Below are 54863 nucleotides of genomic sequence, written 5' to 3'. Positions count from 1 at the left end.
CCGGCCGCCGATGCCGCATCGCTGGCCGGCATGCTGTCCCACCTGGAGCAGGCGCTGGTGGCGGTGGATTTCCTCGATCCTGAGGCGCCCAAGAAGCTGATGCCCCGGTTGAACCAGTTGTTCAACCGAGCGCAACCCACCCCCGAGGAAATCCACATCCTTCGTGGTGTGGCCAAGGCCATGCTGCAGACAGCCCACAAGGCGAAGCGATAGACTGGCTACCCGATACCAAAAGCCATCGCCATGTTCGCCCGCCTCCGCTCCGACATCCAGTGCATTCTTGAGCGCGACCCCGCCGCGCGCAGCACCTGGGAGGTCATCACCTGTTATCCCGGCCTGCATGCGGTCTGGTTGCACAGGCCCGCGCACTGGTGCTGGACCCACGGCTTCAAGTGGCTGGGGCGGTTCATCTCGCATGTCACCCGCTTCCTGACCGGCATCGAGATCCATCCTGGTGCCAAGATCGGCGAGCGCGTGTTCTTCGACCATGCCATGGGCACGGTGGTGGGCGAAACGGCCGAGATCGGTGACGGCTGCACCATCTACCAGGGCGTCACCCTGGGCGGCACTTCGCTCTACAAGGGAGCCAAGCGCCACCCGACGCTGGGCCGGGACGTGGTGGTCAGTGCCGGTGCCAAGGTGCTGGGCGGCTTCGAGGTGGGCGACGGTGCCAAGATCGGCAGCAACGCGGTGGTGATCAAGCCGGTGCCGGCGGGTGCCACCGCGGTGGGCATTCCGGCGCGCATCATTCCCAGCAAGCAGGGCCAGAGCGCCGACGTGACCGAGGAAGCCAAGCCCAAGTTCACCGCTTACGGCATCACGCTGGAAGACGACCCGCTGTCACAGGCCATGCGCGGCATCATCGAAAAGACCGGCAGCCAGGAACACCAGATTGCCCTGCTGTGGGCCGCGATCGAGAAGCTGGCCTGCGAACAGCGTGGTGGCGACTGTGTGCCACCAGACGCCGCCAAGGAAGAGCATTTCGAAGCCGAAAAGCTCAACCAGCTCGTCGGGAAGTGATCAATGGTGATGTCCGTGGGCGCCGTGCGCGTGCCCGTGGGCCACTTCTTCCTCTGATGCGGCACGCACGTCGATCACGTTGAGGGAGAAGGTCAGGTCCTGGCCCGCCAGCGGGTGGTTGCCATCCAGGTGCACGTTCGGTCCCTTGATCTTCATGACCGTGAACACCTGGCGGCGACCCTGGTCGTCGGTGCCTTCAAGCTGGCCACCCACCTTGATGCCGGGCGGAAACTCGCTTTTCGGGATGGTGGTCACAAGCGATTCGTCGCGATCGCCGAAGGCCAGCGAGGGCTGCAGCTTGACCGTGGTCGAGAAGCCTTTTTCCTGTCCCTCCAGTGCGGCCTCGATGCCCGGCAGGGTGTTGTGGTAACCGCCGTGCAGGTAGGCGCGCGGCGTCTTGCCATCTTCGAGCAGCTTGCCGCTGGCATCCCAGGCCTTGAAGGTGAGGGTGACGACGGTGTCCTTGGTGATTTTCATGAGAGCTCCAGGCGAAGTTGTTTCAGCGGTAGCGCCCGTGGAGCCGGCTTTGCCGGGCCACTGGGTGCGTCCCCCTAGGGGGAAGACGCGAAGCGGCGCAGGGGGTCACTTCTTTTTCGGGCGCCAGCCCTTGACGACCTCGTCGTTCGTTTCCAGATAGGGGCCACCGATCAGGTCGATGCAGTAGGGCACCGCGGCGAAGATGCCGTTGACGCGCACCGAACCGTCGGCGTTTTTGGCGCCTTCCAGCGTCTCGGCGATTGCCTTGGGCTGGCCGGGCAGGTTGATGATCAGGCAGTTGTCCCGGATGACCGCCACCTGGCGCGAGAGGATCGCCGTGGGCACGAAGGCCAGGCTGATCTGGCGCATCTGTTCGCCAAAGCCGGGCATCTCCTTGTGCGCCACGGCCAGGGTGGCTTCGGGGGTCACGTCGCGTTTGGCCGGGCCGGTACCGCCGGTGGTCAGGACCAGCGCGCAGCCGGTGTCGACCAGCTCGATCAGCGCCTGGCTGATGGTGGCCTGCTCATCGGGGATGAGTCGCTCTTCGAATGTGATCGGGTTCTTCAGTGCCTTGCCCAGCCACTCGCGCAACGCGGGCAGACCCTTGTCTTCGTAGATGCCGCTGCTGGCACGGTCGCTGATCGAGACGATGCCGATGCGCACGGCGTCGTGGGGGGTGCTCTCACTCATGGTCTGAACTCTCATCGGGTGGGGTGTCGTCGCGTCCCAGGGCCTGGCGCACGATCTGGAATATCTCGCGATATGCCTTGCCATGGCGCTGGGCTTCGCCGGGCTTCTCCTGCGCGGCCGTGGTCTGGGCGTCCTTGCGCGCCTGGCGGATCAGGGCCCGCAGGTGCTGGACATCGGCCTCCGGGTCCTGCCGCAACCAGTCGGTCAGGGCGTCGTCGTCGGCGACCAGCCGGTCGCGCCACTGCTCGGCCTGATGCAGCCGCAGCGTCTCCTGGGCCGACGGCTTGCGCTGCTCCTCCAGGGCGGCTTCGATGGCGGCCACCGTGTCCTCGTCCAGGGCGCGCATGAGCTTGCCGATGAACTGCATCTGCCGGCGCTTGCCTTCGAAGTTGGTGATGCGCCGTGCCTCGGCCAGGGCGTCGATGAGCTTGTCGGACAGCTCGTGCTGTTCACGCAGCCGGGTCATGAGGTCGCTGCGCAGGGTCAGCAGTGACTCACCCAGGGACTGCAGGTGATCCATGTGCTTCTTGAGATCGGTCTTGGACATGTCGACCGAGCCCTTGAGCTCGCGCTTGAGCTCGAGGTCCAGTTCGCTGCCGACGGCAACGAAGTGACCACGCACGAAATAGCCTTTTGTGGGTTTGCGGGGCATGGGGAAAACAGAAGGGAGGGCGGCAAGTATCATAGCCGTCGACATGAAAAACTCCGCTTCCACCGGGGCCAAGGCCCCTGCCGACCCCCGCCAGCCCCTGTCCGGATTCCAGTACAGCCGTGCCCAGTTCGAGGAACTGGTCGATCTGGCGCTCTCGCATGCGAAGCAGCTGGGCGCCGCCGATGCAGGCGCCGAGGTGTCCGAGGGCGCCGGGCTGAGTGTGAGCGTGCGCAAGGGCGAGCTGGAAAACGTCGAGCGCAACCGCGACAAATCGCTGGGCGTGACGGTGTACCTGGGCCAACGGCGGGGCAACGCGTCCACCTCCGATTTTTCGGCGGCAGCCGTCCGCCAGACTGTTCAGGCCGCCTACGACATCGCCCGCTTCACCGCCGAGGACCCGGTCGCAGGCCTGCCGGATCCCGACGATGTGGCGGACAGCTATCCGGAGCTGGACCTGTTTCACCCCTGGGCCATCACGTCGGACGAGGCGGTGAAGATCGCGCTGGCCTGTGAGGACGCCGCCTTTGCCACCAGCCGCAAGATCACCAACAGCGAGGGCGCTGGTGTGTCGGCCCAGCAGTCGCACTTCTTCACCGCCCACATGCGGGGCGGCGAGCGCGGCCAACCGGGCATCTTCAGCGGCGGCTATGCCAGCTCGCGTCACAGCCTGTCGGTGGCGCCGATTGCGGGCAAGGGTGCTGCCATGCAGCGGGACTACTGGTACAGCTCTCAGCGCAACCCGCTGGATCTGGCCACACCGCAAGCCGTGGGGCGCTATGCCGCCGAGCGGACGCTGGCCCGACTGAATGGCCGCAAGATCGCCACCACCGAATGCCCGGTGCTGTTCGAATCGCCCCTGGCCGCCGGCCTGCTGGGCGCCTACGTGCAGGCCACCAGCGGTGGAGCGCTGTACCGCAAGACCACCTTCCTGGCCGACAGCCTGGGCAAGCGTGTCATGGCCAAACACCTGGACATCGTCGAGGACCCGCACATCATCGGCGGCAAGGGCAGTGCGCCCTTTGATGACGAGGGCGTGCGCACCGTTCGGCGCAAGGTCTTGTCGGCCGGCAAGGTGCAGGGCTATTTCCTGTCCACCTATTCCGCGCGCAAGCTGGGCATGCGCACCACCGGCAACGCTGGTGGTTCGCACAACCTGACGCTCAGCAGCCGCCTGACCCAGCCCGGTGACGACCTGGACGCCATGCTGCGCAAGCTCGGGCGCGGCCTGTTCGTGACCGAACTCATGGGGCAGGGCGTGAACTACGTCACCGGCGACTACTCGCGCGGCGCGTCGGGCTACTGGGTCGAGGACGGCCGCATCGCCTACCCGGTGCACGAGATCACCATCGCCGGCAACCTCAGGGACATGTTCATGGGCATTGAAGCCGTCGGGGCCGATGCCTACAGCTATGGAGCCAAGACGGTGGGATCGATCCTGGTCAACCGCATGAAGGTGGCGGGATCCTGAGCGGGATCCGGCCCGTGGCCATGGCGCTGAATCCTGCTCGTGCGTCCTGAATGGCTGGCACTCCTGGCGGCGGCCTGCTGGGCCGTCTCCAGCCTGTTCTCTGCCCCGCCAGCGCAGCGCCTGGGCGCCATTGCCTTCAGCCGCTGGCGCATGCTGTTTGCCAGCGTCATCCTCTGGTCGCTGGCGCTCGTCACCGGGGGGTGGCGCAGTCTTGACACCGCTGCCTTGCTGCTGCTGGGGCTGTCCGGGGTCATCGGCATTTTCATTGGCGACACCGCCCTGTTTGCCTGCATGAACCGGCTGGGGCCGCGCCGCTCCGGCGTGCTGTTTGCCACCCATGCCCTGTTCTCTGCCGTGCTGGCCTGGCTGTTTCTGAGCGAAACCATCCGGGGCTGGGCACTGGTGGGGAGCGTGTTGCTGATCAGCGGGGTGATGATGGCGGTGCTGTGGGGCAAGCGCGAGGACGAATCCCATCACTGGGAGCAGACCCGCGGCGCCCTGGCCATCGGTGTGGCCCTGGGTCTGCTGGCGGCGCTGTGCCAGTCTGTGGCGACATTGATGCTCAAGCCGCTGATGAGCACGGGCATCGATGCGGTGGCTGCCTCAGCCATGCGGATGACGGTGGCACTGGCGGCGCATGGCTTGCTGTGGTCCAGCGGCTGGACGCCCGCCCGTGCCAAGGCGGAGGTCCGCTGGCAGGACGCGGCATTGACCTGTCTGAGTGCCGTCGTGGCCATGGCCCTGGGCATGACGCTGATCCTGCGGGCCATGCGCGATGGCCAGGCCGGTCTGGTGGCCATTTTCTCGTCGGTGACGCCGGTGTTGCTGCTGCCGCTGCTGTGGCTGGTTTATCGCCGCCGGCCAGCGCACGCGGCCTGGCTCGGGGCGGCCATGGCGGTCACGGGCACCGCGCTGATCCTCTAAGCAGAATCAAGACGGGATGCAGCGGGCCTGGTAGCGATCCTCAAAGAGGGCCAGGTCTCTGAGTTCGCCCTCGGTCGGGTTGGGGCGCTGTTTGCGGCGGTGGATCGAGAGGCGCATTTCGGCACACTGCTGTCGATAGCGGTCGATGTCCTCCTGGCTGCGCTGCTTTTGCTGCAGTGCCATCTCACGCTCCTGCTCCCTCAGCTCCTCCTGTGCACGCTGTCCTTGCCTGGCAGCGCGCAGTGCGTTGCTCTGTTCGTCACTGCACTCGCGCTCGAATGTCAGGCGCAGCTCACGCACGGTGGCGCTGCTCAACCCTCGATTGGGCGCAGTGCGGATACCCTCTTGCAAGGTGGCGCATTTGGGGCTCATGTAGCCCAACTCGTCTCCCGCCCGTTCGATGCGTTGCACCGGCGGCTGGTAGCGCGGCTCGGGCTGTGCTTGCGGACCGTAGTGAATGAGTCCCGACTTCTGCGCCTGTGGACAGGGATTGAGCGAGCGGTAGCTTTGGCCTCGCCAGTCCTTGCAGGCGTAGGTGGTCTGGGCGAGTGCCGGCGCATAGGCAGCGCTCAGGCCGCAAAGAACAAACGCGCCGACCAGGCGCGTGAAAGACACTTGATGCACGTTTTCTCCGGCCTCCTGTAGATGGCCGGATTCTAAGGCGACTGGGTGCGGCTTACTTCTTTCGCTGCACGATCAGGTTGCGCTTGGCGTCTTCGGGGTAGGCGAAAGTGATCGCTCCGTTGCGGACCTTGCCCATGACCAGCATGTTGGCGGTGACCGCATCCTTGTCTTCGGCGGTGAAGGGGCGCTCGTAGGTGGCCACCACGCCGTAGTGCACCCGCGAGATGTTCTCCAGCGCTCCCTTGACCGCCGGTCCGGTGAATTTGCCGTCGCGGATGCCGAACAGGGCGTAGGTCAGCAGGTAGGTCGTGTCGTAGGCCTGGGCGGCAGCCATTGGCACGGCAATCTTCTGGTTGTACTTGCGTGAGTAGGCCGTCAGAAAGGACGATCGCCTCTCATTGCTCGGCTCGGCGATGAAGGTCTGGGCCATGAGCGCGCCTTCGGCCGCCGGGCCGGCTCCCTTGATGAAGAAGGGGAAGGACAGTGGCCAGGCGCCGACCTGCGGCACGTCCCACTTGAGATCGCGTCGGCCCATGGCGATGGCGGCGTTTTCCGGGCCGACGGTGTAGCTGAAGATCACGTTGGCGCCGGCTTCCCGGGCGGCCTTCAGCGGCTCGGTCAGGTCCTTGACGCCCAGATCGAAGCGGGCGACGTGCACCGGTTTGAGCTTCCTGGCGGCCAAGGCGGCCTCGACGTCCTTGAGTCCGGCTTCACCGTAACCGGTCGAGTCGGCAAAGATGGCCACCTTGGTCCAGCCGCGCTTGACCAAGTCGTCCACCACAAAGGGCGCCTGGATGGCGTCGCGCGCCGACGTGCGGAAGATGAAGCTCTCTGCGGGCGGGTACTTGGCCGTGATCGGGGTGCCGGTGGCGCAAGGCACGATCAGCGGAGACTTGGCATTCTGGAAGACGTCCAGCGCCTTCATGGCCACCCCGGTGTTGCAGAAGCCGATGGTGGCGATGACGCCTTCCTGCATCAGTTCCTGGGCGCCCTTGAGGCCCTGGTCCGGGTTGCCCTGGTCATCCTTGACCACCAGGGACAACGGGCGCCCCAGATAGCCGCCGACGGCGTTGATCTCGTCCACGGCCAGCTGGATGCCGTGGAGCATGGGTTGGCCGAAATCGGACGAGGGGCCTGTGAACGGGCCGATCACCCCGATCTTGACGGGTTGACTGGCCGTCTGGGCGAAGCCATGGGAAGACAACAGGGCCGTGGCGGCCACCAGACCGGCCACCCACTGGCGAGGACGCAGAAAACGCATGAGAAAGACCTCCGAAGGTGCCGGAAGTCTAGGACGTACCCCGAGGGGCATTGCCCAAGGTTTTCCCTATGGTGGACTCGGGCTGTCAACCCTTTGTCAGCCAGCGTGACGTCAGGGGTTGAGGGCGGCCTTCACGGCGGCCGACACCTGTGCCATGTCGGCCTTGCCGGCCAGGCGCGCCTTAACCGCACCCATGACCTTGCCCATGTCGCCGGGGCCGGTGGCACCGATCTCCAGCACGATGGCCTTGACCTCGGCAGCGATTTCGTCGGCGGACAGCCGTGCCGGCAGGTAGGCGGCCAGCACCGCCATCTCGGCGTGTTCCTTGGCGGCCAGGTCCGGACGGTCGCCCTGCTCGAAGGCGGTGATCGAGTCCTTGCGCTGCTTGACCATCTTGTCGATCACCGCAATGACGGCAGCATCATCGAGCTCGATGCGCTCGTCGACTTCCTTCTGCTTGATGGCCGCCGTCAGCAGGCGGATGGTGCCCAGGCGCTCCATGTCCTTGGCACGCATGGCGGTTTTCATTTCTTCGGTGATTTGCAGCTTCAGGCTCATGAGGGACTCCGGAAAGATTTCAGGGACAGAAACGACAAAGCCCGCTGGAGCGTCCTCAAGCGGGCTTTTGCTGGACCGGTGTGGACCGGTGGCGAGGCTCAGTACAGCTTCTTGGGCAGCTGCATGGAGCGCACGCGCTTGTAGTGGCGCTTGACGGCGGCGGCCTTCTTGCGCTTGCGCTCGGCGGTCGGCTTCTCGTAGAACTCGCGGGCGCGCAGGTCGGTCAGCAGGCCCAGCTTTTCGATGGTGCGCTTGAAGCGGCGCAGGGCAACGTCAAACGGCTCGTTGTCTTTAACTCGGATGGTGGTCATTAGCTAATGGTTTCCATGATGTGCAGACAGAGGAGGAACGGGAAGATCGGGCCCGGCCCTCTTAACTGCGGTTTTCCCCGTCTCGAACTAGTATTGGCCGACGGGGTATTGCCAGCAAACCACGGATTATAACGTTTTCGCGGGTTTTTGCTACAGGCGCGATTCGCCGCAGGGCCGCCCCAAGGCGAATCAGCCCCCTTTGGGGGCAGCGACCCGCGCAGCGGTGGAGCGTGGGGGCTTACAGGCTTGTGCCACAGGCGTGGGCGCTGGCCCAGGCCCACTGGAAGTTGTAGCCGCCCAGCCAGCCGGTGATGTCGACCACTTCGCCGATGAAGTACAGGCCCGGTTGCTTCGATTCCATGGTCTGCTGCGACAGGTCACGGGTGTCCACGCCGCCCAGGGTCACCTCGGCCTTCTTGTAACCCTCGGTGCCGGTGGGCACCAGTTCCCACCTGCTCAGCCGCTCGGCCAGGCGGGCCAGTGCCTTGTCGCTGCACTCGGCCACCGGACGTTGCCAATCGGGTTCCTGTGCCGTCCAGGCATCGGCCAGGCGGGACGGCACCCATTGGGCCAGCTCGTTGGCCAGCAGCTTGCGTGAGCGTTGCTTGGCGTCTGCCAGCACGGCGGGCAGGTCCACCTCGGGTGCCAGATTGATGCGGATGGGGGTGCCGGGTTGCCAGTAGCTGGAGATCTGCAGCACCGCCGGGCCGGACAGGCCGCGGTGGGTGAAGAGCAGATCTTCATGGAAGGAGATTCGATCCTTTTTCAAGCCAGTCTCAATGATCACCGGCAGCGCCAGGCCTGCCAGGCCAGCATAGGGAGCCCAGCCCGCACCATCAAAGGTCAGTGGCACCAGCCCTGGGCGTGGGTCAACGGTGCGCAGACCGAACTGCTTCGCGACCCGGAAGCCGAAGTCGGTGGCACCGATGGCGGGGATGGACAGGCCGCCGGTGGCAATCACCACCTTGCGCGCCTGTACTTGCCCCTGGTCGGTGTCGAGTTCGTAGACCCCTTCAGCGGTGCATCGAATGTCCTTGACACCGCAGGGTTGCCGGCGCGTCACGCCCCCGGCCTCGCATTCGGTCAGCAGCATGTCGATCAGGTCACCGGCCGACCGGTCGCAGAACAGCTGGCCCTTGTGCTTTTCGTGAAAGGGAATGTGGTGCTTCTCCATCAGTGCGATGAAGTCGGCCGGGGTGTAACGCGAGAGCGCCGAGCGGCAGAACTGCGGGTTCTGACCGACGAAATGCTTGTGGGGCTGGCGCACGTCGATGTCGCGGTTGGTGAAGTTGGCGCGACCACCGCCGGAAATGCGCACCTTCTCGGCCACCTTGGGGCTGTGGTCGAGCACCAGCACCTTCAGGCCGCGCTGGCCGGCCACACCCGCACAGAAAAGACCGGCCGCACCAGCGCCGATCACCACCACATCAAAGCTTTGCATGCCCGCAGTTTAGGCGGGATGCGAGCGTGTTCGCGGTTCAGGCTGCCTGGTGCAGCACCTGCTCGCCCGCCTGTCCCAGGGCGGCGACGCCGCGGACCACGTCACCGATCACGATCACCGAGGGGCTGCCCAGGCCTTCGCGCGCCAGCGTGTCGGTCAGCTGGCCCAAGGTGCTGGTGGCGTGGCGTTGCTGGGGAAGACTGGCATGCTGGATGATGGCCAGCGGCGTGCTCGCCGGCAGTCCGCTGAGCAGTTCCGACTGGATCTGGCTGGCACTGGAGACGCCCATGTAGATGACCAGCGTGAGTCTGGCGTCGCGTGCGGTGGCGGCCAGCTGCCGCCAGTCCGGACCGGCGTCCCCGGGCTTGGCGTGGCCGGTGATGAAGACGACGCCATGGGCATGGTCACGGTGGGTCAGGGGGGCGCCCAGTGAGGTGAGTCCGGCCAGGCCTGCGGTGATGCCGTTGATGACCTGCACCGCGATGCCCTCTGCCCGCAGGTGTTCCACTTCCTCTCCGCCGCGACCGAAGATGAAGGGGTCGCCACCCTTGAGGCGCACCACCACCTCGCCCTCCCGGGCAGCCATGATCATCAGCTTCTCGATGAAGGCCTGGGGCGTGCTCTTGCAGCCGCCCCGCTTGCCGACATGCACGATGCGGGTGCCAGGGCTGGCATGGGCCAGCACGCCGTCGCCGACCAGATCGTCCACCAGCAGCACAGTGGCGGCGGCAATGGCCCGGGCGGCCTTGATGGTCAGCAGTTCGGGGTCGCCAGGACCGGCCCCGACCAGCGTGACGGATCCGGGGTGGAATTCAGTGGGCGTGTGCATGGTGTCCGACCTCACGCAGGATGTGTGCCACCTGTTGTGCCATGGGATGGGGAACGGGCTGCTGGCCATCGAGAACCGCACGGATGTAGGTGGCGGTGGTGGTGGCATCGATGTCGCGTGGCAGGTCTGGCAAGGAGGTCAGGGCGCCTTCCTGCGCTGGCTGCAAGAGGACGCGCTGTCCTTGCCGGAACGCCTCCATCTGCGGCGTTCGGCGCGCGTCGGCGACGGGTTCGCCCTCGGTGCCTCGCAGCAACAGCGCGTGGGTACCTGTCAGGGCAAAGGTGTCCGCCATGGAGACGGCGTACTCCGGATGGGTGTAGCTGCCCACGACCAGGGCAGGCCCCTGGCAAGGGTTCATCAGTTTGACCAGGCTGTGGGCGGGGTTGCGCAGACCCACCACACGGCGCACATCGAGCAGGCGCTTGAGCCCCGGGTGCAGCACCTCGGTGGGGATGAACCGGCACTGGCCCGGTGCGATGGCTTCCACGCGATCGGCAGGTTCGTGCCCCAGCGCAGCAAACACAGTGGCGCTGGTGACCCGCCGGTCATCGGTGGCCGTGCCGTGTACGAGCACCGGCACGTCTTCGCGCGCCAGCAACAGGGCCAGCAGCGGCGTGAGTACGGGTAGCTTGCGGGCACCGTTGTAGCTGGGAAGGACCACCACGGGCACTCCGGCGTCCTCGACCCGGTGCAGACGCGCATGGGTGGCGTCCAGAAATCCGGCCATCTCTTCGGGCGTTTCTCCCTTGATGCGCATGGCCAGGCAGAAGGCGCCGGTTTCCAGATCAGAGACATGGCCGTCCAGCAACTGCCCCATCAGATCGGCGGCCTGATCGCGCGTGAGCGATCGCGCACCTTCCTTGCCGCGACCGATTTCCTTGATGTATTGGCTGATACCCATGGCCGTCAATTGTGCGTGTTGTTTGATGACTTTGGGTAATAAATCAAACCGCGATGGCATGGGGTTCTGCCGGTCCTGCCAGTGAATCGTTCTGCTGGTACTCCGCCCTGATCAGTCGGCGCAACTCTGGAAGACATGAGCCGCAGTTGGTGCCGCATTTGAGCTGGTCCTGCAGGGAGGCCAGTCGTTCGTTCTCGGTCCCTGCGCAGCGGGCGACGGTGTTTCGGATGGCCTCTTCACCAACATTGAAGCAGGCGCAGACCTGGGCACTCCTGGCGACCACTGTCACCGGCGCTTCGGCGCCGGGCCTCAGCAGCAGGCGGCCGTAGCGACCGGCGGGCTGTCCATCCTGCAGCAGGGTTTTGATCCAGGACTCTGCCCGGGTGTCGCCGGACAAGAGGAATGCCTCCAGCGTGACGTCGTCACCCGTCCGTTGCAGGCGGGCGCTGCGACGTTGCTGACGGCGCTTGTCGGCATAGCGCAGCGTCTCATCCGTGGTCAGGCCCAGCAGTGACTCGATGCGCTCGATCAGTGTGGGTGGCGGGGGCTCGTGAGCGGCGGCCCGGAACAGCACGCCAGTGCGCTCACGTCCAAAGGGTACGCAGGACGCGAAGTCGAAGGAGGGCATCAGCTGCCGAAGCTCAGTCAGGGCGGACAGCGCCGTGGCTTCGGGTAACCAGGCCACACCCAACAAGGTCCACGGCAGTTCTGCCTTGAGGATCTTGACCGCTGCGTGTTTGAGTTCTGGCTGCTTGGACGTGGGGCAATAGGCCGAGGTGGTGAGGGCGTTGACGCCGGCCAGCGGCTCGCCCTGGCTGCTGCGGCCGCTCAGGTACTCCGGCCCCCAGTGCATGGCGATGAAGGCCTGCGTGGGCTGGATCGTGTGCGAGGCCTGCGCCGGGAGCACGATGGCGCCGCGCTTGCTCGTCACATGGACCAGCTCGCCGTCCTTCAGGCCACGGCGCTCCATGTCCCGCGGGTTCAGTTGCACGCAGGGTTCGGCCACGTGGCCGAACAGGCGGCCGAGGGTGCCGGTGCGTGTCATGCCGTGCCAGTGATCGCGCAGGCGACCGGTGGTCAGCGAGAACGGGAAATGCGATTCGCTCGGCTCGGCGGTTGACTGGTAGGGCAAGGCGGCGAATTTCGCTTTGCCGTCGGCGGTGGGGAAGACGCCGTCTTCGTACAGGCGGGGTTTGCCGGTCCTGTCGCCCTGGCGCAGGGGCCAGAACTGCGGGCCCTCGGTCTCCAGCATGGCGTAGCTCAGACCGGTGATGTCGAGGTCGCGGCCGCGGGTGGATTCGCGGTGTTCGTTCCAGATGGCTTCGGTGGTCTCGTAGGGGAAGAGCGAGGGCTGACCGGGGCGCAGCTGCGCTTCCAGTCGCCGCGCCACATCGACCGCGATGCGCCAGTCGTGCCGGGCCTCACCGGCCGCAGGCACGGCCGGCAACACGCGGCTGATGCGGCGCTCGCTGTTGGTGACGGTGCCTTCCTTCTCGCCCCAGGTGGTGGCGGGCAGCAGGATGTCGGCGAAGTCGCAGGTGGCGGCGGTCGCGAACGCTTCCTGCACCACCACGAACTCGGCGCGCTGCATGGCGCGACGCACGGTGGCCTGGTCGGGCATGGACTGCGCCGGGTTGGTGCACGCAATCCACAGCGCCTTGATCTCGCCGTCGGCCGCAGCCTGGAACATCTCGACCGCGGTCTTGCCGGGTTTCGATGGCACATCGGCCACGCCCCAGAGCGCGGCCACCTCGGCGCGGTGCGCGGGGTTGGCCAGGTCGCGGTGGGCGCTCAGCAGGTTGGCGAGGCCACCGACCTCGCGCCCGCCCATGGCGTTGGGCTGGCCGGTCAGGCTGAAGGGGCCGGCGCCGGGCTTGCCGATCTGGCCGGTGGCCAGGTGCAGGTTGATCAGGGTCGCGTTCTTGGCGGTGCCGCTGCTGCTCTGGTTCAGGCCCTGGCAGTACAGGCTGAGCGTGGCGGGCGACTGCGCGAACCACTGGGCTGCCTTGAACAGGTCTTCCTTGGGGATGCCGCAGGTCTGCGCCACCACATCGGGCGTGGCTTCGCGCACCAGCGACTTCAGTTCGTCGAAGCCATACGTGTGCTCGGCGATGTAGGTGGCATCCGTCCAGCCTTCCCACAGCATGACGTGCAGCAGGCCGTGGAACAGCATCACGTCGGTGCCCGGCAGCAGCGGCAGGTAGAGGTCGGCCAGTTCGGCGGTGTCGGTGCGGCGCGGGTCGGCCACCATGATCTTCATCGCCGGGTTCTTCTGCTTCGCGGCCTCGATGCGGCGGAACAGGATGGGGTGCGCGTAGGCCGCGTTGCTGCCGACGATGAACAGACACTGCGCGTGGTTCACGTCGTCGTAGCAGGCGGGCGGCGCGTCGGCGCCCAGCGTGAGCTTGTAGCCCGCCACGGCGCTGCTCATGCACAGGCGGGAGTTGGTGTCGACGTTGTTGGTGCCCAGCAGGCCCTTGGCCAGCTTGTTGAAGACGTAATAGTCCTCGGTCAGCAGCTGGCCGCTGATGTAGAAACCCACCGCGTCGGGGCCGTGCTCGCGCACGATGCGGCCGAACTCGCCGGCCACACGGTCCAGCGCGGCGTCCCAGCCCAGTGCCACCGGCGCATGGCCGCGCCGCAGCCGCTGCATGGGCTGTAGCAGGCGCGTCTGGCGCGTGATGGCGGGCGTGGCCGTCAGGTGCAGCGTGCTGCCCTTGGTGCAGAGCTTGCCGAAGTTGGCGGGATGCTGAGGGTCGCCGCGCACACCGATGATCTGGCCGCCCTCGCTCTCGATGATGACGCCGCAGCCCACACCACAGTACGGGCAGGTGGAGCGGGTTTGTGACATGTGCTCAGGCCTTCGATGAGTGACGATCCGGCGCCGGGCCGCCCCAAGCCGGATCAGCCCCCTCGGGGGGCAGCGACCCGCGCAGCGGCGGAGCGTGGGGGCCACGGTTCCTGGGGCCGGCGATCGGACGCTCTTCGGTGGTCGCGTGGGATGCGAGCTGGTTCGCGTCCAGGAACACCTGACCGTGCTCCACCTTCACGCTGAACCTGGGCGTGCAACCCTCGTCAGGTGCCGAGGCCTGGCCGTCGCACAGGCCGATGGTCCAGTTGTGCAGCGGGCAGGCCACGTGTGTGCCGAAGACGATGCCCTGGCTCAGCGGACCGCCCTTGTGCGGGCAGCGGTCGAGCAACGCGAACACCTCGTCCTGGTCGTTGCGAAAGATGGCGACGTCCAGGCCTCGCTCGCGCGCCACGCGGCGTGAACCCAGCACGGGTATCTCTTCAACGCGGCAGATGGGGATCCAGGCGGCGGCGTTCATACGGCGCTCCTCTCGGTGGTGGCGGCGATGGCCTTGATGGGGATGAACTGCCGCGTATCCACGGCGGCCTTGTCGAACTCGAACCAGGGGTCGGGCTCGCCGTCCAGCGCGAACAGCAGTTCTTCGTTCAAGGCCTTGCGGCCCTCGGCGTCTTCCAGGATGCGCTTCCTTATGTAGTCCAGGCCCACACGGTTGACGAAGTGCACGGTGCGTTCGAGGTACCAGCCCTCCAGTCGGTAGAGCTGCATGAAGGCCCCGGTGTACTCCATCACCTCTTCGGCCGTCTTGAGCTTGACCAGGAAGTGCGCCACCTCCGTCTTGATGCCGCCGTTGCCGGCGATGTACATCTCCCAGCCGCTGTCCACGCCGATGATGCCCACGTCCTTGATGCCGGCTTCGGCGCAGTTGCGCGGGCAGCCGGAGACGGCGTACTTGACCTTGTGCGGCGCGTACATGCGCCAGTGGGCGCGCTCCAGGGACTTGCCCATCTGGGTGCTGTCCTGCGTGCCCATGCGGCACCACTCGCTGCCCACGCAGGTTTTCACCGTGCGCAGGGCCTTGGCGTAGGCGTGGCCGCTGGGCATGCCGATGTCTTTCCAGACATTGACCAGGTCTTCCTTCTTCACGCCCAGCAGATCGATGCGCTGGCCGCCGGTGACCTTGACGGTCGGGATCTGGTACTTGTCCACCGCGTCGGCGATGCGTCGCAACTCGTCGGCTGTGGTCTCGCCGCCCCACATGCGCGGGATGACGGAGTAGGTGCCGTCCTTCTGGATGTTGGCGTGCGAACGTTCGTTGATGTAGCGGCTCTGCGGGTCGTCCTTGGCCTGTTTGGGCCAGGTGCTGATGAGGTAGTAGTTGATGGCCGGGCGGCAGGTGGCGCAGCCGTTGGGCGTCTTCCAGCCCAGGGCCTTGAAGGTGTCGGCGATGGTCAGCAGCTTGTCGTTGCGGATCGCATCGCGCACGTCCTGGTGGCTGTGCTCGGTGCAGCCGCAGATGGCCTTCTTTTTCGGTGTGGCCGAGTAGCCCGCCCCCACCGTGGCCATCAGGATCTGTTCGACCAGGCCGGTGCAGGAGCCGCAGCTGGCGCTGGCCTTGGTGTGCTTCTTCACCTCATCCAGCGTGAACAGGCCCTTGTCCTTGATGGCCTTGCAGATGGTGCCCTTGGTCACGCCGTTGCAGCCGCAGACCTCGTCGCTGTCGGCCATGGCAGCGGCCTTGTTCTGCCCCGCGTGGCCCGCGTCGCCGATGTTCGATTCCCCGAACATCAGCTTGTCGCGGATGTCGTGCACCTTGCGGCCCTCGCGCAGCAGCTTGAAGTACCAGCCGCCATCCACCGTGTCGCCGTACAGGCAGGCGCCCACCAGCTGGTCGTCCTTGATCACCAGCTTCTTGTAGACGCCGCCGAAGGGGTCGCTCATCACGATTTCTTCCGTGCCTTCGCCGCCCATGAAGTCACCGGCGGAGAACAGGTCGATGCCGGTGACCTTGAGCTTGGTCGACGTCAGCGAGCCGGTGTAGCGGCCGATACCGAATTCGGCCAGATGGGTGGCCAGCACCTTGCCCTGCTCGAACAGCGGCGCCACCAGGCCGTAGGCGATGCCGCGGTGCGCCGCGCATTCGCCCACCGCGTAGATGCGCGCGTCGGTCACAGTCTGCAGGGTGTCGCTCACCACGATGCCGCGGTTGACGTGCAGGCGCATCTTCTCGGCCAGCGCCGTGTTGGGACGGATACCGACCGCCATCACCACCAGATCGGCCGGCACTTCGCTGCCGTCCTTGAACTTGACGGCCTTGACGCGACCGTCCTCACCGCCGATCAGTTCCTGCGTGTTCGCCCCCATCAGGAACCGCATGCCGCGCTCTTCCAGCGACTGCTGCAGCAGCTTGCCGGCCACGTCGTCCAGCTGGCGCTCCATCAGCCAGGGCGCGACATGCACCACGCTCACCCTCATGCCGCGCTTCATCAGGCCGTTGGCCGCTTCCAGGCCGAGCAGGCCGCCGCCGATCACGACCGCGTGCTGGTAGGTCGCGGCGGCGTCGATCATGGCCTGCGTGTCGGCGATGTCGCGGTAGGCCAACACGCCGTTGAGGTCCTTGCCCGGGATGGGCAGGATGAAGGGGTTGGAGCCGGTCGCCATGATCAGGCGGTCGTACTCGGCCGAGACCGCCTCGCCGTTGGGGCCCACCGAGTGCACGATGCGCTTGACGCGGTCCACCTCGGTCACCTTGTGGCCGGCGTGCAGCGTGATGCCGTGGTCGGTGTACCAGGACCAGTCGTTGAGGATGATCTGATCGATGGTCTGCTCACCCGCCAGCACGGGCGAGAGCAGGATGCGGTTGTAGTTGGGGTGTGGCTCGGCACCGAAGACGGTGATGTCGTACAGGTCGGGTGCGATCTTCAGCAGCTCTTCGAGCGTGCGCACACCGGCCATGCCGTTGCCGACCATCACCAGCTTCAGTTTCGCCTTGGGATTGACGCGCATGTCCATGGTGTGCTCCTCAGGCTGCTTTCTCGACGTGCGCCTGGCGCGTGTAGAGAAAATCGATAACCGCCTTGCGGTACTGCTGGTACTGCGGGTCGTCGGCCAGGGCCACCCGGTGGCGCGGGCGAGGCAGTTCGACGCTGAGCACTTCGCCGATGGTGGCGGCCGGCCCGTTGGTCATCATCACGATCTTGTCGGACAGCAGCACCGCCTCGTCCACGTCGTGCGTCACCATGACCACGGTGGCCTGCGTCTGGGCGACGATCTCCAGCAGCTCGTCCTGCAGCTTGGCGCGGGTCAGCGCGTCCAGCGCGCCGAAGGGCTCGTCCATCAGCAGCACCTTGGGCTCCATCGACAGGGCGCGGGCGATGCCCACGCGCTGCTTCATGCCGCCCGAGACTTCGCCGGGGCGCTTCTGCGCGGCGGCCGTCAGGCCGACCAGGGCCAACGCGTCGTTGGTGCGCTGCTTGAGCTGGGCCTTGCTTTCGGTCGCGCCGAACACGCGCTCGACCGCCAGGTAGATGTTCTCGAAGCAGGTCAGCCAGGGCAGCAGCGAGTGGTTCTGGAACACCACCGCGCGCTCGGGACCGGGGCCCGCGATCTCCCGATCGGCACACAGAAGCACACCGCTGGTGGGGGTGGTCAGGCCGGCGATCAGGTTCAGCAGCGTGGACTTGCCGCAGCCCGAGTGGCCGATCAGGGCGACAAACTCGCCTTTGGCCACCGTGAGGTGGATGTCGCGCAGCGCCGGGAAGTTGCCCTTCTTGGTCTTGAAGGTCTGTTCCACGCCCTGGATGTCGATGTACTTCGTGTTCATGCCTTCACCTCTTCAAAGGTAAACAGGGAAGCCAGCTTGATGAGCGCAAACTCCAGCAGCAGGCCGACGATGCCGATCACGAAGATGGCGATGATGATGGAAGAGACGTTGAGGTTGTTCCACTCGTCCCACACCCAGAAGCCGATGCCCACGCCGCCGGTCAGCATCTCGGCCGCCACGATCACCAGCCAGGCGGTGCCGACGGCCAGGCGAACGCCGGTCAGCAGGTAGGGCAGCACGGCGGGGAAGAGGATCCTGGTGAAGATCTTCCATTCACTCAGGTTGAGCACGCGGGCCACGTTCATGTAGTCCTGCGGCACGCGCTGCACGCCCACCGCGGTGTTGATGACCATGGGCCAGATCGAGCAGATGAAGATGGTCCAGATGGCGGCCGGGTTGGCGCCCTTGAACACCAGCAGGCCGATGGGCAGCCAGGCCAGCGGCGAGACCGGGCGCAGCAGGCTGATGAGCGGGTTGAACATGCGGCTGAGGAACACCGAGCGACCGATGGCAAAGCCGGCCGGAATGCCCACCAGCGCGGCCAGACCGAAGCCGATGGCCACGCGCTGCAACGAGGCCAGCACGTTCCAGCCTACGCCCTGGTCGTTGGGGCCGTTGCGGTAGAACGGGTCGGAAAACACCTGCACCGCCTGTGCCCAGGTTTCGGCCGGCTTGGGGATGCCACTGCCTGAGGATGAAGCGATCAGGTGCCAGATGAGGACCAGCAGGGCCAAGCCCAGCACCGGGGGCACCACCGTCAGCCAGAAGCTGCGGAAGTCTCGCGTTGGCTTCTTGGCGGCCGGTGCGGCGGTCGCGGTCGGCGTGGATGCGGTCATGGCTTTGGCGACAGGCGGCAGGTCGGGGCCGGCGGCGGGCGCCTCCAGCGGGGAATGAAAGACAGCGGCAACCATGTTGGTTCTCCTGGTGAAGGCTCAGGCCTTGATGGCGAATGAATCCGCGTACCTGGCGGGGTCCTTGCCGTCCCAGACCACGCCGTCCATCAGCTTGCTGCTGCGCATCGGGTCCTTGGGCACGCTGATGCCCATGGCGCCAGCGACCGACTTGTACAGCTCGATCTGGTTGATCTGCTTGGCGATGCCCAGGTAGTCGGGGTGGCTCTTGATCAGGCCCCAGCGCTTGTGCTGCGTGAGGAACCACATGCCGTCCGAGAGGTAGGGGAAGTTGACCTTGCCGTCGTTGAAGAACTTCATGTGGTTCGGGTCGTCCCAGGTCCTGCCCAGGCCGTTCTGGTAGCGGCCCAGGATGCGCTGGTTGATGGCATCGACACCGGTGTTGATGTAGGCCTTCTGCGCCACCGTCTCGGCCATCTTCAGCTTGTTCTGCAGGCCGGCGTCGATCCAGCGGCTGGCTTCGAGCACGGCCATCATCACGGCGCGCGTGGTGTTGGGGTATTTCTTGACGAAGTCGGCGGTCGTGCCCAGCACCTTCTCCGGGTGGTCTTTCCAGAGGTCCTGGGTGGTGTTGGCCGTCACCCCGATGCCGTCCATGATGGCGCGGTGGTTCCAGGGTTCGCCGACGCAGAAGCCGTCCATGTTGCCCACGCGCATGTTGGCCACCATCTGCGGCGGCGGCACGGTGATCAGCTTGGCGCCCGAGAGCGGGTTGATGCCGGCCGCCGCCAGCCAGTAGTGCATCCACATGGCGTGCGTGCCGGTGGGGAAGGTGCCGGCGAAGCTGTATTCGCGCTTGTTCGCGGCCATGAACCTGGCCAGCGAGGGGCCGTCCACCGCGCCCTTGTCGGCCAGCGCCTTGCTCAGGGTGATGGCCTGGCCGTTGTTGTTCAGGCTCATCAGCACCGCCATGTCTTTCTTCGGGCCGGCGGTCCCCATGTGAACGCCGTAGACCAGACCGTACAGCACATGGGCCAGGTCCAGCTCGCCGTTGACCAGCTTGTCGCGCACGCCGGCCCAGCTCGCCTCCTTGGTCGGCACGATGGTCACGCCGTATTTCTTGTCGAAGCCCAGCACGCTGGCCATCACCACGCTGGCGCAGTCGGTCAGCGGGATGAAACCGATCTTGACCTCGGTCCTCTCCGGCGCGTCAGAGCCGGCGGCCCAGACGCCGCTGTGGCCCAGGGTGGAGAAGTAGGTGGCGGCCATTGCGCCGTGTCGGATGAATGCGCGGCGGCTGGTGCCGCTGGCGGTTTTGTCATGTGCCTCGTTGCGGGTGGAATCGCTTGCGGGGGTGACAGCGGTCATGGCAGGCTCCTGTGGGGCAGAGAAGAAACGGGTCCTGAAAGCGCAACGGCGTCCATTTCCGCGGCTGCGCGTGGCAGCTGGAAATGGACGCCGTTGTCCGTGTCAGGAAAGATGTCGGGGAGATCTGCCGCCGTTGGCAGGTCGCCCTTGCCACATGCTCAGCACTTATCGTGCCAGCCGCGATTCAGGTCACCTGAAGGCCTTGGCGGCCCATCGCGGGGGCACGTTCGCCCCAAGCTGGTGCGAATGGGCCGGGCAGCCGTTCTTGAGTGCTGCTTTTGGTGCGCTGCAGCACGCGCTTTGGACTCCCGCGTTTACCGCGGCGAGGGGAGCACGTCGGCCATGGCCAGCACCGCCTCGGCCACCTCCACCAGGCGACGGTTCTGGCTCATGGCCATCTGGCGCATCGTCTTGTGGGCCGCCTCCTCGCTGAGCTGGCGGTGTGCCATCAGCAGCCCCTTGGCCCGCTCGATCAGCTTGCGCTCATGAAGACTGGAGCGCACGGTTTCTAGTTCGTCCTCCATCGCCTGAAGCCGTCGGGCCTGATCCTGCACCAGGTCCAGCATCGATCGGCCCAGCTGGTGACCATAGGCGTGTTCACTGTCCGCCTTGTCCGATGCGGCCAGGTCGGTCGGTGTCGGCCGGGAGAAGAAGTCGGCATCGGGTCCTGCGCTGGGGGTGGCAGCCTGCAGCTGCTCCAGTTCGAGCCTGGCACAGGCGGTCCGCTCCCGGCAAAGTCCCAGCAGCTCGGCCACCAGCGCCTCTTCAATGCGCCTCATCGTGTCGATGCGAGACGTGCAGGCATCAAACCAGTCCTGGCTGTTGGCGCCGCACAAGGGTTGCCCGGGCGGCGTGGTGCTGACGATCCGCCGCATGCGCTCCAGGCGGACCAAGTCCTCGGCTTGCGGTGCCGACAGCCAGCGCGCCCACATCGCCGGGCTGGCAAACTCGCCGAAGGTCTGCAGACAGCGCTCTTGCGAGTCGATCAGGTGCAGCAGTCGTTGCTGCCCCTGAATGTCGGGCTCGCCTGCGGCGTACATGGCCGATCCGGTGGCCCGTTCCTGGCCGGCGAACTCCTTGCCCTGCATGAAGTTGAACAGGGCCACCAGGCGTCGGGAAATGAGTGGCTCGGTGGCACTGTCGGCGGCTTCGAAGACGACCGCGAGCAGGGCGCTGATCAGCCGCGCGAGATCGGCCGATGCCTGCGCCGGGCTGGTGGCCTGGGCGTCGATCCGTTGGCGCAAGGTGACCAGGGCGTCCAGTCCCTGCAGGGCGTAAGCGATGCGGGCGTGCAGCCGCGCGCCCAGCCGCAGGGCGCCGTCCTCGGTGTCCAGATCGTCGAAACAGGCCAATACCCCGGCTTGCGCCGCGTCGCTTCTGCCGATCTGGCTGCTGCGCTCGTCGGCCCAGCGCCGCCCGCATGAGGCCAGGTAAAGGTTGGAAAGACCTCGCTCGCGCTGCAGTTCGTGGATGAGCCTGGCCACCGACTCGACCAGGGCGCTGGTGCGCGCCAGCTGGTCAAGTTCGGTGATCTCGCAACGTTTGGCGGCAATGAGAAAGCGCAGACCGGGCTTCATGGGGCATGGATGTTTCCCCCGTGCAGCAACATTCGTGCCGCCTGAGACCTGCTCAGGCAGGGTCCATGCCGTGTTGGCGCTTGATCGCCATGGTGGCGGGGGATGACAGAAAAGCCAGCAGCGCGTCCGCAACCGCTGGTGACGCACTGTGCGCACCGCGCGCCGCCGAGAAGGTGGTGACGATCTGGATGGCTTCGGGCAAGCCACCCAGCACATCGATGCCCGGCAGGTTCATGAGTTCGCTCAGCTGCTGGAAGCCCAGTGCGACTTCGCCCTTGGCCACCAGCGACCCCACGGGCACCCCGGGCGGGGCGGTCACGATGCGGTCACGGATCTGGTCGGCAATGCCCCAGCGCTCGAACAGACGGGCCAGCTGCACGCCACTGGGGCCGGTGGAGTAGCCGAGGGTGGGTGCCGCCAGCACGGCCTGCTTCAGGGTTTCTTCGCTGCCGACATCCGGGTGCGGGACACCGGCCTTGACGGCCATGGCCACGCCCGAGCGGACCATGTCGACCCGGCTGCCCGGCACCAAGTGGCCTTCGCCCAGCAACTGTTCGATCGCGTTGGAGGCCAGGGCCACGACGTCAAAACGTTCGCCGGACTGCACGCGTCTGGCGGCGTCGACACCGCCCACCGACTCGACCTGGACGGTGATGTCCGGGTGCTGCCGGCTGAACTGGGCCGTCAGGTCGGCCAGCAGGGCCTTGGTGGCCATGGAGGAAATGAGGGTCAGTGTGGTCGCCATGCGTCAAAGCGTACCAAACCCCGTGTGATCCGGCCTGCCGGATCCCGTTCTTTCAGATATCAGGCGACGGCATGGATGGCCTGTGCCGGCGCTGGTTCGGTGATGCTGGCCGGGTGAAGCTGGCTGCGCAAGGTCACGACGCCACCGATCATGATGAGGGCTGGTGGCCTCACCTGGTGGCGCAGTGCGAGTGCGGGCAGCTCCGCCAGCGTGCCGGTGATGCAGCGCTCCTGGGGCAGCGTGGCCTTCTCGACCAGCGCGGCGGGCGTCTGCCCCGCCAGGCCATGCGCCATCAGCTGGCGGCAGATTTCAGGCAGGTTGTTGACGCCCATGTACAGGACGATGGTCTGCCGGGGCCGGGCCAGCATCGCCCAGTCCATGTCCAGACCCTGGCCGTCGCGCAGGTGGCCCGTGGCCAGCACGAGGGCGCAGGCATGGTCGCGGTGGGTCAGCGGGATGCCGGTCGAGGCGGATGCCCCCTGGGCGGCGGTCAGTCCGGGAATCACCTGAAACGGAATGCCGGCCTCGGCCAGCGCCTGCGCTTCTTCGCCGCCACGCCCGAAGATGTAGCCATCGCCTCCCTTGAGTCGCACCAGAGCCCGGCCGCTGCGGGCCAGCCGCACCATCAGTTCAATGATGGAAGCCTGCGGCAGCGTATGGCGGGAGGACTCCTTGCCCACATAGATGCGTTCGGCGTCCGGGGGCAGCAGGTCAAGGACGGCGGGGCTGACCAGGTGGTCGTACAGCACCAGGCGTGCAGCGCCCAGGGCGCGGGCAGCCTTGACGGTGAGCAGTTCCGGATCACCCGGGCCGGCGCCCACCAGGGTGACGCAGCCCGACCGCATGCCAGGGGATTCATCCATCCCGCCGGCAGGGGCCAGCAGGTCACGGCATTCGATCAGGCTCATGGTCTTCTCCGGTTCCTCGTGGTGGGGACCATTGTTCTTTTGCAACGCACCATCGTCCTTGAACTGGTTCAAGGACAGGGTCATGGGCGAGGAAGACGATGTGCCCGTTCGCCAAGCGTCCTGGACAGCGGCCGGGCGAACGGGGCCACGGACCAATCAGGGACGGCCACCTCCAAAGCTGATCCACGACGGAGAGAGAACCCATGAAATCCCGAACGATCATCCGCCTGACCACGCTGGCCATGGCTGCCCTGGTGGGCACCGGTGCCTTTGCACAGACGGCAGACAAGAAGATCAGTGCCCCTGAGGCGAACTATCAGGCGGGCGGATCGCCGTTGGCCAACGAGCCGATGTATCAGGCGACCAATCCCAAGGCACCGCCGATGACGCAGGCCGAGTTCGACGTGGCCCGCAAGATCTACTTCGAGCGCTGCGCCGGCTGCCACGGCGTGCTGCGCAAGGGCGCCACCGGCAAGCCGCTGACGCCGGACATCACGGTGGGCAAGGGCACCGACTACCTCAAGGTCTTCATCGCCTACGGATCTCCGGCCGGCATGCCCAACTGGCAGACCAGCGGCGAGATGACCGAGAAGGAAGTGGACATCATGGCGCGCTACATCCAGCACGATGCCCCCACGCCGCCGGAATACAGCCTGGATGACATGAAGGCCACCTGGAAGGTCATCGTGCCACCGGAGAAGCGGCCGAAGAAGAAGATGAACAACTACAACATCAGCAACATCTTCTCGACGACGCTGCGCGACACGGGCGAGGTGGCCCTGATCGACGGTGACACCAAGCAGATCATCAACATCGTCAAGACCGGCTACGCGGTGCACATCTCGCGTCTGTCGGCCTCGGGGCGCTACCTGTTCGTGATCGGCCGCGACGCCAAGATCAACATGATCGACCTGTGGATGGAGAAGCCCGACAACGTGGCCGAGATCCGCACCGGCCTGGAGGCCCGCTCGGTCGAGACCAGCAAGTACAAGGGCTTTGAAGACAAGTACGCGATCGCCGGCACCTACTGGCCGCCGCAGTTCGTCATCATGAACGGCGACACGCTGGAGCCGCTGAAGATCGTCTCGACCCGCGGCAACACCGTGGACAAGCAGGAGTACCACCCCGAGCCGCGCGTGGCCTCCATCGTGGGCAGCCACTTCAAGCCCGAGTTCGTGGTCAACGTCAAGGAAACCGGCCAGACCCTGCTGGTGGACTACTCCAACATCGATGCATTGAAGGTCACCACCATCGGCACCGCACGCTTCCTGCACGACGGCGGCCTGGACTCGTCCAAGCGCTACTTCATGGTGGCGGCCAACAACAGCAACAAGATCGCGGCGGTGGATCTGAAGGAAGGCAAGCTGACCAAGCTGATCGACGTGGGCAAGATCCCGCACCCGGGCCGCGGCGCCAACTTCAACCATCCGAAGTACGGACCGGTCTGGTCCACCGGCCACCTGGGTGACGAGACCATCGCGCTCATCGGCACCGATCCGGTCAAGCACCCCAAGAACGCCTGGAAGGTGGTGCAGACACTGACCGGCCAGGGTGGCGGTGCGCTGTTCATCAAGAGCCATCCGAAGAGCAAGCACCTGTACTCGGACACCCCGCTCAACCCGGATCCGAAGATCTCCCAGTCGGTCGCGGTGTACGACATCAACAACCTCGAGAAGGGCTACACCGTGCTGCCGATCGCCGAGTGGGCGGGCCTCAAGGACGACGGTGCCAAGCGCGTGGTGCAGCCTGAATACAACAAGGCTGGCGACGAGGTCTGGTTCGCGGTGTGGAGCGCCAAGAACAAGGAGAGCGCGCTGGTGGTGGTCGATGACAAGACCCTCAAGCTCAAGGCCGTGATCAAGGATCCGCGCCTGATCACGCCGACGGGCCACTTCAACGTGCACAACACCCAGCACGACGTTTATTGAGTCTCCCCCCTGCGCCGCTGACACGGCTTCCCCCCTCCGTGGCGCGCCTGCGGCGTTTCGAGGGGGGACGGTGCGAGTGGCCCGGCAAAGCCGGTTCCACCGCACCCTGGGTTTGAGGCACTTCGTCTCCGCTACGTAACTTCTGGAGTTTCAGATGAAAAAAATGAATCTGCTGTTGCTGGCGTCGTTCTTGGCATTCGGCTCCGGCGCTGCCTTCGCCGACGGTGAAGCGGCTCTGACCAAGTCCGGGTGCATGGCTTGCCATGCCAAGGACAAGAAGTTGGTCGGGCCGTCGTTCAAGGACATCGCGGCCAAGTACAAGGGCAAGGACGCCTCCGCGCAACTCTTCGACAAGGTGCGCAAGGGTGGATCGGGTGTGTTTGAGCCCATCCCCATGTCGCCCAATGGGCCGGACAAGATCGCCGACCAGGACCTCAAGGACGCCATCGCGGTGATCCTCAAGTCCTGATCCGGGAGGCATGCCGTGCTCCGCTTCTCTGCTGTCCTGTCTGCGCTCTTGCTGGGGCCTGTGCTGGCTCTCGCGCAGTCCGCACCCGATGCCTTGCGTTCGCGCGAGCTGGTGCGCATGGTGCGGCAGGACTGCGGCTCTTGCCACGGCATGCGCCTGACCGGTGGCCTTGGCCCTGCGCTCACGCGGGAGGCCATGGCCGATTTTCCGCTCGACAGCCTCGTCGCCGTGATCTTCCACGGCCGACCAGGCACCCCCATGCCGCCCTGGAAGGCGATGCTCAGCGAGGAAGAAGCCCGCTGGATCGCGTTGCGCCTTCAGCAGGGCTTTCCTCAAGAGTTCCCGTCCGGAGATCCGAAATGAAGCGCCGAGAATGGCTGGCGACCGCAGCCAGCCTGTCATCCCTTGCCGCGCTGGGTGGTCTGGCGGGCTGTGCCTCGGCGCCCCTGCGCGGCACCGGCGATCTGGGGACGGTCATTGGCCGGGCCAACGGCACCCTCTACATCGTCGACACCTCCACCCGTGCCCTGCTCGGAGAGGTCAAGGGACTGGGCGATCTCTCGCACGCGTCGGTCGTCTATTCCCGCGACGGCCTTTTCGCCTTCGTCTTTGGACGTGATGGTGCGCTCACCCGCGTGAACCTGCTGGAGCAGCGCATCACCCACCGGGTGATGCAGGCCGGCAATTCCATTGGCGGGGCGATCAGTGCCGACGGCACCCTGGTGGCGGCGCAGAACTACACACCCGGGGGCATCAAGGTGTTCGATGCGCGCACGCTCGAACTGCTGGCCGACGTTCCCGCCGCCTATGCGCCGGGAAAGCTCTCCCGCGTCGTGGGGTTGGTCGATCTCCCCGGACGCCGCTTTGCCTACAGCCTGTTCGATGCGGACGCCATCTGGGTGACCGACTGTTCGGACCCAAGGCATCCGGTGACGCAGAAGTTCGAAGGCATCGGCCGTCAGCCCTACGATGCGCTGGTCACACCCAACGGTCGACATTACATTGCCGGCCTGTTCGGCGAGGACGGTCTGGCCATGATCGACCTCTGGGCCGACCAGCCGACGGTCCGCCGCATCCTGGGTGGCTACGGCAAGGGCCAGCAGCCGTTGCCGGTCTACAAGATGCCGCACCTGCGCGGGTGGGCGGTGGCTGGACGGCATGCCTACCTACCCGCCATCGGGCGGCACGAGGTGCTGGTGGTCGACACCGAGAGCTGGGCCGAGGTCGCACGGATTCCGGTGGCCGGCCAACCCGTGTTCGTGATGGCACGGCCCGACGGTGGCCAGGTCTGGGTGAACTTCTCGGTCCCCGACTATCACCGGGTACAGGTCGTTGACACCCGCAACCAGGCGGTCATCCGGACCCTGGAGCCCGGCAAGGCCGTGCTGCACATGGAATTCACACCCCGCGGTGAGGCGGTATGGATCAGCAGCCGGGACGACAACCGCGTCAGTGTCATCGATACCCGCAGCATGGCGACCCTGGCACGGCTGGACGTGCCGGCGCCCAGCGGTATCTTCTTCACGTCGCGCGCCGCGCGCATGGGCTTCTGAGCCATGGACATCCACCCCCACCTGAAGTTGCGGCTGCTCAATGACTGGCAGCACGACTTTCCCCTGAAGGCCCAACCGTTTGCGTCGATTGCCGTGGCGCTGCGCGTGTGCGAAGAGGACGTGCTGGCGGGGTACGCCGGTGCGCTGGCCGATGGGTCCCTCAGTCGCATCGGTGGCGTGTTCTCGCACGGTGCCGGTGGCGCGGCGGTGCTGGGAGCGATGGCAGTGCCCGACCATCGCCTGGAGGAAGTGGCCGCCATCGTGTCAGCCTGTCCGGGTGTCAATCACAACTATGCACGCGAACACCGTGTCAACCTGTGGTTCGTCATGACCGGCCCCGATCGTCAGCAGGTGGAGGCCAGCATGCAGCAGCTGGAGCAGCGCACCGGCCTGCCGGCATGGCGGCTGCACATGGTGCGACCCTATCGCATTGATCTGGGTTTTGACCTGCGTCACGCGGTGTCCCGCCGACCCATGCGGGTGTCGCATCCTGCCGCGACGGAGCCACTTCAGGGACAGGATCTGCCCCTGGCCTCGCTGATCGAGGAGGGCCTGCCACTGGTGCCCAGGCCGTTTGCGGCCTGGTCCCGCCGGCTGGGCATGACCGAGACCGACGTCATCCGCACCGTGGGTGATTGGCTGCGCAACGGCCGGCTCAAGCGATTCGGGGTGGTGGTCCGCCACCATGAACTGGGCTTCGCCGCGAACGCCATGACGGTCTATGACGTGCCTGATGACCGGGTGGATGCCCATGGCCAGATCCTGGCGGCACAACCCGGGGTGACCCTGGCCTACCGCCGGACGAGGGCGCCGGGCTGGCCGTTCAACCTGTATGCGATGGTGCACGGGACGAACCGTGACGCGGTGCGGTCGGTGATCGAACGCGTCACCGACGCAGCCGGTCTCGTGGGTCATGACCGCCAGGTGCTGTTTTCAACCATCCGCTACAAGCAGACGGGCGGTCGTCGGTTTCGTGACCACCATGCGCAGGAGGTGTCCCATGCTGTCGCAGGATGACCGTCGGCTGATCGCCGCCTTGCACGGCGGATTCCCCCTCACCGACCGACCATTTGCCGACATGGCCCTTCAGCTGGGCTGCGGCGAGGACATGCTGATCGACCGTTTGCAGCGACTGCTTTCGCACGGCGATCTGACACGCTTTGGTCCCCTGTTCCAGATCGAACGCGCCGGCGGCCGCTTTGTGCTGGCGGCCATGGCCGTGCCCGAAGAGCGGTTCAATGAGGTCGCCGAGGTGCTCAGTGGCATGCCCGAGGTGGCCCACAACTACCGCCGCGAGTCGGCTTATGGTGTGGCCGGAGAGGGCTCTGAGCCGCTGAACATGTGGTTCGTCATCGCGGTCGCCCGCGCCGACGAGGTGGCCGACGTGGTCCGGCGCATGGAGGCGGCCACCGGGCTGCGCGTCTTCGAGTTCCCCAAGGAACGCGAGTTCTTTGTGGAACTGCGCCTGCCTCTGCTGGAGGATGCTCATGTCAGCCATGGATGATCTGGATCGCCGCCTGATCGGCGCCACGCAGGCCGGCCTTCCGCTGGTGCCCCGGCCTTACGAGGCCATCGGAGCCTCGCTGGGCATCAGTGGCGATCTGGTGCGTGAGCGCCTGCAGTCCATGCTTGACCGAGGCCTGATCCGGCGCATCGGGGCGGTGCCCAATCACTATCGGATGGGCTTCACGGCCAATGGCATGAGCGTCTGGGACGTGGACGACGAGCGGGTCGATGCCTTGGGCGAGGCGGTCGGTCGCATGCCCTTTGTCAGCCACTGCTACCGCCGACCGCGCCATCTGCCGGTGTGGCGCTTCAACCTGTTTGCCATGCTGCACGGGCGTTCCCGTGACGAAGTCGAGGTGCAGGCCAGACAAGTGGCCGACGTGCTGGGCCAGGCCTGCCGGGCCCACGACATTCTCTATTCCACCGCCATCCTGAAGAAGACCGGATTGCGGATTTCGGAAAGCTGATCATATGTTCCGCATCAGTCAATTCATGCGCGAACTCGCGCAAGCCGAAGAAACCGGGCAGTGGCCCGTAGCCAGCCGTCGCGGAACGGGCAAACCGCCTGGTCCGGTCGTGATCTGGAACCTGATCCGCCGCTGCAACCTCACCTGCAAACACTGCTACGCCCTCTCGGCCGACCACGACTACGCGGGCGAACTGAACTGGCGCGAGGTGGTCGAGGTGATGGACGACCTCAAGGCCTTTCGCGTGCCGGTGCTCATCCTCTCCGGCGGAGAGCCGCTCATGCGGCCTGACATCTTCGACATCGCGCAGCGCTCGAAGCTGATGGGCTTCTACACCGGGCTCTCGACCAACGGGACGCTGATCGATCGCGAGATGGCCGACCGCATCGCGGACCTGGGCTTTGACTATGTGGGCATCAGCCTGGACGGCCTGCGCGAGACGCACGACAAGTTCCGCCGTCTGGACGGTGCGTTCGACCGAAGCCTGGCTGCGGTCCGCCTGCTGCGCGATCGGGGTGTCAAGGTGGGCCTGCGCTACACCATGACCTCGCTGAACGCACACGACTTCGCCCCGCTGCTGCAACTCATGCGGCGTGAGCACGTCAACAAGTTCTACTTCTCGCACCTGAACTATGCGGGTCGCGGCAACATCCACCGCGGCAAGGACGCCCAGTTCCAGTCCACCCGCGAGGCGCTGGACCGTCTGTACGACCGGGCCTGGATGGCCGCCTGGGAAGGCCTGGACGAGGAATACGTCACCGGCAACAACGATGCCGACGGCCCCTATCTGCTGCGCTGGGTGCAGCGACGCTTCCCGCACTGGGCCGCCACGCTGCGCGAGCGCCTGGTCGCCTGGGGCGGTAATGCCAGCGGCGTCAATGTGGCGAACATCGACAACCTGGGTGTGGTCCACCCTGACACCATGTGGTGGCACCACAGCCTGGGCAGCGTGCGTGAGCGCCCGTTCTCGCAAATCTGGACGGACACCTCCGACCCGCTGATGGCTGGCCTTAAGGCGCATCCGCGCCCGGTGCAGGGTCGCTGCGGGCAGTGCCGGCACTTCGACATCTGCGGAGGCAATACCCGCACCCGCGCCCAGCAACTCACCGGAAACCCCTGGGCCGAGGATCCCGGCTGCTACCTGAGCGACGAGGAAATCGGCCTGGCTGGCGGCCTGACGCCGGTGCGTCAGTCGTCTTCACCGATCTTCATCAAGGAGGTGCCGTATGCGCACGCCGCCTGATTCTCCCTGGAGAGAACGCCTGGCCAACGTGGCCAGGGCCAGTCTGGTGGCCGGTCTGGTATGGATGGGCATGGACATCGCCGGGGCACAGGGCGTCGATGCCAAGGCGCTGTACCGGCAGCATTGCGCGGTGTGCCACGGCGAGCAGCGCACGGGCGCCATGGGGCCGGCCCTGCTGCCCGAGAGCCTGACCCGCATCCGCCCGGCAGAGGTGCTGGAGGTGATCACCCATGGACGCGTGGCCACCCAGATGCCTGGTTTCGCGCAGCAGTTGTCGGCGACCGAGCTGTCGGCACTGGCGGCTTTCATCCGCACCCCGGTGGTGCCCACCCCCCGCTGGGGGGATGAGGACATCCGGGCCTCTCGCGTCTTCCACCCGGCACCGGCCGCCGACCCGGCAAAACCTCTGTGGACCGCCGATCCGATGAACCTGTTCGTGGTGGTCGAGGGCGGTGACCATCACATCAGCCTGCTCGATGGTGACAAGTTTGAAGTCATCACCCGTTTCCCCAGCCGGTTTGCCCTGCACGGCGGTCCCAAGTTCACGCCCGATGGCCGCTACGTGTTCTTCGGCTCGCGCGATGGCTGGATCACCAAGTACGACCTCTGGCGCCTGCGCGTGGTGGCCGAGGTGCGCGCCGGCCTGAACATGCGCAACGTGGCCGTGAGTGGCGACGGCCAGTGGGTCATGGCCGCCAACTACCTGCCGCACAGTGTGGTGCTGTTCGACGCCGACCTGAACCTGAAGAAGACCTACCCTGCCGCCACGCTCGACGGCAAACAGACATCGCGGGTCTCGGCCGTTTACGACGCCACGCCGCGCCAGAGTTTCGTGGTGGCCCTCAAGGACATCCCCGAACTCTGGGAGATCTCCTACAGCCCCAAGGCCGAGCCCATCTACGACGGCCTGGTGCACGACTACAAGATGGGTGAGTCCATTGCCAAACCGGGCTTTCTGGGCGTGCGCCGGACCCCCCTGGACGAACCGCTGGACGACTTCTTCTTCGACCAGAGCTACCGCCACGCCCTCGGCGCCACACGGCCGAAAACCGGCGACGGTGCCGCCACCGCGCAGGTGGTCAATCTGGATGTGCGACGCAAGATCGCCGACCTGCCCATTGCCGGTATGCCGCACCTGGGGTCGGGCATCACGTTTGCGTGGAAGGACTCCACCGTCCTGGCTTCGCCCAATCTCAAGGATGGCGCCATTGACGTGATCGACATGAAGACCTGGGAGCCGGTGGGTACCGTGCCCACCCCCGGACCGGGTTTCTTCATGCGTAGCCACGAGAACACCCCCTATGCCTGGACCGACTCGATGATGAGCCCCAAGGCCAGGGACACCATGACCATCATCGACAAGGCCACGCTCAAGCCGGTGGCCACGGTCCGTGAGCCGGGCAAGACCTTGGCCCATATCGAGTTCACCAAGGACGGCCGATATGCATTGGCGAGCGTGTGGGAAATGGATGGCGCCCTCATCGTGTACGACGCCGCGACCTTCAAGGAAGTCAGGCGCCTGCCGATGAGCAAGCCGGTGGGCAAGTACAACGTCTGGAACAAGATCACGCGTTCCGAGGGAACTTCACATTGAACCACCTGCGACGCTGCGCGTCTTCCCCCTCTCCTGCGGGAGGGGGACGCAGCCAGTGGCCCGGCGAAGCCGGTTCCACGGCTGCCCTGGATGGGGCACGTGCTTCGGAGGCACCCGAGCCCCGCCTGGCCGGCGACGGCATGGTCTGGCTGCTGGTGCTGGCCGAGTTGCTGACCTTCGGCCTGCTGTTTGCTTCCTTTGCCGTGGCACGTCGGCTGCAGCCCGGGATGTTTGCACAGGGACAGGCTGAGCTCAGCCTGTCGACCGGTGTGCTCAACACGCTGCTGCTGGTGGCGGGCAGCTGGGCGGCTGTTCGCGCCGTGCGATCGTTCGAGGCGGACCACCGTGCCAGCGGAGGCCGTTGGCTGCTGGCGGCGCTGGCGGGTGCCGTGGGTTTTCTGGTGGTCAAGTCGCATGAGTTCCTCGGCAAGGTGCAGGCGGGATTCGACTGGGCCACCAACACCTTCACGCTGCTCTACACCCTGCTCACCGGCTTTCACTACCTGCACGTGCTGGTAGGTGCCATCGTGTTTGCCGTGCTCTGGCACAAGGCCCGACAGGGTGCCTACAGCCAGTCCGACCACATGGGACCGACCTCGGGCGCCGTGTTCTGGCACATGGTGGATCTGCTGTGGATGGTGCTCTTTCCACTCGTCTACGTCATCCGCTGAAAGGACTTCGCATGCGATTGAAACGGGAGGACCTGATCTTCGCCCTGCTCGCACTGGCCACCCTGGCCAGTGGGTGGCTGGGGGAGGGCGCTGCCCTGCAAGGCCAGCACCTGGGCACGCTCGCCACGCTGGCGGTTCTTGGCCTGTCGGGAATCAAGGGCGCCATGATTGCGCTCGACTACATGGAGCTGCGCCACGCGCCGGCCATCTGGCGGCGCGCGGTCATGGGATGGCTGATGGTGGTGTTGGGGGTAGTGGCGTTGGCCAGCCTGGTGTCAACGGGATGAAGGCCGGCTGACCATTCCCCTTCGCACGGCACGGATCATCACCGCCCCGAAGAAGACGAAGGCCAGCGCGTGTCCTGTGCCCGCCAGCGCCATCAGCGCACCATCAGCCGTCAAGGTGCCGACCACGCGCAACACCAGGCTCAGCCCCAGGACGGCCAGGGGTGCCAGGGCCCAACGGGTGTGGACAGGTCGCCAGCCAGCCAGCGCCGGCATCATGATGGGGGCATGGCCGAACACCATGGCCATCACAAAGCCCAGCCACACCAGGTGCCAGGCCACGATCTGCCCCGCCAGCCCCAGGGCGGCGCCCAGTGCCAGCCAGACGTAACCCACGCTCAGGCAGATGGCCGTGTGGCCCGCCCATCCCTTGGCCTGCCACTGCCGCAAGGCCACATCGAAGCGCAGCAGCCAGAGGGCCAGCGCTGCCATCGATACCCACCACAGGCCGAAGGCCAGTGTCGATGCCCAGGTGGCCAGCGCCACCGACAGCGCCACCCCAGCCCACACCACCACGAAGACCGCACCCGCGCCCGGGGGCAGCCTGACCATGCGGGTCAGTTCCCGGCGTTCTCCCGCAATCGTCAGTACCAGAAAGGCGCTCCAGCCCAGCCGTGACAGATCGGCCTGGCCCAGCCAGAAACCCGCGTTGGCGGCCAGCAAGGCCAAGGCACCGGAGGCTTCCACCGCCAGTGGCAGTGACATGGCGCGCCGCCAGCCAGCCCAGCCATACAGCCCCAGAAGCCCCGCGGCTGAGGCCACCCAGAGGGCACTGGCCACCGGCCATGCTCCCAGCAGCCACCCCGACAGGCCGCCCAGCCCAGCGAGCGCCGGCACCCACAATCCCCGGTGCAGGGCGACTGCCCGCTCCAAGGCAATCAGGGTGCCGAAAAAGCCGGCCATCAGCAAGGCCCCGTGGGCCATGAGCGCATCCGGTCCGGTCGGGCCCAACGCGGCGGTGGGCAAGGCGCCCAGACGCGCCAGCGCACCGCCCACGGCACCCAGCAGATTGAGGATCGCCATCAGCGCCACCACCGCCAGTGCCGGTCGGGGCAGGGCAGGGGGCTCGTTGCGCCGTGTGCGTTGGGTACTCACCATCCGAACCGCTCCCGCAGTTCGGGGGCCATGCGCTCGGGTGACCATGCCGTGTCCCAGTCCATCACCGCTTCGGCGCGGATGCCCGGCGGGCAGATCTTCTGCAGGGCCGCCTCCGCGTCGTCCAGCATGACATCGGCCATCGGACAGGTGGCGCTGGTCGGGATCAGGGTCACCCTGAGCACGGATCCGTCGAGTTCAATGCCACCGATCACGCCCAGGTCACCCAGGCTCTCGCCCATTTCCGGGTCTTGCACATCGGCCAGCGCGGCCAGGGCCCGTGCGGGCAGATCGTCAGGGGTGGGCTCGGATGACATGGGCAGCGCCTTCTGTGGTGAACAAACATCGGAGCTGAGCATCGCCCGCATGGCGTGCGACTTCCTTGAACTGGTTCAAGGAGCATTCCCGACAAAAAAAGGAGGATTCACCCCATCGTAAACCGATGGAGGGTTCCATGAGCCAACACCAGAGCGGGTTCACCAAGCAGATGGCCCGCAACATGTTCTACGGAGGCAGCATGTTCTTTGCATTGCTGTTCGCCGTCATCGTCTTCGACACGGAGAGTCGAATACCCGAGCGCTCCAACGCGCAGGCCATCACGCCCAGCGTCATTGCAGGCAAGAAGATCTGGGAGACACGCAACTGCATCGGCTGCCACACGCTGCTGGGCGAGGGCGCCTATTTCGCGCCCGAGCTTGGCAACGTCTACAAGCGCCGTGGCGGTGACTTCATCAAGGCCTGGATGCAGGCACAGCCCACCGGCGCACCGCACCGCCGCCAGATGCCGCAGTTCAACCTGAACGAGCAGCAGCTCAATGACCTGGTCGAGTTCCTCAAGTGGACCGGCGAGATCAACACCGAGCAGTGGCCGCCCAACATCGAAGGCTGACCGGAGAACCCACATGACCATTGCAACACTCAAATACCAGAGCCAGTCGGTCTCCAAGCTGTACTTCATCGCGGCCATGGCGCTGTTTGCCGGGCAGGTGATCTTCGGCATCACGCTGGGCCTGCAGTACGTGATCGGGGACCTTTTCTTCCCCTACATCCCCTTCAACGTGGCCCGCATGGTCCACACCAACCTGCTGATCGTCTGGCTGCTGTTCGGCTTCATGGGCGCGGCCTACTACATGGTGCCCGAGGAGTCCGAAACCGAGCTCTACAGCCCCTTGCTTGCCAAGGTGCTGTTCTGGGTTTTCCTGGTGGCCGGTGCGCTGACCATCGTCGGCTACCTCACGGTGCCCTACGCCAAACTGGCGGAGCTGACGGGCAACCAGTTGCTTGAGACCATGGGTCGCGAGTTCCTCGAACAGCCGCTGCCGACCAAGATCGGCATCGTCATCGTGGCCCTGGGCTTCCTGTTCAACATCAGCATGACGGTGCTCAAGGGCCGCAAGACCGCCATTTCGGTGGTGTTGTTGATGGGCCTGTGGGGTCTGGCCCTGTTCTTCCTGTTCAGCTTCGTCAACCCGCACAACCTCGTGCGCGACAAGATGTACTGGTGGTTCGTCGTCCACCTGTGGGTGGAAGGCGTGTGGGAACTGATCCTGGGCGCGCTGCTGGCCTACGTGCTGGTCAAGACCACCGGGGTGGACCGTGAAGTGATCGACAAGTGGCTGTACGTGATCATCGCCTTCGCGCTGATGACCGGCATTCTCGGCACGGGCCACCACTTCTTCTTCATCGGCCTGCCCGGCTACTGGCAGTGGATCGGCTCGATCTTCTCGGCCATGGAGCCCATCCCCTTCTTCATGATGACGGTGTTCGCCTTCAACATGGTGCAGCGCCGCCGCCGTGACCACCCCAACCAGGCCGCCGTGCTGTGGGCCGTCGGCACCTCGGTCATGGGTTTCCTGGGCGCCGGCCTGTGGGGTTTCATCCACACGCTCAGCCCGGTCAACTACTACACCCACGGATCCCAGATCACCGCGGCTCACGGCCACCTGGCGTTCTACGGCGCCTATGTGCTGGTGGTCATCACGCTGATCAGCTATGCCATGCCCACGCTGCGCGGCCGCATCGCCAACAGCCAGAAGGCCCAGGCCTATGAGATGTGGAGCTTCTGGGTCATGACCATCGGCATGTCGGTGATGGTGCTGGCACTGACCGGCGCTGGTATTCTGCAGGTCTGGCTGCAGCGCATCCCGACCGACGGCGCCATGGGTTTCATGGCCACGCAGGACCAGCTGGCGTTCTTCTACTGGATCCGTATTGCCGGAGGCGTGGTTTTCCTCATCGGCCAGTTGATGTATTTCGCGAGCTTCTTCGTCGGTGGCGAGCATCTGCGCAACGACACCGTGACCAGCGGTCGCGGTGGCATGCTCGGCACGCAGCCGGCGCAGCGGGCCTGATCCCGGGTGACCAGCATGGATCACAGCGAGATCGAGCACCTCAAGCAGGTACCCTTCTATGCACCGCAGGCGGGTGAGGTCGCGCTCTTCGAGCACGCCTTCGCCCAGCGCCTGCCGGTTCTGATCAAAGGTCCCACCGGCTGTGGCAAGACGCGCTTCGTGGAGCACATGGCCGCGCGCCTGGGTCGCCCGCTGATCACCGTCAGCTGCCACGACGACCTGAGTGCGGCCGACCTGGTCGGCAGGCACCTGATCGGCGAGCAGGGCACCGTCTGGACCGATGGCCCGCTGGCACGCGCCGTGCGCACCGGTGCCATCTGCTACCTGGACGAGGTGGTGGAGGCCCGCAAGGACACGACCGTCGTGCTGCACCCGCTGGCCGACGATCGCCGTGTGCTGCCCATTGAGCGCACCGGTGAAGTGCTGGTGGCACCGCCCGGTTTCATGCTGGTCATCAGCTACAACCCGGGCTACCAGAACCTGCTCAAGAGCCTCAAGCCCAGCACACGCCAGCGCTTCATCGCCATGACCTTCGGCTACCCCGATGCGGCCGTCGAGCGCGCCATCATCGGCGCCGAAGCGGGCGTGGATGCGGTGCTGGCCGGTCGGCTGGTCGATCTGGCCACCGCCTTGCGCCGGCTGACCGACCACGACCTGGAGGAAACCGTCAGCACCCGACTGCTGGTCATGGCGGCCCGCCTGGTGGCCAGCGGCCTGACACTCACGCAGGCTTGCCAGGCCGCCATCGTGGATGCCCTGACCGACGACGCCGAGACCGCCATCGCTTTGAACGAAGTCGTCCTGGCCGTCATCGGACCCGACACCTGATCCGTTTGCAGCGGCGGCGCTGCGCCTCTCCTCATCACGTCACACCATGCAGCGCCGCCGCCTTCTCTTTCAGCTCGGATTCTTCGCCCTGTTCCTGCTGGCACCGGCCCTGAACCTGCTGCGCTTCGACCTGACAGAGGCCCAGCTGTGGTTTCTGGGGCAGCGCTGGTCACTGGGTATCGACGCCTTCCGGGCCGGCGAAATCACCGCCAACCAGGCGGCCCTGCAGATCATTCTCCGGGCCTTCCTGCCCGCCATCGTGATCATCGGCGTCTTTCTCGGGGTGGCCTGGCGCTACGGGCGTCTCTATTGCGGCTGGCTTTGCCCGCACTTCACCCTGGTCGAGACCCTCAACGGTGTGCTGCAGCGGGCCTGCGGCAAGCTCAGCCTGTGGGACAGGCACCGTACCCGGCGTACCGGCATACAGCCCTCGGCCCGCTGGTGGCCGGTGTTCTTCGGTCTGTGCACGGTGTTCGGCTTTCTGTGGGCCATCACGCTGCTGACCTACCTGCTGCCCCCAGCGTCGATCTGGGGCGGACTCATCCATGGCACGCTCACGCCCAACCAGGCCCGGTTCCTGATAGCCGGTTCCTTGATCTTCACGCTGGAATTCGCGTTCGCGCGTCACCTGTTCTGTCGCTTTGGCTGTGCAGTGGGCCTGTTCCAGAGCCTGGTCTGGATGGCCAACCCCAAGGGCATGGTGGTGGCCTTCCGGCGCGAGCAGGCCAGGGATTGCCGCACTTGCAGCACGGCAGCCCATCCACAAGGCAGCGCCTGTGACAACGGGTGCCCCATGCGCCTGCATCCCCGCAACATCAAACGCATGATGTTCTCCTGCGTCCAGTGCGGACAGTGTCTCGATGCCTGCGAAGAGACGCAGACCGCGCAAGGGCGTGAGCCACTGCTCGAATGGCGCATTGGCGCCGATGCGGTGCGCGAAACCCTGAGACAACGCAAGGCCGAGCAGGCCGCCCAGGCTGGGCAGAAAGCGAGTTCCTGATGGAAGAATGGGTCGGCAAGCAATGGCACCGGTTCATCGCCCGTGCTGCCAGTCGCGAACAGGCGCACGCCGCGGTTCAGCTGGACGAGATGCAGCGGGCCATCGGCATGCTGTTTCGTGCGGCGGGCGGCGCGGCGGCGGTCCGCGTCGCGCCTGCGTCTGATACGCGCACCGGCGGTCCGCGCGACTGGCTGCAGCGCATCGCAGGCAGTGGCACCCATGCCGCCATCGGTCGTCTGGAGCCCGAGGTGCTCTCCCTGCCGCCCACGCTGGCGGTGTTCGATGACCTTGCCCTCAACCGCGCGCTCTATCTCTGGCTGGCCGCCCTGGCCGCCAGTCATGAATCCACCGGAGACTGGGTGGGTGACAACCTGAGGGCCACCGCCGTGGCCTTGCAGCGTTTCCCCGGGCTGGTGTCACGCCATCGCGAACTGGTTCTGGCCCACCTGAGCCAACGGCCCGATCCCGGGCGATTGCGTGGCGCCCAGGCACAGGCCGAGCGTCTGGTCAGGCAAGCCCTCCACGGCCAGCTGCCGGGGGGGCATTCTGCCTTGACCCCGCAGGACGTGGCACCGGTCTGGCTCTGGCTGGATGTCCGGGCAGCAGCTGCGCCTGCGGTGTCCCGCCCGGACAGCGATTCCGATGAACCCGAAGCTGGCCAGACCAGGGCGCCGGCAGACAGCCGGAGGCGGCGCCGTGCCGAGACGGTCACCGACGAACGCGACCGCGCACCCCTGATGATGTTCTTCCGGGCCGAGTCCATCCTGTCATGGGGGGAGTTCATCAAGGTCAACCGCGCCAGTGATGACGATGCGGACAGCGATGCGTCACGCGTTGCCGACGACATGGACGTGCTAGCCATCGCTCCCGATGGCCAGACCACCGCATCCCGGGTGAAGTTCGACCTGGACCTGCCCAGCGCGGCCGCCGATGACCGCCCTCTGGGTCCGGGCGAAGTGCTGCCCGAGTGGGACTGGCGCAAGCAGACGCTCTTGCCGGGACACTGCTCGGCGCAAACGCTGGTAGCGGTGCCGGCACAGCCCTTTGTACCGCCCGTGGCATTGCGCAGCACGGCCCGCCGGGTGCGGCGTCGGCTGGAAATCCTGCGCGCAGGCCGGGGCCGCCTGCGCGCCCAGACCGATGGTGACGACATTGACCTGGATGCTTACGTGCGCTACCAGGTCGAAGGCCGGGCGTCGAGACAGGCGGGCCGCTCCGAAAGCCCGCCCGTGTTCCTGCGGCAGGTGCAGTCCGAGCGCAGCCTGGCGACCCTCCTGCTGGCCGATCTCTCCCTGTCCACGGATGCCTACGCCACCCCGGATGCCCGTGTCATCGACGTGATCCGTGACGCGCTGTACGTGTTCGGCGAGGCCATGCATGCCAGTGGCGACCCGTTTGCCATGCTGGGGTTTTCATCGGTGCGGCGCCAGAACGTGCGCATGCACCACCTCAAAGGCTTCGACGAGGCATGGGGTGCCGTCACACGCGACCGTGTCGGTGCCATCAAACCGGGCTACTACACCCGCATGGGCGCTGCTATCCGGCTGGCCACGCGGCGGCTGCAGACCCGGCCCGAACGCCAGCGCCTGCTGCTCATCCTGACCGATGGCAAGCCCAATGATCTTGACATCTACGAAGGTCGCTACGGACTGGAAGACACTCGCCATGCCGTCCAGGCCGCACGGGCAGCCGGACTCACGCCGCTGTGCATCACCATCGACGACCAGGCGCATGACTATCTGCCCATGCTGTTCGGGCAGAACGGCTATGTGATGGTGCACCGCCCGCAGGATCTGGTGCACCGCCTGGCGGCCATTCATGCGCGTTTCATGCGCGCTGCCCTGAATTGATGCAGAGCGCATGTGGCAAAACGGTTAGAGTCGCGGTGTTTCCGGCTCACCGCAGGCTCCCATGGATCTGTCCCAGTTCGATCTTCCCCGCTACCTGTCACTCCTGCCCCTCTTCCAGGAGATGCAGAAGCCCGAGCTTCAGCGTCTGGCCGAAGGCTCGCGCCTGCGCCGACTGGCCCGGGGCGAGGATGTGTTCCGCATCGGGGAACCCTGCACCGAGTTCCACGTCACTGTCAGTGGGCAGGTCAAGCTGTTTGCCATTTCGCCCCAAGGGCAGGAAAAGATCATCGAGATCATCGGGCCAGGCAACAGCTTCGCCGAGGCCCTGATGTTCCTGGAGCGCCCCTACATCATCGGCGCCCAGGCCCTGACCGACACCCTGCTGCTGAGCGTCTCCCGGGACGCGGTCATGCGCGAGGCCGAGCGCGACCCGCGCTTCTGCATGCGCATGCTGGCCGGCCTGTCACGCCGCCTGCACGGCCTCGTCAATGACGTGCAGGCCTACGCCCTTCACAGCGGCATGGAGCGCGTGATCGGCTATTTGTTGCGCGATCTGCCCGAAGACGCCCGGGAAGGAGCGGCCGAGGCCGCCAGCGTGGTCCTGCCGGTCAGCAAGGCCGCGATTGCGTCCCGTCTGTCCATGACGCCGGAGTACTTTTCGCGTGTTCTGCATGAGCTGGAGAGCCAGGGACTGATCGTGATCGACAAGCGCGAAATCACCATCCCCGATCCGGCCAGGCTGGCGCGGCATCCCCTGAGCTGAGCCGGGCAGGGTCTTGGCCCGCCACGTACACTTCGGGCCATGCTGATCCTGGGCTTTGAATCCTCCTGCGACGAAACCGGTGTGGCGCTGGTCGATGCCAGCGGCCATGCCACTCCACGCCTGCTCGGTCATGCGCTGCACAGCCAGATTGCCATGCACCAAGCCTATGGTGGCGTGGTGCCCGAACTCGCCAGCCGGGACCACATCCGGCGGGTGCTTCCCCTGACCGACGAGGTCATGGCACAGGCGGGCTTGGACCTGTCCGCCGTCGATGCCGTGGCCTATACGCGCGGCCCGGGCCTGGCCGGGGCGCTGCTGGTGGGCTCCGGGGTGGCCTGCGCACTGGCCATGGCCCTGGACAAGCCGGTCATCGGCATTCATCACCTCGAAGGCCACCTGCTGTCGCCGTTCCTCAGCACCGACCCGCCGGAGTTTCCCTTCGTGGCCCTCCTGGTGTCGGGCGGACACACACAGCTCATGCGGGTCGACGGGGTAGGGCGCTACGAGCTGCTCGGGGAAACCATCGACGATGCGGCAGGCGAGGCCTTTGACAAGTCCGCCAAGCTGCTGGGCCTGGACTATCCGGGGGGACCGGCACTCTCGCGACTGGCGCAGGAAGGCGATCCGCAGGCCTATCGTTTCCCGCGACCGCTGATGCACAGCGGTGACCTGGACTTTTCCTTCGCAGGCCTGAAAACCGCGGTGCTCACGCAGGTCAAGAAGCTGGCCCATGCCCGCCCGGAGGGTCCGGCCACCCTGCATCTGGCCGATCCGCTGACCCTTGGCCAGAAGGCCGATGTGGCGGCCAGCGTTCAGGCCGCGATCGTCGAAGTGCTGGTCAGGAAGTCCTTGTCGGCCATTGACCAAACCGGCCTGCGCCGGCTGGTGGTCGCCGGGGGCGTGGGCGCCAATGCGCGCCTACGGGAGCAGCTCAACGCGGCATGCGCGCGTCGGGGCGTGCGGGTGCACTATCCGGAACTGCACCTGTGCACCGACAACGGCGCCATGATTGCGCTGGCCGCGGGACTTCGGGTGCAGGCGGGGCTGGCCGCCGAAAGTCTGCGCCAGCCTGCCTACCGTTTCGACGTGCGCCCCCGCTGGCCACTGGCCGAACTGTCCGCCGGCACTGTCTGAAAACGGGGTGGGGTAGTCATCGTAATTATGAATTACACTGCGCGCCACCTTCACCCGGGCGACAGGTCCGGGTGATTCCCGAGCCGGTGCCACCGCGCCGGCGAGCCTGTTTTCCGGAGATCGCATCCATGACCTCATCCACCTTCTCACGCGCACGCCGTGCGCTGCTTGCCTGCGCCATCGGACTCGCTGCCACGGGCCTGGCCCATGCCCAGCCCGCCGCGCCCCAGGGAACCCCGATCCGCATCGCCATGATCGAGGGTCTGTCCGGCCCATTCGCCAACACAGGGGAGGCGGTCTTCCGCAACCTGGTCTGGGCCACGGAGCGGGTCAATGCCCGCGGTGGCGTGCGGTTACCCGGCGGCAACCGCCCCCTGGTCATCGACCGGTTCGACAGCAAGGGACAGACCGAAGAGGCCTTGTCCGGGTTGCGTGCGGCCATCGACAAGGACATCCGCATCATCACGCAGGGCAATTCCTCGGCGGCCGCTGCCGGTCTCATCGATGCGCTGAACAAGCACAACGAGCGGGACCCGTCGCGGCAGGTGCTGTTCCTCAACTACTCGGCGGTCGACCCCATCCTCACGAACGAGAAGTGCAGCTACTGGCACTTCCGCTTCGATGCCCATGCCAACATGCGCATGACCGCGCTCATGAGCGTGATCGGCGAAGACAAGGACCTTCGCAACGTTTACCTCATCGGTCAGGACTACAGCTTCGGTCAGGCCGTGCTGCGTGAGGCGCGGGCCCAGCTGGCCGCCCGCCGGCCCGATGTCAGGATCGTCGGTGACGAACTTCATCCCATGGCCCGCATCAAGGATTTCGCCCCCTACGCCGCCAAGATCAAGGCCAGCGGCGCACAGGCCGTGCTCACCGGCAACTGGGGCAATGACCTGACACTGCTGGTCAAGGCGGCCCGCGAAGTGGGCTTCGAAGGTACCTTCTACACCTTCTACGGCAACGCCCTCGGCGCACCTGCCGCCATCGGTGACGCAGGCATCGGCAAGGTGATTGCCGTGGCCGACTGGTTTCCGAACGTTCCCACCCGCGAATCCGAAGCCTTCTACCAGTCCTTCCGCCAGCGCTTTCCCAACCCCGCCGACGACTACGTCCACATGCGGATGCAGCTCATGATCGAGGCGCTGGCCCAGGCCATCGAGCGCGCCGGCAGTGTCGAGGCCGCCGCCATTGCCGCCCAGCTGGAGAAGGTGGAGGTGAAGCTGGCGGGGCAGACCGGTCGCATGCGTGGCGCCGACCACCAGTTCCAGCAGACCCTGGCCGTGGCGGTGATGGACCGCCAGGGGGCTCCCGGGGTGAAGTTCGATGTGGAAGGCTCGGGATACGGTTTCCGTGTCATCCGCCAGCTCGCGCCCCAGCAGGCCGAGCAGCCTCATACCTGTAACATGGCACGACCCTGACAACCGAGACCTGAGGACGTGACATGAGAGCTGTGGTGGCATCGCTGGAGGAATCCCGCATTCGCGAGGTGGCCAACGAGGGCATGGGTCGCGACGGCGTCCTGCGCTTCTGGTTCGGAGAGAGCGATGAGGTCACGCCCGAGGCGATCCGCGAAGCGGCCATCGCCTCGCTGCAGGCTGGAGAGACCTTCTATGCCCACAACCTCGGTCTGCCCGAACTCCGGCATGCCATCGCCGGTTACACACACACCCTGCACCCGGTGCAGACCACCGACCACTGGTTCGACCGAATTGCGGTCACCTCCGGCGGGGTCAACGGCCTCATGCTGGCCTGCCAGGCCCTGCTGGAAGCCGGTGACGAGGTGGTCGCTGTCACGCCCGTCTGGCCCAACCTGGTGGCCCAACCCGCCATCATGGGGGCGCGGGTGCGGCACCTGCCGCTCACCGCCCGACCTGTCGGCGCCGGTGCCTGGTCGCTTGACCTGACGGCCCTGCTGGCGGCCATCACGCCGGCCACGCGCCTGCTGGTGCTCAATGCGCCCAACAACCCGACGGGTTGGACCCTCTCTCGCCAGGAGCAGCAGATCATCCTTGACCACTGCCGCCGGACCGGAACCTGGATCCTGTCTGACGAGGTGTACGAGCGTCTGTACTACGCCGACGACACGGCCAACGGCGCGGCCCCCAGTTTCCTGGACATCGCTGCGCCGGAAGACCGGCTCATCGTGGCGCACAGCTTCTCCAAGAGCTTTCTCATGACCGGATGGCGCCTGGGCTGGCTGGTGTTGCCGCCGACCCTGACGCACGCCGTGGGCAAGCTGATCGAGTTCAACACCTCGTGCGCGCCGGTGTTCGTGCAGCGCGGCGCGATCGCCGCCCTGCGACATGCCGACGAAGTGACGCCCGCCCTGGTCGCCCACCTGCGCCAGTGCCGCGATACCCTGCTGCCTCTGCTGCAGGGTGTGCCAGGCGTCACCGTGGCCAATCCCAAGGGTGGCATGTACGCGTTCTTCCATCTGGCCGGGCACGACGACTGTCTCCTCACCGCCAAGCGTCTGGTGCGCGAGGCGGGTCTGGGGCTGGCGCCGGGCAGCGCGTTTGGGGCCGAGGCCGCGGGCTGGCTGCGGTGGTGCTTTGCCAGCCGGGATCCGGGGCGGCTTGAAGCGGGTGTTCAGCGCCTGGCCGGCTGGTTGTCCGCCGCCTGAGGCCACCGGGACAGCCCCTCGGCCAGCGCCTCGAACACCACCCGTATCCGCCGTGCCGTGCGCAGCTCCCGGTGCGAGACCAGCCAGATGGGAAAGCGCACCGGCGGGACGTCGTCAAGCACACGCACCACGTCGGGCGTCTGGCAGGCAATCTCCTCCATCATGGCTCCGATTCCCATCCCCTGCCGCACCAGTGCCCAATGGGCCACCGAGTGCTCGGCGTAGCAGCTGAAATTCCCCTCCTTCACTGGCAGGCCGTGCTGCTGAAGGTAAGTCAGGTAGCGGCCGTCCCGCTCCGCACCCACGAAAGGCAGGGCCGCGGCCTCTTCGGCGGCGCGGGGATGACCGTGGACTTGCACCCAGTCCCTGGAAGCATAGAAGCCGGCGGTGGCCTCCCGGACCAGCCGTGCGATGAGCTCGGGCTGTTCGGGCTTGACGTGCCGGATGGCGATGTCGGCCTCGCGTCGCAGCAGGTCACTCAGTGCGTTCGATGGAATGACCTCGATGGCAATGCCCGGCTCCTGCTCGCGCAGGCGCCGCACCATCGGTGGCAGCAAATAGGCCGCCACCGCATCGCTGGCCGATACCGACACCACGCCACCTGGCGCCTGTGAGCGCCCGCTGGCCACCAGGCTCAGGGCATCGGCCGCTGCGCCCATCGCACGGGCGTGCTCCAGCAGTTCGTGGCCCGTGGAGGTGAGTGCCAGGCCCTTGCCCACCCGCTCGAACAGGGTCACCCCCAGGCGCTGCTCAATGGCCGCGACCTGCCGGCTCAGGGTGGGCTGCGTCAGGCCGAGCTGGCGCGCTGCTGCCGACAACGACCCGGCCTGGGCCGTGGCCAGGAAAGCCCTCAGTTGGTTCCAGTCGATGTTATCCATGCGTTTGTGTATAGGTGGGCTGCAATTTAACGCAATTCCCTGCAAAACTTTGCATGGATAGCATCCGTTCATTGTTCATCGAGCCTCACGTGCCTTCTGTCATGACCCGTTATTCGCCTGCTGCCACAGCCACCGCGGTGTCTCCCGAGCTGTCATCGGCCGGTGCGGCCCTGGCCCGCAAGGCCCGTTTCTGGGACCGCATCGCCCGCAAGTACGCGGCCGACCCGATTGCCGACCTGCCGGGCTACGAGGCCACGCTGCGTCGGGTGCAGGGTCTGCTGTCGACCAGCCACGACGTGCTGGAAATCGGCTGCGGCACGGGCAGCACGGCGCTGCGGCTGGCATCGCGAACCCGGCGCCTGCTGGCCACCGACGTGTCGGCCGAAATGATCACCATTGCGCGTGAAAAACTGGCCGCCCAGCCCGTGCCACAGCTGGAACTCGCGGTCGCCGATGCGGACGCACCGGTGTTCGGGCACGGCGCCTGGGATGCGGTGCTGGCGTTCAATCTGCTTCACCTTGTCGACGACCTTGACCATGCGATTGACGCGGTCGTGCAGGCGCTGCGGCCTGGCGGGCTGTTCATCTCCAAGACCGCGTGTCTCAACGAGATGAACCCGCTGGTGCCGCGCCTGGCGTTGCCGCTGATGCGTGCCATCGGCAAGGCGCCCCATGTGCTGTGCTTCGATGCGGCGCACCTGCAGGCCGCGCTGGTTCGCCATGGTCTGGCCATCGAGGCGGTCGAGCGCCACGGCACCAAAGGCAAGGACATCCGCGTCTTCATGGTGGCCCGCAAGCCGTTGGCCTGATACCCCCCACCTGCGTTCCCTATGGGCGTCTGCCCCGGGCTTCGTCTCGTCGGGGCAGGGCGCCTGGCGGTAAGCGCAGAGCCGTTTTCTTTTCAACAAGGAGTCTCATCATGAAATTGCGTACAAGCGTCCTGATCCCGCTGGTGGTCCTGTCTGGGGGCTGCGGCACCTTGGCGGGCAACACCAACATGCTCACTGACGAGCGCATCCGATCCGAGGTGGGGGGCGCGATGGGAGTCAAGGCCGAAGAGGTGACCATCGTGGATCGCCGGACCGAAGGCACCAACACCTACGTCAATGTCAAGACCGCCAATCGGCAGAGCCACGCCTGCATCATCAACGGCGGCAACATGCTCAGCTTCGGGATGACCAATCCACCGGTCTGCAGCAGAAGGTGACGGTGCCCCGTGCCATGTCCCATGCACGGATGAAGATGCAACCCTGACGTCTTGTTCCGCCTGACCGAATGACCGCTTCCTTGGTTGAGGGTTTGACGTTACAATGCCGGGTTGCTGTGTGCATTTACAGCAGCATCACGCCCGTTGCGGCATCCCCTGAAGGGGGTCGCTGCGACGGGTCGCAAGTAACCTGATTGGAAAAACCATGATCGAAAAATCCGTCAAGGCCGCTGTGGTGGCCGAGAACGCCCGTGCCGCCAACGACACCGGCAGCCCTGAAGTGCAGGTCGCCATCCTGACCGCCCGCATCAACGAACTGACCCCCCACTTCCAGCAGCACAAGAAGGACCACCACGGTCGTCGCGGTCTGCTGAAGATGGTCAGCCGCCGCCGCAAGCTGCTGGACTACCTCAAGTCCAAGGACGCTGACCGCTACGTGGCCCTGATCCAGAAGCTGGGCCTGCGCAAGTAATCGAGCGCTGCAGCATGCAGAAAACGCCTGGGTTGGTTCGCTGGCTCAGGCGTTTTGCGCTTTATCCACACGGAGACCGCTGAAAAGCAGAGCGAAGCTGTGTCATTCCAACGGACCTGAAGCGGTCCTCAGCTCCGCTGGAATGGCATCGTGTTCTGTTTCAATGGCCTCCAGGCACCGGGTGCAGCCCATGCGCCCAACACACAGGAGAACACCATGACCATGTTCAACAAAGTCACCAAGACCTTCCAGTGGGGCCAGCACACGGTCCGCATGGAAACCGGCGAAATCGCCCGCCAGGCCAGCGGCGCCGTGCTGCTCGACATGGATGGCACCGTGGTGCTGGCCACCGTCGTCGCCAAGAAGGATGCCAAGGCCGGCCAGGACTTCTTCCCCCTGACCGTCGACTACCTCGAAAAGTCCTATGCCGCCGGCAAGATTCCGGGCAGCTTCTTCAAGCGCGAAGGCCGTCCGTCCGAGTACGAGACCCTGACCAGCCGCCTGATCGACCGCCCGATCCGCCCGCTGTTCCCGGACGGCTTCTTCAATGAAGTCCAGGTGGTCATCCACACCGTGTCGCTGAACCCGGAAGTGGACGCCGACATCGCCGCCATGATCGCCACCTCGGCCGCCCTGTCGATCTCCGGTATCCCGTTCAACGGCCCGATCGGTGCTGCCCGCGTGGGCTACATCAACGGCCAGTACGTGCTCAACCCCGGCCAGACCGAGCGCCAGAACAGCCAGATGGATCTGGTGGTCGCCGGCACGCAAGCCGCCGTGCTGATGGTTGAATCCGAAGCTGAACAACTGTCTGAAGAGGTCATGCTGGGCGCCGTGGTGTTCGGCCACGAGCAAGGCAACATCGCCATCGCCGCCATCAACGAGCTGGTGCGCGACGCCGGCAAGCCCGAGTGGGATTGGCAGCCGCCGGCCAAGAACGAGCCGCTGATCGCCAAGGTCGAAGCCCTGGGCAAGGCCAAGCTCGAAGCCGCTTACCAGATCCGCAACAAGCAGGCCCGCACCCAGGCCTGCCGCGAGGCCTACGCCGCCGTGATGGACGGCCTGAAAGCCGAAGGCGTGGAGTTCGACAGCGTGGCCGTCGAAGGCCTGCTGCTCAACATTGAAGCCGCCATCGTGCGCGGCCAGATCCTGGCCGGCGAACCCCGCATCGACGGCCGCGACACCCGCACCGTTCGCGCCATCGAGATCCGCAACAGCGTGCTGCCGCGCACCCACGGCTCGGCCCTGTTCACCCGCGGTGAAACCCAGGCCCTGGTGATTGCCACGCTGGGCACCGACCGCGACGCGCAGCGCATTGACGCCCTGTCCGGCGACTTCGAAGACCGCTTCATGCTGCACTACAACATGCCTCCGTTCGCCACCGGCGAAACCGGTCGCGTGGGCAGCCCCAAGCGCCGCGAAATCGGCCACGGCCGCCTGGCCAAGCGCGCCCTGGTGGCCGCCCTGCCGAGCAAGGAAGACTTCCCCTACACCATTCGCGTGGTTTCCGAAATCACCGAGTCCAACGGCTCCTCGTCGATGGCCTCCGTCTGCGGCGGCTGCCTGGCGCTGATGGACGCCGGCGTGCCGATGAAGGCCCACGTGGCCGGCATCGCCATGGGCCTGATCAAGGAAGGCAACCGCTTCGCCGTGCTGACCGACATCCTGGGTGACGAGGACCACCTCGGCGACATGGACTTCAAGGTGGCTGGCACGACCAACGGCATCACCGCTCTGCAGATGGACATCAAGATCCAGGGCATCACCAAGGAGATCATGCAGGTCGCCCTGGCTCAGGCCAAGGAAGCGCGCATGCACATCCTGGGCAAGATGCAGGAAGCCATGGGCGAGGCCAAGACCGATATCTCCAACTTCGCGCCGCGCCTGTACACCATGAAGATCAACCCGGAGAAGATCCGTGACGTGATCGGCAAGGGCGGCGCCACCATCCGTGCGCTGACCGAAGAGACCGGTACCCAGATCGACATTGGCGAAGACGGCACCATCACCATCGCCTCCACCGACGGTGCCAAGGCCGAAGAGGCCAAGCGCCGCATCGCCGAGATCACGGCCGAGGTGGAAGTGGGCAAGGTCTACGAAGGCCCGATCACCAAGATCCTGGACTTCGGCGCCCTGGTCAACCTGCTGCCCGGCAAGGACGGTCTGCTGCACATCAGCCAGATCGCCCACGAGCGCGTCGAGAAGGTCACCGACTACCTCAAGGAAGGTCAGATCGTGAAGGTCAAGGTGCTCGAGACCGACGAGAAGGGCCGCGTCAAGCTGTCCATGAAGGCCCTGATCGATCGCAACGCCGCTCCCCGCGGTGATGCCGAGCAGGCCCAGCAGCAACAGTAATCCGGAGCGGACGGCCACATGCGTGCGATCGAGATCAGCCGCTTTGGTGCGCCAGACGTGCTGCGCCCGACCGAGCGACCGCTGCCGGTGGCCGGTGCGGGTGAGGTGCTGATCCGTGTGCGTGCGTCGGGCGTGAACCGCCCCGATGTACTCCAGCGCAGCGGCGCCTACCCACCGCCGCCCGGCGCGTCCGACCTTCCGGGTCTCGAGGTGTCGGGCGTCATCGAATCGGGTGACGCCGCAGCCATGGCCGAGGCCGGATTGGCGCTGGGGGATCGCGTGTGCGCTCTGGTCGCCGGTGGCGGCTATGCCGAGTACTGCGTGGCGCCTGTGGGCCAGTGCCTTCCGGTGCCCGACGGTTTCGACGATGTCCAGGCAGCGTCGCTGCCCGAGACGTTCTTCACCGTGTGGAGCAATGTGTTCGACCGTGGCCGCCTGCAGCCGGGTGAAACCCTGCTGATCCAGGGGGGCACCAGCGGCATTGGTGTGACGGCCATCCAGCTGGCCAAGGCCTTCGGTGCCACGGTCATGGCCACCGCGGGCAGTGACGCCAAATGCGCGGCCTGCCTGGCCCTGGGCGCTGACCATGCGATCAACTACCGCACACAGGATTTCTCGGCAGTCGCCAAGGAGCTGACCGGCGGGCAGGGCGTCAATGTCATTCTCGACATGGTCGCAGGCGACTACGTGGCGCGTGAGGTCGAATGTCTGGCTGAAGATGGCCGGCTGGTCATCATTGCCGTGCAGGGTGGCGTCAAAGCCGAGCTGAACGCCGGCCTGGTGCTGCGTCGGCGCCTGGTCATCACCGGGTCCACCTTGCGTCCACGTCCCGTGGCGTTCAAGTCGGCGATCGCCCGTTCGTTGCACGACAAGGTGTGGCCGCTGCTGCAGCAGGGCGGTGTGAAGCCTGTCATCCACAGCACCTTTGATGCCTCCCGCGCGGCGGAGGCCCACGCCCTGATGGAAACCAACCAGCACATCGGAAAGATCGTGCTGACCTGGTCCTGAATATTCCGGAGAACCCCATGTCCCGCAAACTGATTGCCGGTAACTGGAAGATGAACGGCGGCCTGGCTGCCAATGAAGCCCTGGTCAAGGCCATGCTGGCTGACATCGGCTCGCCCGCCTGTGATGTAGCGCTCTGCGCGCCGGCACCCTACCTGGCCCAGCTGCAGTCCCTGCTGCAGGGCAGTCCCATCGCCTGGGGTGCCCAGGATGTGTCTGCCCATGAGCAAGGTGCCTACACGGGTGAGGTGAGCGTGGCCATGCTCAAGGATTTCGGTTGCCGCTATGCCATCGTCGGCCACAGCGAGCGTCGCCAGTACCACGGCGAAACCGACGAGCTTGTGGCCGCCAAGGCGCAGCGTGCGCTGGCGGGTGGTGTGACGCCGATCGTGTGTGTGGGGGAAACCCTGGCGCAGCGCGAAGCCGGTGAAACAGAAGCCGTGGTCAAGCGTCAGCTGGCTGCGGTGATTCACACGGTCGGCCATTGCATCACGGAAATCGTCGTCGCCTACGAGCCCGTCTGGGCCATCGGTACCGGCAAGACCGCAACACCCGAGCAGGCCCAGCAGGTCCATGCGGTGCTTCGTGCCCAACTGGCCGCGGCCACCACCAACCCCAAGCGGATCCACATCCTCTATGGCGGCAGCATGAATGCCGCCAACGCCGCCAGCCTGCTGACCCAACCTGACATTGACGGCGGGTTGATCGGCGGCGCCTCGCTCAAGGCGGCCGACTTCCTGCAGATCGTGGCCGCCGCCTGAGCGGGCGCCCCTTCAGACAGACAACTTACGGAGAACCCATGACAGTTCTGATGACCATTCTTCAGGCCCTGCAGATTCTGGCCGCCATCGGCATGATCGGCCTGATCCTGATGCAGCACGGCAAGGGTGCCGACGCGGGGGCCGCTTTTGGTGGCGGTGCCGGTTCGGCCAGCCTGTTCGGCGCCTCCGGCGGTGCCAATTTCCTCTCGCGCAGCACGGCGGTGCTCGCGGCCATCTTTCTGGCCTGTACGCTGGGTTTGGCGTACTTCGGCAACCTGCGTCCGGCGGCTGCGCCATCGGGCAGCGTGCTGGAGGGGGCGGCACCCGTGGTGGTTCCGGCCGACCAGGCCAAGCCCGCCGATGCACAACCGGCCAGCGGCGCGGCCCAGATCCCTGCCAAGTAATGCCATGGCATGACCGGGGCTTGTCAGGCTCCGGTCAGAAGATGCCGCATCGCACAAAATCCGTCGTTTAACCGACACCGGTGAGAGAAACCGGACCCTTTTCAGGGTAAACTCTATGGGTTGTCCGAGAGCCCGTCCGCACATCACAAGCGGGCCCGGCAATGAAGACCCAAGCCGACGTGGTGAAATTGGTAGACACGCTATCTTGAGGGGGTAGTGGCGAAAGCTGTGCGAGTTCGAGTCTCGCCGTCGGCACCAATCTTTGGCAAACATGGCTCCCACGGCCATGCCAGCGGAAACAGCAAGATGAGTCTCGAACAATACCTTCCCGTACTTCTGTTTGTCCTGGTCGGTATTGCGGTAGGCATCATTCCGCAAGTCCTCGGATACATCCTTGGCCCCAACCGGCCCGATCCCGAGAAGAACTCTCCTTACGAATGCGGCTTCGAGGCTTTCGAAGACGCCCGGATGAAATTCGATGTCCGCTACTACCTGGTGGCCATCCTGTTCATTCTGTTCGATCTGGAAATCGCCTTCCTGATTCCCTGGGCTGTGGCCTTCACCGATATCGGTGCCACCGGCTTCTGGGCAGGGGTCGTTTTCCTGGCCATTCTCGTCGTGGGTTTTGCCTACGAATGGAAGAAGGGCGCCCTCGACTGGGAGTGATCGCCGCAGGCGATCTGCCGTGACGCGCGTCGCGTTCTTCCCTCGACGCACTGGAGCAGTTCATGATTGAAGGTGTTTTCAAGGAAGGCTTTGTCACCACCAGCTACGACTCGGTGGTGAACTGGGCCAAAACGGGTTCGCTGTGGCCGATGACCTTCGGTCTGGCGTGCTGCGCCGTGGAGATGATGCACGCCGCGGCAGCCCGTTACGACATCGGCCGCTTTGGTGCTGAGGTCTTCCGCGCCAGTCCCCGGCAGTCCGATCTGATGATCGTGGCAGGCACGCTGTGCAACAAGATGGCACCGGCCTTGCGCAAGGTGTACGACCAGATGGCCGAGCCCCGCTGGGTCTTGTCCATGGGGTCGTGCGCCAATGGTGGCGGCTACTACCACTACAGCTACTCGGTGGTGCGCGGATGCGACCGGATCGTTCCGGTCGATGTGTACGTGCCCGGCTGCCCGCCCACAGCGGAGGCCCTGATCTACGGGATCATCCAGTTGCAGCAGAAGATCCGCCGCACCAACACCATCGCTCGCGCCTGAGGCGCCGGATCCCACGAACCTGGAAACCGGTCCATGAGTCATTCAGCACCATCCGTCTCCATCCGTCCCGAGGCCCTGCGGGATCAGCTTGCCTCCCTGCTCGATGGCCGTGTGCGGTCGGTCGAGCTGGCCCTGGACGAGGTCACCGTCACGGTCGATGCCGCCCAGTACATCGATGTCATGCAGACGCTGCGCGACGCGCCGGTGGCCCGTTTTGAGCAGTTGATCGACCTGTGCGGCATCGACTACGCCGACTACGGTGATGGTCGCTGGGAGGGCTTGCGCTTCGCGGCGGTTTCGCACCTCCTCTCGGTGAGCCTCAACCAGCGCGTTCGCGTGCGGGTCTTCTGTCCGGACGATGACTTTCCGGTGGTGCCGTCGGTCATGCACCTCTGGAATTCGGCCAACTGGTACGAACGGGAAGCCTTCGACCTGTACGGCATCGTCTTCGAAGGTCACAACGACCTGCGCCGCATCCTCACCGACTACGGCTTCATCGGGCACCCGTTCCGCAAGGACTTCCCGCTGTCGGGTCATGTGGAAATGCGTTACGACGCCGAACGCATGCGCGTGGTCTACGAGCCGGTGAGCATCGAGCCGCGTGAGAACACCCCGCGAATCATCCGCGAGGACAACTACGGGGGGCTGCACTGAGGGTACGCCCGGGCAGAACTGACATGGCAGAAATCAAGAACTACACCCTGAACTTCGGTCCGCAGCACCCGGCCGCGCACGGCGTGTTGCGCCTGGTGCTCGAGCTCGACGGCGAAGTCGTGCAGCGCGCCGATCCGCACATTGGCCTGCTGCACCGCGCGACCGAGAAGCTCGCCGAGCACAAGACCTTCATCCAGTCGTTGCCCTACATGGACCGTCTCGACTACGTGTCCATGATGTGCAACGAACACGCCTACTGCCTGGCCATCGAGAAGCTGCTGGGCATCGAGGTGCCGATCCGTGCACAGTACATCCGCGTGATGTTCAGCGAGATCACCCGCCTGCTCAACCACCTGATGTGGCTGGGTTCGCACGGCAACGACTGCGGCAGTTCCACCATCCTGATCTACGCCTTCCGCGAGCGCGAAGACCTGTTCGACATGTACGAGGCGGTGTCCGGTGCCCGCATGCATGCGGCCTACTTCCGTCCGGGCGGTGTCTACCGCGACCTGCCGGACAGCATGCCGCAGTACAAGGTGAGCAAGATCCGCAACGCACGCGCGCTGGACGAGCTGAACAAGAACCGCCAGGGATCCTTGCTGGACTTCATTGACGACTTCACGCAGCGTTTCCCCAAGTACCTGTCCGAGTACCACACGCTGCTGACCGACAACCGCATCTGGAAGCAGCGCACGGTGGGCATTGGTGTCGTGTCTCCGGAGCGGGCGCTGAATCTGGGCATGACCGGGCCGATGCTGCGTGGTTCGGGCATCGCCTGGGATCTGCGCAAGACCCAGCCCTACGATGTGTACGACCGCGTGCAGTTCGATGTCCCTGTCGGCAAGACCGGCGACACATACGACCGCTATCTGGTCCGTATGGAGGAGATGAACCAGTCCAACCGCATCATCAAGCAGTGTGTGGACTGGCTGCGCGCCAACCCGGGCCCTGTCATCACCGACAACCACAAGGTGGCACCGCCCTCGCGCGAAGCCATGAAGTCCAACATGGAAGAGCTGATCCACCATTTCAAGCTCTTCACGGAAGGCTTCCATGTGCCGGAAGGCCAGGCTTACGCGGCGGTGGAGCATCCCAAGGGCGAGTTCGGCATCTACCTGGTCAGCGATGGCGCGAACAAGCCCTATCGTCTGAAGATCCGGGCGCCGGGCTACGCCCACCTGGCCACGCTGGACGAGATGGCCAGGGGCCACATGCTGGCTGACGCGGTTGCCATCATCGGCACCATGGACATCGTTTTCGGAGAGATTGATCGATGATCTCCAACCCTTCCCAGGGCGCCGTGAGCGCCATGACGCTGAGCGA

At 65.9% G+C, this 54863-nt stretch carries 57 protein-coding genes, 1 tRNA gene and 1 pseudogene (2 of these 59 only partly in view); 37 read left to right on the top strand and 22 right to left on the bottom strand.

Translation table 11 applies throughout. The annotated features are described in order from the left end of the window. Positions 1-213, top strand: partial view of an RNA methyltransferase gene (locus ACFQNJ_RS06655; RefSeq protein ID WP_382255199.1) — the end only. It extends 537 nt beyond the left edge of the window; 213 of the gene's 750 nt are visible here — the last part of the coding sequence; its start codon lies off the left edge, out of view; the stop codon is at positions 211-213. 30 nt (positions 214-243) lie between these two features. After that, entirely contained in the window at positions 244-1020 is a 777-nt protein-coding gene (cysE, locus tag ACFQNJ_RS06650) for a serine O-acetyltransferase (protein ID WP_374641601.1), read from the top strand. On the opposite strand, the gene ACFQNJ_RS06645 is transcribed toward cysE, so the two are convergent. The 3 genes from ACFQNJ_RS06645 to yjgA form a co-directional block, all read right to left on the bottom strand. Further along, positions 1021-1497: an FKBP-type peptidyl-prolyl cis-trans isomerase gene (locus tag ACFQNJ_RS06645; protein ID WP_382255195.1), complete on the bottom strand. Its 477-nt coding sequence runs from the start codon at positions 1495-1497 to the stop codon at positions 1021-1023. It lies immediately after the preceding gene. Positions 1498-1602: 105 nt separating this feature from the next. Continuing rightward, positions 1603-2187, bottom strand: coding sequence for a molybdopterin adenylyltransferase (gene mog, locus ACFQNJ_RS06640; RefSeq protein ID WP_382255192.1), 585 nt, complete (start codon positions 2185-2187; stop codon positions 1603-1605). Beyond that, complete coding sequence (gene yjgA, locus ACFQNJ_RS06635) at positions 2180-2839, bottom strand: ribosome biogenesis factor YjgA (RefSeq protein ID WP_382255189.1); 660 nt, start codon at positions 2837-2839, stop codon at positions 2180-2182. Before yjgA ends, mog begins: the two co-directional genes overlap by 8 nt. A gap of 43 nt (positions 2840-2882) precedes the next feature. Here yjgA and pmbA point away from each other — a divergent pair, with 43 nt between their 5' ends. Both pmbA and ACFQNJ_RS06625 read left to right on the top strand, forming a co-directional pair. Next, complete coding sequence (gene pmbA, locus ACFQNJ_RS06630; protein ID WP_382255186.1) at positions 2883-4307, top strand: metalloprotease PmbA; 1425 nt, start codon at positions 2883-2885, stop codon at positions 4305-4307. A gap of 39 nt (positions 4308-4346) precedes the next feature. Continuing rightward, entirely contained in the window at positions 4347-5231 is an 885-nt protein-coding gene (locus ACFQNJ_RS06625) for a DMT family transporter (RefSeq protein ID WP_382255183.1), read from the top strand. A 6-nt stretch (positions 5232-5237) separates the two neighbouring features. Here ACFQNJ_RS06625 and ACFQNJ_RS06620 read toward each other — a convergent pair whose 3' ends face one another. The 16 genes and pseudogenes from ACFQNJ_RS06620 to cobA (ACFQNJ_RS06545) form a co-directional block, all read right to left on the bottom strand. Further along, complete coding sequence (locus tag ACFQNJ_RS06620) at positions 5238-5855, bottom strand: hypothetical protein (protein ID WP_382255180.1); 618 nt, start codon at positions 5853-5855, stop codon at positions 5238-5240. A 52-nt stretch (positions 5856-5907) separates the two neighbouring features. Then, complete coding sequence (locus ACFQNJ_RS06615) at positions 5908-7116, bottom strand: ABC transporter substrate-binding protein (protein ID WP_382255177.1); 1209 nt, start codon at positions 7114-7116, stop codon at positions 5908-5910. Positions 7117-7227: 111 nt separating this feature from the next. Continuing rightward, positions 7228-7674 (bottom strand): GatB/YqeY domain-containing protein, encoded by a 447-nt coding sequence (locus tag ACFQNJ_RS06610; RefSeq protein WP_382255174.1) that lies wholly within the window; start codon positions 7672-7674, stop codon positions 7228-7230. A 98-nt stretch (positions 7675-7772) separates the two neighbouring features. Beyond that, the gene (gene rpsU / locus ACFQNJ_RS06605; RefSeq protein WP_056273869.1) at positions 7773-7985 is read right to left on the bottom strand and encodes a 30S ribosomal protein S21; all 213 of its coding nucleotides are present in this window, start codon (positions 7983-7985) and stop codon (positions 7773-7775) included. A 238-nt stretch (positions 7986-8223) separates the two neighbouring features. Continuing rightward, the gene (locus ACFQNJ_RS06600; protein ID WP_382255171.1) at positions 8224-9426 is read right to left on the bottom strand and encodes a BaiN/RdsA family NAD(P)/FAD-dependent oxidoreductase; all 1203 of its coding nucleotides are present in this window, start codon (positions 9424-9426) and stop codon (positions 8224-8226) included. 37 nt (positions 9427-9463) lie between these two features. Beyond that, positions 9464-10255 (bottom strand): uroporphyrinogen-III C-methyltransferase, encoded by a 792-nt coding sequence (gene cobA / locus ACFQNJ_RS06595; RefSeq protein ID WP_382255168.1) that lies wholly within the window; start codon positions 10253-10255, stop codon positions 9464-9466. Next, positions 10239-11156, bottom strand: coding sequence for a DNA-binding protein YbiB (gene ybiB / locus ACFQNJ_RS06590; RefSeq protein WP_382255165.1), 918 nt, complete (start codon positions 11154-11156; stop codon positions 10239-10241). The genes cobA (ACFQNJ_RS06595) and ybiB overlap by 17 nt, the downstream gene beginning before the upstream one ends. Positions 11157-11199: 43 nt before the next feature. Further along, a complete protein-coding gene (locus ACFQNJ_RS06585; protein ID WP_382255162.1) occupies positions 11200-14007 on the bottom strand; it encodes a nitrate reductase in 2808 nt (935 codons plus the stop codon). Between the two features lie 103 nt (positions 14008-14110). Next, positions 14111-14485: pseudogene (gene nirD, locus ACFQNJ_RS06580) on the bottom strand (nitrite reductase small subunit NirD); the annotation flags it as partial. After that, positions 14482-16977 (bottom strand): nitrite reductase large subunit NirB, encoded by a 2496-nt coding sequence (nirB, locus tag ACFQNJ_RS06575; RefSeq protein ID WP_382255159.1) that lies wholly within the window; start codon positions 16975-16977, stop codon positions 14482-14484. The pseudogene nirD and the gene nirB, both read right to left, overlap by 4 nt. Before the next feature lie 10 nt (positions 16978-16987). After that, positions 16988-17788, bottom strand: a complete 801-nt coding sequence (locus ACFQNJ_RS06570) for an ABC transporter ATP-binding protein (RefSeq protein WP_382255156.1) — start codon at positions 17786-17788, stop codon at positions 16988-16990. After that, complete coding sequence (gene ntrB, locus ACFQNJ_RS06565) at positions 17785-18699, bottom strand: nitrate ABC transporter permease (RefSeq protein WP_382255153.1); 915 nt, start codon at positions 18697-18699, stop codon at positions 17785-17787. The genes ACFQNJ_RS06570 and ntrB overlap by 4 nt, the downstream gene beginning before the upstream one ends. Before the next feature lie 21 nt (positions 18700-18720). Then, positions 18721-19908 (bottom strand): CmpA/NrtA family ABC transporter substrate-binding protein, encoded by a 1188-nt coding sequence (locus ACFQNJ_RS06560; protein ID WP_382255397.1) that lies wholly within the window; start codon positions 19906-19908, stop codon positions 18721-18723. Between the two features lie 413 nt (positions 19909-20321). Continuing rightward, complete coding sequence (locus ACFQNJ_RS06555; RefSeq protein ID WP_382255150.1) at positions 20322-21584, bottom strand: nitrate- and nitrite sensing domain-containing protein; 1263 nt, start codon at positions 21582-21584, stop codon at positions 20322-20324. A 52-nt stretch (positions 21585-21636) separates the two neighbouring features. Then, on the bottom strand, positions 21637-22329 hold the full coding sequence (locus tag ACFQNJ_RS06550; protein ID WP_374641565.1) for a substrate-binding domain-containing protein: 693 nt from the start codon (positions 22327-22329) through the stop codon (positions 21637-21639). Positions 22330-22388: 59 nt separating this feature from the next. After that, positions 22389-23192 carry a uroporphyrinogen-III C-methyltransferase gene (gene cobA, locus ACFQNJ_RS06545; protein WP_382255394.1) on the bottom strand — a complete coding sequence of 268 codons (804 nt, stop codon included), beginning with the start codon at positions 23190-23192 and terminating at the stop codon, positions 22389-22391. A gap of 248 nt (positions 23193-23440) precedes the next feature. Here cobA (ACFQNJ_RS06545) and ACFQNJ_RS06540 point away from each other — a divergent pair, with 248 nt between their 5' ends. The 11 genes from ACFQNJ_RS06540 (at position 23441) to ACFQNJ_RS06490 (ending at position 32955) form a co-directional block, all read left to right on the top strand. Continuing rightward, positions 23441-25165: a cytochrome D1 domain-containing protein gene (locus tag ACFQNJ_RS06540; protein ID WP_374641563.1), complete on the top strand. Its 1725-nt coding sequence runs from the start codon at positions 23441-23443 to the stop codon at positions 25163-25165. Positions 25166-25319: 154 nt separating this feature from the next. Then, positions 25320-25634 carry a c-type cytochrome gene (locus tag ACFQNJ_RS06535; protein ID WP_382255146.1) on the top strand — a complete coding sequence of 105 codons (315 nt, stop codon included), beginning with the start codon at positions 25320-25322 and terminating at the stop codon, positions 25632-25634. 15 nt (positions 25635-25649) lie between these two features. Then, positions 25650-25997, top strand: coding sequence for a c-type cytochrome (locus ACFQNJ_RS06530; protein WP_382255143.1), 348 nt, complete (start codon positions 25650-25652; stop codon positions 25995-25997). Beyond that, positions 25994-27187, top strand: a complete 1194-nt coding sequence (locus ACFQNJ_RS06525) for a cytochrome D1 domain-containing protein (protein ID WP_382255140.1) — start codon at positions 25994-25996, stop codon at positions 27185-27187. The genes ACFQNJ_RS06530 and ACFQNJ_RS06525 overlap by 4 nt, the downstream gene beginning before the upstream one ends. A gap of 3 nt (positions 27188-27190) precedes the next feature. Next, positions 27191-28204, top strand: coding sequence for a siroheme decarboxylase subunit beta (gene ahbB, locus ACFQNJ_RS06520; RefSeq protein WP_382255137.1), 1014 nt, complete (start codon positions 27191-27193; stop codon positions 28202-28204). Continuing rightward, positions 28188-28691 (top strand): Lrp/AsnC family transcriptional regulator, encoded by a 504-nt coding sequence (locus tag ACFQNJ_RS06515; RefSeq protein WP_374641555.1) that lies wholly within the window; start codon positions 28188-28190, stop codon positions 28689-28691. Before ahbB (ACFQNJ_RS06520) ends, ACFQNJ_RS06515 begins: the two co-directional genes overlap by 17 nt. Beyond that, positions 28675-29160, top strand: coding sequence for a siroheme decarboxylase subunit beta (ahbB, locus tag ACFQNJ_RS06510; protein ID WP_382255134.1), 486 nt, complete (start codon positions 28675-28677; stop codon positions 29158-29160). The genes ACFQNJ_RS06515 and ahbB (ACFQNJ_RS06510) overlap by 17 nt, the downstream gene beginning before the upstream one ends. A gap of 4 nt (positions 29161-29164) precedes the next feature. Beyond that, on the top strand, positions 29165-30403 hold the full coding sequence (gene nirJ / locus ACFQNJ_RS06505) for a heme d1 biosynthesis radical SAM protein NirJ (protein WP_382255131.1): 1239 nt from the start codon (positions 29165-29167) through the stop codon (positions 30401-30403). 64 nt (positions 30404-30467) lie between these two features. Next, positions 30468-31997 (top strand): cytochrome D1 domain-containing protein, encoded by a 1530-nt coding sequence (locus ACFQNJ_RS06500; RefSeq protein ID WP_382255391.1) that lies wholly within the window; start codon positions 30468-30470, stop codon positions 31995-31997. Then, positions 31994-32668, top strand: a complete 675-nt coding sequence (locus ACFQNJ_RS06495) for a cytochrome c oxidase subunit 3 (protein ID WP_382255128.1) — start codon at positions 31994-31996, stop codon at positions 32666-32668. Before ACFQNJ_RS06500 ends, ACFQNJ_RS06495 begins: the two co-directional genes overlap by 4 nt. An 11-nt stretch (positions 32669-32679) precedes the next feature. Then, complete coding sequence (locus tag ACFQNJ_RS06490; protein ID WP_382255125.1) at positions 32680-32955, top strand: cytochrome C oxidase subunit IV family protein; 276 nt, start codon at positions 32680-32682, stop codon at positions 32953-32955. Here the strand turns inward: ACFQNJ_RS06490 and ACFQNJ_RS06485 are convergent. Both ACFQNJ_RS06485 and ACFQNJ_RS06480 read right to left on the bottom strand, forming a co-directional pair. Beyond that, the gene (locus ACFQNJ_RS06485; protein WP_382255122.1) at positions 32944-34050 is read right to left on the bottom strand and encodes a hypothetical protein; all 1107 of its coding nucleotides are present in this window, start codon (positions 34048-34050) and stop codon (positions 32944-32946) included. The genes ACFQNJ_RS06490 and ACFQNJ_RS06485 overlap by 12 nt on opposite strands. Then, positions 34044-34364, bottom strand: coding sequence for a metal-sulfur cluster assembly factor (locus tag ACFQNJ_RS06480; protein ID WP_374641543.1), 321 nt, complete (start codon positions 34362-34364; stop codon positions 34044-34046). The genes ACFQNJ_RS06485 and ACFQNJ_RS06480 overlap by 7 nt, the downstream gene beginning before the upstream one ends. 137 nt (positions 34365-34501) lie before the next feature. Here ACFQNJ_RS06480 and ACFQNJ_RS06475 point away from each other — a divergent pair, with 137 nt between their 5' ends. The 9 genes from ACFQNJ_RS06475 to ACFQNJ_RS06435 all read left to right on the top strand — a co-directional run bounded on the left by ACFQNJ_RS06475 (position 34502) and on the right by ACFQNJ_RS06435 (position 44596). Then, positions 34502-34936, top strand: a complete 435-nt coding sequence (locus ACFQNJ_RS06475; protein WP_382255120.1) for a c-type cytochrome — start codon at positions 34502-34504, stop codon at positions 34934-34936. Positions 34937-34949: 13 nt separating this feature from the next. After that, on the top strand, positions 34950-36398 hold the full coding sequence (locus ACFQNJ_RS06470) for a cbb3-type cytochrome c oxidase subunit I (RefSeq protein WP_382255118.1): 1449 nt from the start codon (positions 34950-34952) through the stop codon (positions 36396-36398). A gap of 15 nt (positions 36399-36413) precedes the next feature. Then, complete coding sequence (locus tag ACFQNJ_RS06465; protein WP_374641537.1) at positions 36414-37226, top strand: CbbQ/NirQ/NorQ/GpvN family protein; 813 nt, start codon at positions 36414-36416, stop codon at positions 37224-37226. Between the two features lie 46 nt (positions 37227-37272). Then, the gene (locus tag ACFQNJ_RS06460; protein ID WP_382255114.1) at positions 37273-38226 is read left to right on the top strand and encodes a 4Fe-4S binding protein; all 954 of its coding nucleotides are present in this window, start codon (positions 37273-37275) and stop codon (positions 38224-38226) included. Beyond that, entirely contained in the window at positions 38226-40076 is a 1851-nt protein-coding gene (locus ACFQNJ_RS06455; RefSeq protein ID WP_382255111.1) for a nitric oxide reductase activation protein NorD, read from the top strand. The genes ACFQNJ_RS06460 and ACFQNJ_RS06455 overlap by 1 nt, the downstream gene beginning before the upstream one ends. 61 nt (positions 40077-40137) lie before the next feature. Further along, positions 40138-40839: a Crp/Fnr family transcriptional regulator gene (locus ACFQNJ_RS06450; protein WP_382255108.1), complete on the top strand. Its 702-nt coding sequence runs from the start codon at positions 40138-40140 to the stop codon at positions 40837-40839. Positions 40840-40878: 39 nt separating this feature from the next. Further along, positions 40879-41973 (top strand): tRNA (adenosine(37)-N6)-threonylcarbamoyltransferase complex transferase subunit TsaD, encoded by a 1095-nt coding sequence (gene tsaD, locus ACFQNJ_RS06445; RefSeq protein WP_382255105.1) that lies wholly within the window; start codon positions 40879-40881, stop codon positions 41971-41973. A gap of 128 nt (positions 41974-42101) precedes the next feature. Then, complete coding sequence (locus ACFQNJ_RS06440; RefSeq protein WP_382255103.1) at positions 42102-43391, top strand: branched-chain amino acid ABC transporter substrate-binding protein; 1290 nt, start codon at positions 42102-42104, stop codon at positions 43389-43391. 23 nt (positions 43392-43414) lie between these two features. Continuing rightward, a complete protein-coding gene (locus tag ACFQNJ_RS06435) occupies positions 43415-44596 on the top strand; it encodes a pyridoxal phosphate-dependent aminotransferase (protein ID WP_382255100.1) in 1182 nt (393 codons plus the stop codon). On the opposite strand, the gene ACFQNJ_RS06430 is transcribed toward ACFQNJ_RS06435, so the two are convergent. Then, positions 44563-45474, bottom strand: a complete 912-nt coding sequence (locus tag ACFQNJ_RS06430) for a LysR family transcriptional regulator (protein ID WP_382255097.1) — start codon at positions 45472-45474, stop codon at positions 44563-44565. The genes ACFQNJ_RS06435 and ACFQNJ_RS06430 overlap by 34 nt on opposite strands. A 101-nt stretch (positions 45475-45575) precedes the next feature. Here ACFQNJ_RS06430 and ACFQNJ_RS06425 point away from each other — a divergent pair, with 101 nt between their 5' ends. From ACFQNJ_RS06425 to nuoE, 13 genes are all read left to right on the top strand, one after another. After that, positions 45576-46283 (top strand): class I SAM-dependent methyltransferase, encoded by a 708-nt coding sequence (locus ACFQNJ_RS06425; protein ID WP_382255094.1) that lies wholly within the window; start codon positions 45576-45578, stop codon positions 46281-46283. A gap of 110 nt (positions 46284-46393) precedes the next feature. After that, complete coding sequence (locus ACFQNJ_RS06420; protein ID WP_382255091.1) at positions 46394-46681, top strand: hypothetical protein; 288 nt, start codon at positions 46394-46396, stop codon at positions 46679-46681. A gap of 205 nt (positions 46682-46886) precedes the next feature. Beyond that, on the top strand, positions 46887-47153 hold the full coding sequence (rpsO, locus tag ACFQNJ_RS06415) for a 30S ribosomal protein S15 (RefSeq protein ID WP_374641517.1): 267 nt from the start codon (positions 46887-46889) through the stop codon (positions 47151-47153). Positions 47154-47369: 216 nt separating this feature from the next. Further along, entirely contained in the window at positions 47370-49508 is a 2139-nt protein-coding gene (gene pnp / locus ACFQNJ_RS06410; RefSeq protein ID WP_382255088.1) for a polyribonucleotide nucleotidyltransferase, read from the top strand. 18 nt (positions 49509-49526) lie between these two features. Beyond that, entirely contained in the window at positions 49527-50516 is a 990-nt protein-coding gene (locus ACFQNJ_RS06405) for an NAD(P)H-quinone oxidoreductase (protein ID WP_382255085.1), read from the top strand. A 17-nt stretch (positions 50517-50533) separates the two neighbouring features. Further along, positions 50534-51274, top strand: a complete 741-nt coding sequence (gene tpiA / locus ACFQNJ_RS06400; RefSeq protein ID WP_382255082.1) for a triose-phosphate isomerase — start codon at positions 50534-50536, stop codon at positions 51272-51274. A 38-nt stretch (positions 51275-51312) separates the two neighbouring features. Continuing rightward, positions 51313-51678, top strand: a complete 366-nt coding sequence (gene secG, locus ACFQNJ_RS06395; RefSeq protein ID WP_374641509.1) for a preprotein translocase subunit SecG — start codon at positions 51313-51315, stop codon at positions 51676-51678. Between the two features lie 173 nt (positions 51679-51851). Further along, positions 51852-51936 (top strand) — tRNA-Leu (locus ACFQNJ_RS06390). A gap of 48 nt (positions 51937-51984) precedes the next feature. Further along, complete coding sequence (locus ACFQNJ_RS06385) at positions 51985-52344, top strand: NADH-quinone oxidoreductase subunit A (protein ID WP_374641507.1); 360 nt, start codon at positions 51985-51987, stop codon at positions 52342-52344. A gap of 62 nt (positions 52345-52406) precedes the next feature. Continuing rightward, positions 52407-52886: a NuoB/complex I 20 kDa subunit family protein gene (locus tag ACFQNJ_RS06380; RefSeq protein WP_291010469.1), complete on the top strand. Its 480-nt coding sequence runs from the start codon at positions 52407-52409 to the stop codon at positions 52884-52886. A gap of 33 nt (positions 52887-52919) precedes the next feature. Then, the gene (locus tag ACFQNJ_RS06375; RefSeq protein WP_382255078.1) at positions 52920-53540 is read left to right on the top strand and encodes an NADH-quinone oxidoreductase subunit C; all 621 of its coding nucleotides are present in this window, start codon (positions 52920-52922) and stop codon (positions 53538-53540) included. A 23-nt stretch (positions 53541-53563) separates the two neighbouring features. After that, positions 53564-54817, top strand: coding sequence for an NADH-quinone oxidoreductase subunit D (locus tag ACFQNJ_RS06370; RefSeq protein WP_382255075.1), 1254 nt, complete (start codon positions 53564-53566; stop codon positions 54815-54817). Next, a protein-coding gene (gene nuoE, locus ACFQNJ_RS06365) for an NADH-quinone oxidoreductase subunit NuoE (RefSeq protein ID WP_382255072.1) crosses the window boundary here: on the top strand, positions 54814-54863 show its start. Its footprint extends 481 nt past the window's final position; 50 of the gene's 531 nt are visible here — the first part of the coding sequence; its start codon is at positions 54814-54816; its stop codon lies beyond the right edge, outside the window. Before ACFQNJ_RS06370 ends, nuoE begins: the two co-directional genes overlap by 4 nt.

The sequence above is a fragment of the Hydrogenophaga bisanensis genome, from assembly GCF_042665135.1.
GTDB classification, from domain to species: domain Bacteria; phylum Pseudomonadota; class Gammaproteobacteria; order Burkholderiales; family Burkholderiaceae_C; genus Hydrogenophaga; species Hydrogenophaga bisanensis.
Note: the sequence above shows the minus strand (reverse complement) of the source record. Positions and strands in the feature narration are given on the sequence as shown.

Coding starts and splice junctions, on each gene's coding strand:
- ACFQNJ_RS06455 (WP_382255111.1), top strand. CDS start 38,226: ATGGAAGAATGGGTCGGCAAGCAATGGCACCGGTTCATCGCCCGTGCT.
- pnp (WP_382255088.1), top strand. CDS start 47,370: ATGACCATGTTCAACAAAGTCACCAAGACCTTCCAGTGGGGCCAGCAC.
- ntrB (WP_382255153.1), bottom strand. CDS start 18,699: ATGGTTGCCGCTGTCTTTCATTCCCCGCTGGAGGCGCCCGCCGCCGGC.
- ahbB (WP_382255134.1), top strand. CDS start 28,675: ATGTCAGCCATGGATGATCTGGATCGCCGCCTGATCGGCGCCACGCAG.
- ACFQNJ_RS06370 (WP_382255075.1), top strand. CDS start 53,564: ATGGCAGAAATCAAGAACTACACCCTGAACTTCGGTCCGCAGCACCCG.
- cobA (WP_382255394.1), bottom strand. CDS start 23,192: ATGGATGAATCCCCTGGCATGCGGTCGGGCTGCGTCACCCTGGTGGGC.
- ACFQNJ_RS06500 (WP_382255391.1), top strand. CDS start 30,468: ATGGGCATGGACATCGCCGGGGCACAGGGCGTCGATGCCAAGGCGCTG.
- ACFQNJ_RS06440 (WP_382255103.1), top strand. CDS start 42,102: ATGACCTCATCCACCTTCTCACGCGCACGCCGTGCGCTGCTTGCCTGC.
- ACFQNJ_RS06555 (WP_382255150.1), bottom strand. CDS start 21,584: ATGAAGCCCGGTCTGCGCTTTCTCATTGCCGCCAAACGTTGCGAGATC.
- ACFQNJ_RS06570 (WP_382255156.1), bottom strand. CDS start 17,788: ATGAACACGAAGTACATCGACATCCAGGGCGTGGAACAGACCTTCAAG.
- ybiB (WP_382255165.1), bottom strand. CDS start 11,156: ATGGGTATCAGCCAATACATCAAGGAAATCGGTCGCGGCAAGGAAGGT.
- ACFQNJ_RS06585 (WP_382255162.1), bottom strand. CDS start 14,007: ATGTCACAAACCCGCTCCACCTGCCCGTACTGTGGTGTGGGCTGCGGC.
- secG (WP_374641509.1), top strand. CDS start 51,313: ATGACAGTTCTGATGACCATTCTTCAGGCCCTGCAGATTCTGGCCGCC.
- ACFQNJ_RS06540 (WP_374641563.1), top strand. CDS start 23,441: ATGAAATCCCGAACGATCATCCGCCTGACCACGCTGGCCATGGCTGCC.
- ACFQNJ_RS06470 (WP_382255118.1), top strand. CDS start 34,950: ATGACCATTGCAACACTCAAATACCAGAGCCAGTCGGTCTCCAAGCTG.
- ACFQNJ_RS06610 (WP_382255174.1), bottom strand. CDS start 7,674: ATGAGCCTGAAGCTGCAAATCACCGAAGAAATGAAAACCGCCATGCGT.
- nirJ (WP_382255131.1), top strand. CDS start 29,165: ATGTTCCGCATCAGTCAATTCATGCGCGAACTCGCGCAAGCCGAAGAA.
- ACFQNJ_RS06465 (WP_374641537.1), top strand. CDS start 36,414: ATGGATCACAGCGAGATCGAGCACCTCAAGCAGGTACCCTTCTATGCA.
- ACFQNJ_RS06420 (WP_382255091.1), top strand. CDS start 46,394: ATGAAATTGCGTACAAGCGTCCTGATCCCGCTGGTGGTCCTGTCTGGG.
- cysE (WP_374641601.1), top strand. CDS start 244: ATGTTCGCCCGCCTCCGCTCCGACATCCAGTGCATTCTTGAGCGCGAC.
- ACFQNJ_RS06405 (WP_382255085.1), top strand. CDS start 49,527: ATGCGTGCGATCGAGATCAGCCGCTTTGGTGCGCCAGACGTGCTGCGC.
- ACFQNJ_RS06460 (WP_382255114.1), top strand. CDS start 37,273: ATGCAGCGCCGCCGCCTTCTCTTTCAGCTCGGATTCTTCGCCCTGTTC.
- ahbB (WP_382255137.1), top strand. CDS start 27,191: ATGGACATCCACCCCCACCTGAAGTTGCGGCTGCTCAATGACTGGCAG.
- cobA (WP_382255168.1), bottom strand. CDS start 10,255: ATGCACACGCCCACTGAATTCCACCCCGGATCCGTCACGCTGGTCGGG.
- ACFQNJ_RS06435 (WP_382255100.1), top strand. CDS start 43,415: ATGAGAGCTGTGGTGGCATCGCTGGAGGAATCCCGCATTCGCGAGGTG.
- ACFQNJ_RS06560 (WP_382255397.1), bottom strand. CDS start 19,908: ATGGCCGCCACCTACTTCTCCACCCTGGGCCACAGCGGCGTCTGGGCC.
- ACFQNJ_RS06450 (WP_382255108.1), top strand. CDS start 40,138: ATGGATCTGTCCCAGTTCGATCTTCCCCGCTACCTGTCACTCCTGCCC.
- ACFQNJ_RS06550 (WP_374641565.1), bottom strand. CDS start 22,329: ATGGCGACCACACTGACCCTCATTTCCTCCATGGCCACCAAGGCCCTG.
- rpsU (WP_056273869.1), bottom strand. CDS start 7,985: ATGACCACCATCCGAGTTAAAGACAACGAGCCGTTTGACGTTGCCCTG.
- ACFQNJ_RS06425 (WP_382255094.1), top strand. CDS start 45,576: ATGACCCGTTATTCGCCTGCTGCCACAGCCACCGCGGTGTCTCCCGAG.
- ACFQNJ_RS06535 (WP_382255146.1), top strand. CDS start 25,320: ATGAAAAAAATGAATCTGCTGTTGCTGGCGTCGTTCTTGGCATTCGGC.
- tpiA (WP_382255082.1), top strand. CDS start 50,534: ATGTCCCGCAAACTGATTGCCGGTAACTGGAAGATGAACGGCGGCCTG.
- ACFQNJ_RS06385 (WP_374641507.1), top strand. CDS start 51,985: ATGAGTCTCGAACAATACCTTCCCGTACTTCTGTTTGTCCTGGTCGGT.
- ACFQNJ_RS06380 (WP_291010469.1), top strand. CDS start 52,407: ATGATTGAAGGTGTTTTCAAGGAAGGCTTTGTCACCACCAGCTACGAC.
- ACFQNJ_RS06475 (WP_382255120.1), top strand. CDS start 34,502: ATGAGCCAACACCAGAGCGGGTTCACCAAGCAGATGGCCCGCAACATG.
- ACFQNJ_RS06515 (WP_374641555.1), top strand. CDS start 28,188: ATGCTGTCGCAGGATGACCGTCGGCTGATCGCCGCCTTGCACGGCGGA.
- ACFQNJ_RS06525 (WP_382255140.1), top strand. CDS start 25,994: ATGAAGCGCCGAGAATGGCTGGCGACCGCAGCCAGCCTGTCATCCCTT.
- tsaD (WP_382255105.1), top strand. CDS start 40,879: ATGCTGATCCTGGGCTTTGAATCCTCCTGCGACGAAACCGGTGTGGCG.
- ACFQNJ_RS06490 (WP_382255125.1), top strand. CDS start 32,680: ATGCGATTGAAACGGGAGGACCTGATCTTCGCCCTGCTCGCACTGGCC.
- ACFQNJ_RS06480 (WP_374641543.1), bottom strand. CDS start 34,364: ATGTCATCCGAGCCCACCCCTGACGATCTGCCCGCACGGGCCCTGGCC.
- rpsO (WP_374641517.1), top strand. CDS start 46,887: ATGATCGAAAAATCCGTCAAGGCCGCTGTGGTGGCCGAGAACGCCCGT.
- yjgA (WP_382255189.1), bottom strand. CDS start 2,839: ATGCCCCGCAAACCCACAAAAGGCTATTTCGTGCGTGGTCACTTCGTT.
- pmbA (WP_382255186.1), top strand. CDS start 2,883: ATGAAAAACTCCGCTTCCACCGGGGCCAAGGCCCCTGCCGACCCCCGC.
- ACFQNJ_RS06645 (WP_382255195.1), bottom strand. CDS start 1,497: ATGAAAATCACCAAGGACACCGTCGTCACCCTCACCTTCAAGGCCTGG.
- ACFQNJ_RS06375 (WP_382255078.1), top strand. CDS start 52,920: ATGAGTCATTCAGCACCATCCGTCTCCATCCGTCCCGAGGCCCTGCGG.
- ACFQNJ_RS06600 (WP_382255171.1), bottom strand. CDS start 9,426: ATGCAAAGCTTTGATGTGGTGGTGATCGGCGCTGGTGCGGCCGGTCTT.
- nirB (WP_382255159.1), bottom strand. CDS start 16,977: ATGGACATGCGCGTCAATCCCAAGGCGAAACTGAAGCTGGTGATGGTC.
- ACFQNJ_RS06430 (WP_382255097.1), bottom strand. CDS start 45,474: ATGGATAACATCGACTGGAACCAACTGAGGGCTTTCCTGGCCACGGCC.
- ACFQNJ_RS06485 (WP_382255122.1), bottom strand. CDS start 34,050: ATGGTGAGTACCCAACGCACACGGCGCAACGAGCCCCCTGCCCTGCCC.
- mog (WP_382255192.1), bottom strand. CDS start 2,187: ATGAGTGAGAGCACCCCCCACGACGCCGTGCGCATCGGCATCGTCTCG.
- ACFQNJ_RS06615 (WP_382255177.1), bottom strand. CDS start 7,116: ATGCGTTTTCTGCGTCCTCGCCAGTGGGTGGCCGGTCTGGTGGCCGCC.